The sequence below is a fragment of the Agaribacillus sp. DX54 genome (assembly GCF_056858335.1).
The window spans coordinates 1-57,671 of the sequence record NZ_JBXEQE010000009.1; the positions used below are offsets into that span (position 1 = coordinate 1).

47 protein-coding genes (1 of these 47 running past the window's edge) are annotated in these 57,671 nt (G+C 43.2%); 29 read left to right on the forward strand and 18 right to left on the reverse strand.

Going from position 1 to position 57,671, the window contains the following annotated elements; genetic code table 11:
- Positions 1-85 precede the first annotated feature (85 nt).
- Together AC04NP_RS11830 and AC04NP_RS11835 are read right to left on the reverse strand one after the other, a co-directional pair.
- Entirely contained in the window at positions 86-304 is a 219-nt protein-coding gene (locus tag AC04NP_RS11830; RefSeq protein ID WP_482859960.1) for a heavy-metal-associated domain-containing protein, read from the reverse strand.
- Between the two features lie 65 nt (positions 305-369).
- Entirely contained in the window at positions 370-2,616 is a 2,247-nt protein-coding gene (locus AC04NP_RS11835) for a heavy metal translocating P-type ATPase (RefSeq protein ID WP_482859961.1), read from the reverse strand.
- A 216-nt stretch (positions 2,617-2,832) separates the two neighbouring features.
- Between AC04NP_RS11835 and AC04NP_RS11840 the strand changes: the two genes are divergently transcribed.
- From AC04NP_RS11840 to AC04NP_RS11870, 7 genes are all read left to right on the forward strand, one after another.
- Positions 2,833-3,015 (forward strand): hypothetical protein, encoded by a 183-nt coding sequence (locus AC04NP_RS11840; RefSeq protein WP_482859962.1) that lies wholly within the window; start codon positions 2,833-2,835, stop codon positions 3,013-3,015.
- Positions 3,016-3,100: 85 nt separating this feature from the next.
- Entirely contained in the window at positions 3,101-3,952 is an 852-nt protein-coding gene (locus AC04NP_RS11845) for a class I SAM-dependent methyltransferase (RefSeq protein WP_482859963.1), read from the forward strand.
- Positions 3,953-4,163: 211 nt separating this feature from the next.
- Complete coding sequence (locus AC04NP_RS11850; protein ID WP_482859964.1) at positions 4,164-5,603, forward strand: MATE family efflux transporter; 1,440 nt, start codon at positions 4,164-4,166, stop codon at positions 5,601-5,603.
- Between the two features lie 553 nt (positions 5,604-6,156).
- Positions 6,157-6,924, forward strand: coding sequence for an outer membrane lipoprotein-sorting protein (locus AC04NP_RS11855; RefSeq protein ID WP_482859965.1), 768 nt, complete (start codon positions 6,157-6,159; stop codon positions 6,922-6,924).
- 39 nt (positions 6,925-6,963) lie between these two features.
- Positions 6,964-8,178, forward strand: a complete 1,215-nt coding sequence (locus AC04NP_RS11860; RefSeq protein WP_482859966.1) for an ABC transporter permease — start codon at positions 6,964-6,966, stop codon at positions 8,176-8,178.
- Positions 8,179-8,215: 37 nt separating this feature from the next.
- On the forward strand, positions 8,216-9,433 hold the full coding sequence (locus tag AC04NP_RS11865) for an ABC transporter permease (protein WP_482859967.1): 1,218 nt from the start codon (positions 8,216-8,218) through the stop codon (positions 9,431-9,433).
- 24 nt (positions 9,434-9,457) lie between these two features.
- Positions 9,458-10,183 (forward strand): ABC transporter ATP-binding protein, encoded by a 726-nt coding sequence (locus AC04NP_RS11870; RefSeq protein ID WP_482859968.1) that lies wholly within the window; start codon positions 9,458-9,460, stop codon positions 10,181-10,183.
- Positions 10,184-10,728: 545 nt separating this feature from the next.
- Here the strand turns inward: AC04NP_RS11870 and AC04NP_RS11875 are convergent.
- Complete coding sequence (locus AC04NP_RS11875; RefSeq protein ID WP_482859969.1) at positions 10,729-11,469, reverse strand: TrmH family RNA methyltransferase; 741 nt, start codon at positions 11,467-11,469, stop codon at positions 10,729-10,731.
- Between the two features lie 15 nt (positions 11,470-11,484).
- Between AC04NP_RS11875 and tamL the strand changes: the two genes are divergently transcribed.
- Positions 11,485-13,890: a translocation and assembly module lipoprotein TamL gene (gene tamL / locus AC04NP_RS11880; RefSeq protein WP_482859970.1), complete on the forward strand. Its 2,406-nt coding sequence runs from the start codon at positions 11,485-11,487 to the stop codon at positions 13,888-13,890.
- A gap of 39 nt (positions 13,891-13,929) precedes the next feature.
- On the opposite strand, the gene AC04NP_RS11885 is transcribed toward tamL, so the two are convergent.
- Positions 13,930-14,472 (reverse strand): NUMOD4 domain-containing protein, encoded by a 543-nt coding sequence (locus AC04NP_RS11885; protein WP_482859971.1) that lies wholly within the window; start codon positions 14,470-14,472, stop codon positions 13,930-13,932.
- 1,054 nt (positions 14,473-15,526) lie between these two features.
- Here AC04NP_RS11885 and hemF point away from each other — a divergent pair.
- The gene (hemF, locus tag AC04NP_RS11890; RefSeq protein ID WP_482860133.1) at positions 15,527-16,426 is read left to right on the forward strand and encodes an oxygen-dependent coproporphyrinogen oxidase; all 900 of its coding nucleotides are present in this window, start codon (positions 15,527-15,529) and stop codon (positions 16,424-16,426) included.
- 112 nt (positions 16,427-16,538) lie between these two features.
- Positions 16,539-17,144, forward strand: coding sequence for a phosphatase PAP2 family protein (locus AC04NP_RS11895; protein ID WP_482859972.1), 606 nt, complete (start codon positions 16,539-16,541; stop codon positions 17,142-17,144).
- Positions 17,145-17,204: 60 nt separating this feature from the next.
- On the opposite strand, the gene AC04NP_RS11900 is transcribed toward AC04NP_RS11895, so the two are convergent.
- Together AC04NP_RS11900 and AC04NP_RS11905 are read right to left on the reverse strand one after the other, a co-directional pair.
- On the reverse strand, positions 17,205-17,897 hold the full coding sequence (locus AC04NP_RS11900; protein WP_482859973.1) for a LytR/AlgR family response regulator transcription factor: 693 nt from the start codon (positions 17,895-17,897) through the stop codon (positions 17,205-17,207).
- Positions 17,898-17,919: 22 nt separating this feature from the next.
- The gene (locus AC04NP_RS11905; RefSeq protein WP_482859974.1) at positions 17,920-18,507 is read right to left on the reverse strand and encodes a riboflavin synthase; all 588 of its coding nucleotides are present in this window, start codon (positions 18,505-18,507) and stop codon (positions 17,920-17,922) included.
- Between the two features lie 193 nt (positions 18,508-18,700).
- Between AC04NP_RS11905 and AC04NP_RS11910 the strand changes: the two genes are divergently transcribed.
- The 4 genes from AC04NP_RS11910 to AC04NP_RS11925 are packed head-to-tail and all read left to right on the forward strand — an operon-like array spanning position 18,701 to position 21,106.
- Positions 18,701-19,348: a protein-L-isoaspartate(D-aspartate) O-methyltransferase gene (locus AC04NP_RS11910; protein WP_482859975.1), complete on the forward strand. Its 648-nt coding sequence runs from the start codon at positions 18,701-18,703 to the stop codon at positions 19,346-19,348.
- A 43-nt stretch (positions 19,349-19,391) separates the two neighbouring features.
- Complete coding sequence (locus tag AC04NP_RS11915) at positions 19,392-19,916, forward strand: acyl-CoA thioesterase (RefSeq protein WP_482859976.1); 525 nt, start codon at positions 19,392-19,394, stop codon at positions 19,914-19,916.
- An 11-nt stretch (positions 19,917-19,927) separates the two neighbouring features.
- A complete protein-coding gene (locus AC04NP_RS11920; RefSeq protein WP_482859977.1) occupies positions 19,928-20,482 on the forward strand; it encodes a hypothetical protein in 555 nt (184 codons plus the stop codon).
- Between the two features lie 12 nt (positions 20,483-20,494).
- Complete coding sequence (locus tag AC04NP_RS11925; protein WP_482859978.1) at positions 20,495-21,106, forward strand: HAD family hydrolase; 612 nt, start codon at positions 20,495-20,497, stop codon at positions 21,104-21,106.
- Between the two features lie 12 nt (positions 21,107-21,118).
- On the opposite strand, the gene AC04NP_RS11930 is transcribed toward AC04NP_RS11925, so the two are convergent.
- The 3 genes from AC04NP_RS11930 to alaS all read right to left on the reverse strand — a co-directional run bounded on the left by AC04NP_RS11930 (position 21,119) and on the right by alaS (position 26,516).
- Positions 21,119-22,246, reverse strand: coding sequence for a redoxin domain-containing protein (locus AC04NP_RS11930; protein ID WP_482859979.1), 1,128 nt, complete (start codon positions 22,244-22,246; stop codon positions 21,119-21,121).
- 119 nt (positions 22,247-22,365) lie between these two features.
- Positions 22,366-23,826 carry an Asp-tRNA(Asn)/Glu-tRNA(Gln) amidotransferase subunit GatB gene (gene gatB, locus AC04NP_RS11935; protein WP_482859980.1) on the reverse strand — a complete coding sequence of 487 codons (1,461 nt, stop codon included), beginning with the start codon at positions 23,824-23,826 and terminating at the stop codon, positions 22,366-22,368.
- Positions 23,827-23,882: 56 nt separating this feature from the next.
- Positions 23,883-26,516, reverse strand: coding sequence for an alanine--tRNA ligase (alaS, locus tag AC04NP_RS11940; protein WP_482859981.1), 2,634 nt, complete (start codon positions 26,514-26,516; stop codon positions 23,883-23,885).
- Positions 26,517-26,686: 170 nt separating this feature from the next.
- On the opposite strand from alaS, the gene AC04NP_RS11945 reads away from it, so the two are divergent.
- The 4 genes from AC04NP_RS11945 (at position 26,687) to dprA (ending at position 30,795) form a co-directional block, all read left to right on the forward strand.
- Complete coding sequence (locus tag AC04NP_RS11945) at positions 26,687-27,664, forward strand: peptidoglycan DD-metalloendopeptidase family protein (RefSeq protein ID WP_482859982.1); 978 nt, start codon at positions 26,687-26,689, stop codon at positions 27,662-27,664.
- Positions 27,665-27,787: 123 nt separating this feature from the next.
- A complete protein-coding gene (locus AC04NP_RS11950; RefSeq protein ID WP_482859983.1) occupies positions 27,788-28,993 on the forward strand; it encodes a CapA family protein in 1,206 nt (401 codons plus the stop codon).
- Between the two features lie 236 nt (positions 28,994-29,229).
- The gene (locus AC04NP_RS11955; RefSeq protein WP_482859984.1) at positions 29,230-29,568 is read left to right on the forward strand and encodes a MerR family transcriptional regulator; all 339 of its coding nucleotides are present in this window, start codon (positions 29,230-29,232) and stop codon (positions 29,566-29,568) included.
- A 114-nt stretch (positions 29,569-29,682) separates the two neighbouring features.
- On the forward strand, positions 29,683-30,795 hold the full coding sequence (gene dprA, locus AC04NP_RS11960; RefSeq protein WP_482859985.1) for a DNA-processing protein DprA: 1,113 nt from the start codon (positions 29,683-29,685) through the stop codon (positions 30,793-30,795).
- On the opposite strand, the gene AC04NP_RS11965 is transcribed toward dprA, so the two are convergent.
- Positions 30,787-31,395 carry a molybdenum cofactor guanylyltransferase gene (locus AC04NP_RS11965; protein WP_482859986.1) on the reverse strand — a complete coding sequence of 203 codons (609 nt, stop codon included), beginning with the start codon at positions 31,393-31,395 and terminating at the stop codon, positions 30,787-30,789. The two genes, dprA and AC04NP_RS11965, sit on opposite strands and share 9 nt — an antisense overlap.
- 269 nt (positions 31,396-31,664) lie before the next feature.
- On the opposite strand from AC04NP_RS11965, the gene AC04NP_RS11970 reads away from it, so the two are divergent.
- The 8 genes from AC04NP_RS11970 (at position 31,665) to AC04NP_RS12005 (ending at position 42,337) form a co-directional block, all read left to right on the forward strand.
- Complete coding sequence (locus AC04NP_RS11970) at positions 31,665-32,315, forward strand: carbonic anhydrase (protein ID WP_482859987.1); 651 nt, start codon at positions 31,665-31,667, stop codon at positions 32,313-32,315.
- Positions 32,316-32,579: 264 nt separating this feature from the next.
- Complete coding sequence (locus AC04NP_RS11975) at positions 32,580-33,131, forward strand: RNA polymerase sigma factor (RefSeq protein WP_482859988.1); 552 nt, start codon at positions 32,580-32,582, stop codon at positions 33,129-33,131.
- Positions 33,132-33,218: 87 nt separating this feature from the next.
- Positions 33,219-34,298: a FecR family protein gene (locus AC04NP_RS11980; protein WP_482859989.1), complete on the forward strand. Its 1,080-nt coding sequence runs from the start codon at positions 33,219-33,221 to the stop codon at positions 34,296-34,298.
- 232 nt (positions 34,299-34,530) lie between these two features.
- A complete protein-coding gene (locus tag AC04NP_RS11985) occupies positions 34,531-36,666 on the forward strand; it encodes a SusC/RagA family TonB-linked outer membrane protein (RefSeq protein ID WP_482859990.1) in 2,136 nt (711 codons plus the stop codon).
- A 26-nt stretch (positions 36,667-36,692) separates the two neighbouring features.
- Entirely contained in the window at positions 36,693-37,913 is a 1,221-nt protein-coding gene (locus AC04NP_RS11990; protein WP_482859991.1) for a SusC/RagA family TonB-linked outer membrane protein, read from the forward strand.
- A gap of 21 nt (positions 37,914-37,934) precedes the next feature.
- Entirely contained in the window at positions 37,935-39,710 is a 1,776-nt protein-coding gene (locus AC04NP_RS11995; RefSeq protein ID WP_482859992.1) for a RagB/SusD family nutrient uptake outer membrane protein, read from the forward strand.
- A 224-nt stretch (positions 39,711-39,934) separates the two neighbouring features.
- Positions 39,935-41,842, forward strand: a complete 1,908-nt coding sequence (locus AC04NP_RS12000; protein ID WP_482859993.1) for a heparinase II/III domain-containing protein — start codon at positions 39,935-39,937, stop codon at positions 41,840-41,842.
- A gap of 267 nt (positions 41,843-42,109) precedes the next feature.
- Positions 42,110-42,337 (forward strand): hypothetical protein, encoded by a 228-nt coding sequence (locus tag AC04NP_RS12005; RefSeq protein ID WP_482859994.1) that lies wholly within the window; start codon positions 42,110-42,112, stop codon positions 42,335-42,337.
- A gap of 37 nt (positions 42,338-42,374) precedes the next feature.
- Here AC04NP_RS12005 and AC04NP_RS12010 read toward each other — a convergent pair whose 3' ends face one another.
- A complete protein-coding gene (locus AC04NP_RS12010) occupies positions 42,375-43,667 on the reverse strand; it encodes a Gfo/Idh/MocA family protein (RefSeq protein ID WP_482859995.1) in 1,293 nt (430 codons plus the stop codon).
- 214 nt (positions 43,668-43,881) lie between these two features.
- On the opposite strand from AC04NP_RS12010, the gene AC04NP_RS12015 reads away from it, so the two are divergent.
- Positions 43,882-47,277, forward strand: coding sequence for a DUF7133 domain-containing protein (locus AC04NP_RS12015; protein ID WP_482859996.1), 3,396 nt, complete (start codon positions 43,882-43,884; stop codon positions 47,275-47,277).
- On the opposite strand, the gene AC04NP_RS12020 is transcribed toward AC04NP_RS12015, so the two are convergent.
- Entirely contained in the window at positions 47,261-47,911 is a 651-nt protein-coding gene (locus tag AC04NP_RS12020) for a hypothetical protein (protein ID WP_482859997.1), read from the reverse strand. The genes AC04NP_RS12015 and AC04NP_RS12020 overlap by 17 nt on opposite strands.
- A gap of 314 nt (positions 47,912-48,225) precedes the next feature.
- Between AC04NP_RS12020 and glgX the strand changes: the two genes are divergently transcribed.
- On the forward strand, positions 48,226-50,409 hold the full coding sequence (gene glgX, locus AC04NP_RS12025) for a glycogen debranching protein GlgX (RefSeq protein ID WP_482859998.1): 2,184 nt from the start codon (positions 48,226-48,228) through the stop codon (positions 50,407-50,409).
- A gap of 389 nt (positions 50,410-50,798) precedes the next feature.
- Here the strand turns inward: glgX and AC04NP_RS12030 are convergent, their stop codons facing one another.
- Positions 50,799-51,689 carry a DUF72 domain-containing protein gene (locus AC04NP_RS12030; protein WP_482859999.1) on the reverse strand — a complete coding sequence of 297 codons (891 nt, stop codon included), beginning with the start codon at positions 51,687-51,689 and terminating at the stop codon, positions 50,799-50,801.
- Positions 51,690-51,880: 191 nt separating this feature from the next.
- Between AC04NP_RS12030 and AC04NP_RS12035 the strand changes: the two genes are divergently transcribed.
- A complete protein-coding gene (locus AC04NP_RS12035; RefSeq protein ID WP_482860000.1) occupies positions 51,881-53,161 on the forward strand; it encodes an FAD-dependent oxidoreductase in 1,281 nt (426 codons plus the stop codon).
- Positions 53,162-53,466: 305 nt separating this feature from the next.
- On the opposite strand, the gene AC04NP_RS12040 is transcribed toward AC04NP_RS12035, so the two are convergent.
- The 5 genes from AC04NP_RS12040 to AC04NP_RS12060 form a co-directional block, all read right to left on the reverse strand.
- Positions 53,467-53,637: a hypothetical protein gene (locus AC04NP_RS12040; RefSeq protein ID WP_482860001.1), complete on the reverse strand. Its 171-nt coding sequence runs from the start codon at positions 53,635-53,637 to the stop codon at positions 53,467-53,469.
- Positions 53,638-53,649: 12 nt separating this feature from the next.
- Complete coding sequence (locus AC04NP_RS12045) at positions 53,650-55,062, reverse strand: MBL fold metallo-hydrolase (protein WP_482860002.1); 1,413 nt, start codon at positions 55,060-55,062, stop codon at positions 53,650-53,652.
- Between the two features lie 313 nt (positions 55,063-55,375).
- Positions 55,376-55,789, reverse strand: coding sequence for a DUF6691 family protein (locus AC04NP_RS12050; protein ID WP_482860003.1), 414 nt, complete (start codon positions 55,787-55,789; stop codon positions 55,376-55,378).
- 12 nt (positions 55,790-55,801) lie between these two features.
- Entirely contained in the window at positions 55,802-57,226 is a 1,425-nt protein-coding gene (locus AC04NP_RS12055; protein ID WP_482860004.1) for an OprD family outer membrane porin, read from the reverse strand.
- Between the two features lie 2 nt (positions 57,227-57,228).
- On the reverse strand, positions 57,229-57,671 hold the 3' portion of the coding sequence (locus AC04NP_RS12060) for a YeeE/YedE family protein (protein WP_482860005.1). The gene runs 124 nt beyond the window's last position; 443 of the gene's 567 nt are visible here — the last part of the coding sequence; its start codon lies beyond the right edge, outside the window; the stop codon is at positions 57,229-57,231.

Genomic DNA, 57,671 nt, shown 5'->3' on the forward strand with positions numbered 1-57,671 from the left:
ACACCAAGACACAAAGAATTTTGTCCAAAATGTTGTGTAAACCCCACGTCAGCTTGTGCTATAAGCGTGGTGAGCGCTCCCGAACCTAATCGTCCGCTAACGGCTCTATTTCAAATCCCGCTTTGTTAACTGCATCCATCACCTCATTTCGGTTGTTGTCCCCGGACTCAACCGTCAGGGTTTTATCCGGGTTATCGATATCAACCTGCCACGTATCCACGGTATCCAGTTCGTTTAGAAATGGGGTTACCGATTTAATACAGGCGTTGCAGTTGATATTTGTTTTGAATTGCATTTTCTTCATGATTGTACTTTTGTTAGTTAAAAATTGTTTTCAAATCTATCTTTTACCGGAAACAACAAAAGGTCTCAGTCCAACCGCTTTCTTTTCAGTATCAGGCTGTTGGTCACCACCGAAACAGAGCTCACAGCCATGGCAGCACCTGCAATCATTGGGTTTAGGAGAAAACCAAACGCAGGATACAGCACCCCGGCAGCAATAGGAATAGCAATAACATTGTAAATAAATGCCCAGAAAAGGTTTTGGCGGATCGTTACAACGGTGGCCCTGGAAAGTTGAATCGCCCGGGCGATCTGTGGAAGATCAGAATGCATCAATGTAATACCGGCACTTTCCATGGCTATGTCCGTACCACTACCCATGGCAATCCCCACATCAGCCTGGGCCAGGGCATGTGAGTCGTTGATCCCGTCTCCTACCATGGCCACCACCTGGCCCAGGGACTGAAGCTCCTTCACAAAATTACCCTTATCGGCCGGCAGTACATGGGCCCTGAAATGATCGATGTGTACCTGTTTTGCAATGGCTTCTGCAGTTTCATGGTTGTCACCTGTAAGCATATGTACCGCAATGCCCAGGTCTTTCAGACTTTCTATGGCCCTCACCGAAGACGCTTTAACCCTGTCAGCCACTGCTACTAGCGCCTTTATCTCTTTTTCATCAGCAAAAAAAACAACCGTTTTTGCCTCACGGCGCATGGTATCTGCTTTAACGATGATATCGCTGTCCGGATGAATGCCGTTGTCAGTCATGAGTTTCTCATTTCCTGCGTAAAACCATTGATCCTGATATTTTGATTGGGCACCATGCCCGGTAATGCTTTCGAACATGTCGACCGGGGCCGGTTTGGTTCCATTGGCTTTTAGTTTTCTGACAATCGCCTCAGCAATAGGGTGTTCGGATTGTGACTCAATGGCCATCAATATGCTGCCATACAAGTCGCCTCCATCAAACCAAACCATATCGGTAACTTCCGGGCGCCCCTCTGTGATGGTACCGGTTTTATCCAACACCACTGCATCAGTTTTGCAGGCAACCTCAAGCGTCCGGGCATCTTTGATCAGGATACCTTTTTCAGCCCCTTTGCCGATGCCAACCATAAGGGCAGTAGGCGTAGCCAGCCCCAAAGCACAGGGACAAGCTATGATCAGGACTGTGATTAACACCAGAAAAGCATAAGTAAAAGTCGGCTCTGGCCCGGTAAAGTACCAGACAGCAAAGGCCACAAGGGCCACCAGCATTACTATCGGAACAAAAATACCGGCTATTTTATCGACCAGTTTTTGAATGGGTGGTTTGCTGGCCTGTGCCTGCTGTACCAATCCGATGATCTGGGAAAGTAAGGTGTCTTGCCCCACCTTCTTTGCCAAAATCCTCAGGCTTCCTTTCTGATTGATGGTCCCGGTAAATACTTTATCACCTTTTGTTTTAATAACAGGTATGGCCTCCCCTGTAATCATGCTTTCATCAATGTACGACTCCCCTCTTTTGACTACCCCATCCACAGGAATTCTTTCTCCGGGTTTGACAATAAGTATATCCCCCTTGATCACCTCTTCCTGTAAAATTACTTCTTCCGCACCGTTTCTTAGTGCTGTGACTTCCCTTGGTTGCAGCCCCATCAGTTTTTTGATGTCGGAAGATGTCTTGCTTTTGGCTTTTTCCTCCAGGTACCTTCCTAAAAGAATCAGTGTAATAATGATAACCGCTGATTCATAGTACACATGGGGAGGTATTCCATGGTTCATTAAAAAGGCCGGATAAATTGTATTGAAAACGCTAAACAAATAAGCCATACCCGTACTTAAGGCTACCAGTGTATCCATGTTAGTGGAAAAGTGGAGGGCTTTTTTCCAGGCATTCACAAAAAACCCGGAACCACTCCAGAAAATCACCGGAGTTGTCAATACCAACATAATCCAGTTTTCATAAGGTATCATCCCCATAAAAAACATGGCTATAAGAAATACCGGAAGCGCAAAAACGGCCGAAAAAATCACTTTTAGTTTCAATGTTTGCAGTCGCCGGTCCGCGGCTGCTTCCATTTCCTTCTGTTTTTCTTCTGACCGGCCAGTAATAATTTCATATCCTATCTCACGAGCCGCCTGTTTCACTTCGTCCAGGGAAATAACAACCGGATTAAAATGTAGTGTCACTGATTGGTTTGGGTAATTGACGCTTACCTCTTCGATACCTTTCCGGTGTTTGAGATAAGACGCCAAACTAACTGCACAAGCGGCACAAGTCATACCCGATACGCCATAGTTTTCTTTGATAATGGCACTGTCAATTGGCTTATCTATAACTTTTTCCATTATTCCACTCATTTAAATTACATATCAAAATTACTTTAAATGTGAATGGGATCTGTTACACAATTTCCACGATCTTTTATATAGTTTTTTCGGAACCTTTTTCGCCCCGGGACAACATTGGTAATATCCTGCAGGTAACTGGCTGTTTTTTGAATGAATAGTATTGACACCCCACCATCATCAATCCGGCGCGTCGAGCCAGAAAAGATTTTTTCAATGATTAAAAAGTCAATTGGTTTACCTTACTGGACTTTAACCATTAATAAAAAACACTTCGCCTTCAAACTCATCTCAGGGCATGGGAATCAGGACATACAAAAGGCATCATTAACAGGCAGGTTGAAAGCGCTTTTCGTGCGTTTCAACCCTTACTGGTTAGAGATTCGAAAAAACCGATAAGATCGAAATATTTAACTATTTCATGCTTTACCGGTATCTTTAAATTAACAATAGCATCGTAAATTGTATGCAAAAATTCATACCTATGACCAGCCTGCAGAAATCTATTAAAATCAACCTGAGGAAACTAATCCCTCCTACAGTAGAACGCGAAATTACCACTTTAATAAAAAAAGTGGATTTAAACCGGTTGCCCCATCCGGCTTACAACTTATCCCACCTCAGGGTTTTGACAGCCCGGGATTTTAATGAGGTTTTTTCTTCCGGGAGAAATACGGCGCACTGGAGGGAGCATTTAAGCCTGCTTAGGGAATGGGCCCTTCCTAAGATGTCTGGCGGTGTAAACCCGGGAGATCAAAGGGTGATTTTCTATATGGTTAATCACTTCAAGCCAAAAAACGTTTTGGAAATTGGTACCCATATCGGATGTTCTACTGTCATGATCGGTTTGGCATTGAAAAAAAACGGCATGAATAGCTTTGTGACAGTGGATATCGTTGATGTTAATAATCAATCCGGCAAACGATGGGAAAAGTTCAAAAGTAAATATTCTCCATTGGAAATGATGCAAAAACTGGGCATCGACGCTAAAGTTCAATTTGTGGTTGACAACTCTATCGACTATCTATCAGGTTGCAACAAAAAATTTGACTTCGTATTCCTGGACGGCTCGCACGAGGCCACCAATGTCTTCCGGGAAATACCCCTGGCCCTTGAGGTATTAGACCGGGATGGGATCATCCTTTTACATGATTATTTTCCCCATAACAGGCCGTTATGGAAAAACAATTCTGTTATTCCGGGGCCATACCTTGCGACTGAAAAAATTATCGGCAAGAACAAAAATATTAAAGTTATCCCTCTGGGAAAGCTGCCATGGACCACAAAATTAAATTCTTATGTGACCAGTCTGGCGGTCTTAACAAAAGAGAGTTAACGGCCGCTCCGGAATCCTGATGAAAACCCTTCCCATGAAAATTAAAAACTTTTCAAAATTGTGATGTTTTAATTGTAACCCGTACTTTCAAAAAACCGTTGCTTTTAAATCAGAGAAAACGGCAGAAATCCATTGGCTTAACGATCGATGCTTCTGCCACAAAAGCCTGAAATTTACTTAACCTCGAAGATATTCCCCTGGAAGTAAGCGAATGATCGAAAACGAAAACAAACATCTGGTATCAGTACCCCCTACCCTTCCTCCCAAAACTTCTATCCGGAAGGAACTTATGGCTGCCATCAGGGGGACGGAAGCAGACTACACAAAAATTGATATCAAAAAGGCTATTTTTCTTCTGGCCATACCTATGATATTGGAATTAGTGATGGAATCAACCTTTGCTGTGGTGGATATATATTTTGTGGGAAAATTGGGTCCCTCAGCCATTGCAACCGTTGGACTTACCGAGACTTATTTGTTTTTACTCTATTCCGTTGCCATTGGATTGTCAATGGCTGTCACTGCTACCATCTCCAGAAGAATCGGCGAAAAAAAGAAGGAAGTCGCGGGGTTATCGGCTGTACAGTCAATATTTATTGCCCTGTTAGCTTCGGTTCCGTTTGCTTTGGCAGGTATTTTTTTTGCTAAAGAATTGCTTGCCCTTATGGGCGGGGATCAATGGAGTATCCGGCAAGGATATCACTATACGCAATGGATGTTGGGCGGTAATGGCATCATCATGCTGATCTTTGTGATTAACGCCATTTTTCGTGGGGCAGGAGATGCTGCCATTGCCATGCGTGTGCTGTGGATCGCCAACGGAATCAACATTGTCCTGGACCCGATTCTCATATTCGGATGGGGGCCTATTCCTGCTATGGGCATACAGGGAGCTGCTATGGCTACCAACATAGGCCGGGGTATCGGTGTCCTTATTCAGTTATGGGCACTTTGGAAAGGTGGAAAACATATTAAGGTAACATGCTCCCAAATCTATTGGGAGGCGAAGATACTACTTAACATCTTACAGACCTCATTGGGTGGTGTGGGGCAAATGCTGATATCCATGACTTCCTGGATCTTTCTGATGAGGATACTTTCCGACGTAGGTAGTGAGGCAGTCGCCGGCTCAACGGTAGCAATACGCATCATGATGTTTACCCTGATGCCTGCCTGGGGGTTTTCGAATGCAGCGGCAACCCTGGTGGGACAAAATCTGGGCGCCGGGTATCCCGAACGTGCTGAGTCGGCCGTCTGGAGAATCGGTTTTTATAACATGTTATTTTTGATTGGTGTATCGATAGTGTTTTTTGTTTATAATCAACCTTTAATAGCGATTTTTTCTTCAGACCCTGTGGTAATAGCAATTGGTGGTGAATGGCTAAAAATATTGTCATATTCATATTTTGTATACGGCTGGTGGATGGTGTCCGTACAGGCGTTCAATGGTGCCGGAGATACCAGAACACCTACGAAGATCAACCTTGTCTTTTTCTGGCTGATCCAAATACCATTGGCTTATTGGTTCGCCATTAAACTCGGATGGCAGCATTCCGGCGTATTTTGGAGTGTATTCGTTTCTGAGACCTCGGTAGGCTTATTTACGTTATGGCTTTTTAAAAAGGGCGGGTGGAAACAGGCTAAGGTTTGAGGGTCTTCGTGACTCTTCGTGTCTCCGTACCTTTGTGGTTAAAAAACAGCGAACCACAGAGACATCAAGAATTTGTGACGAAAATATCCTAAAACAGACAAGTCTCACTAGTGCTATCAGGGAACCTCCGGGTAAGGTTGCTATGGAGATGTCCTGTTATTGCTTCACCGTCTCATAAAGCACCTTTCCCTTTTCATCATAGGATTTAATTCGAATCGCTGGTTTTGTATCAATAAGCTCCGCACTTATCATTAAAAAACCACCTGTATTTTCTCCCGGCGCAAGCACAAACGGCTGTTTGATGGTGGCCCGGGGATCAGTTGATCAGCTTATAAAAAATATCTGAGAAACCCTGTTATAGGATTCCTGACAAATGCATCTAAAAATAATCTAAATATTGTCTTTATGCAGTAGTTCAATCAAAATATTTGATATCCTTCCAGCGGTTCGGTAAGTTACCTCCATCATGATTTTAATCATTCCGGGTCTTGATATCAGTCATTTAAGGGGGTTTTTCAACTGCTTATCTTAGCTGCGAAAACGCTTTTTCATCATGCCTTTACTCCTTTTAGACATAATGCTGATCTTTTCGTTGGTGGTAGGTAATGCAGACCGGACAGATAAAAAGATAAACCTTAACGCCAAAGAGATTGTGGAAAAAGCTGACAAAAAAAGAAGAGGCGACACGTCGCAGGCCGAGATGAGCATTACCATTGTCAGGCCTACCTGGTCACGTGAGATGAGAATCAAAGCATGGTCGAAGGATACTGAGTTTTCGCTGATACTTATTACGGCGCCTGCCAGGGACAGGGGAACAGTATTTTTGAAGCGTAAAAAAGAAATCTGGAACTGGATACCATCCATCGACAGGAATATTAAACTTCCTCCCTCTATGATGATGCAATCATGGATGGGTTCTGATTTTACCAATGATGATCTGATCAAAGAATCATCCATCGTTGAAGATTACGATCATAAACTATTACAAGACTCCGTAGTGTTGGGAAGGGAATGTTATAAAATAGCGCTGCTGCCCAAACCGGAAGCCCCGGTAGTCTGGGGGAAGATCTATTCCTGGATCGATAAAAAGGACTTCATGGAGCTTAAAACCGAATTGTATGACGAAGATGGATACCTGGTCAACCAGGTTTTGTTTTCCGATATAAAAATGCTTGACGGCCGGCTTCTTCCAGCCAAAATGGCATACATTCCAGCCGAAAAGAAAGGGCAAAAAACGGTTATTCAATATCATGAGGTGGATTATGACATTGATATCGATGAAAGTTTTTTTTCCTTGCAAAACATGAAAAGAGTAAGATGATCCGATGCAACATTGTAAAACCACATTTAATCCTTCGCAATGCTTTTAAAACTGGCCTGGCGTAATATCTGGAGGAATAAAAAAAGGACTTATATCACTATGTGCTCTATTGTATTCGCTGTGATACTTTCAATATTGCTGGATTCTATAAAAAAAGGCCTTTTGGACAAAATGAAGGAAAATGTAGTCAGTATCTACACGGGTTATATCCAGATTCACAAAAATGGTTATTGGGATGACCGGACCCTCGATAACAGTTTTGAATGGCAACCTGCCCTGGTGCAAAGCACAGAAGAAAACAAGGACCTGCGGTACGTAATTCCGCGCCTGGAATCCTTCACCCTGGCTGCTTCTGAAAGCTATTCAAAAGGTTGCATAGTAGTCGGTATCGATCCTGAAAAAGAATCCAGGGTAACGGCACTGGATGAAAAACTGGACAAAGGAAGCTACCTTTCACCCTCAGACAAGGCAGTATTGGTCACGGAGGGGCTGGCCGATTATCTGAAACTGGATGTGAATGATACCCTGGTGCTGATAGGACAGGGATACAGAGGGGTAAGTGCAGCCGGAAAATATCCGATAAAAGGCTTGATAAAATTCGGCTCACCCGAGCTGAACAAAGGTCTGGTTTATCTGCCACTGAAAGAAAGCCAGCACCTGTTTGCGGCTAAAAACAAACTGACGGCCCTGGTGCTTTCCCCTGCCGACCCGGAAAAGTCCAAAGAAATTGCCCAGGCCCTCGCTTTAAAGCTTGAACCTGAATATGAGGTAATGAACTGGCAAACGATGATGCCGGAACTTGATCAGGTCATTGAAGGGGAGAGACGTGAAAATGTGATTTTTCAGATCGTGCTTTACATGTTGATAGCGTTTGGTATTTTCGGTACCATTTTGATGATGACATTGGAAAGACAATATGAGTTTGGTGTCATGGTGGCTATTGGCATGAAAAACTTCCGGCTTTCCACCATGGTTATTCTGGAAAACGTATTGATATCCATATTGGGTGCCGCCGGTGGAATCTTGTTAAGTATTCCTATCGTACTTTATTTATTTGCTTATCCAATCCAGCTAGGTGGCAAACTGGCTGAAGCCTATGAAAAATTCGGGATAGAACCTATTTTCTATTTTTCTATTGCTCCAAAAGTCTTTTATTCACAAGGTCTGGTAGTTTTTTTCCTGGCCTTATTTTTATCGCTTTACCCATTTGTGAAAATCAGCAAACTAAATCCGGTCAGTGCCATGCATGCTTAGCTATGGCCGGTTAAGTATAATAAAAAAGATAAGATGTATGTTATTTCAAATCGCATGGAAAAACATTTGGAGAAACAAGACCAGAAGTTTGCTGGTGATGGGTTCGGTAGCAATGGGGTTATGGGTGGGCGCTTTTATGATGGCCTATGCTTTTGGTATGATTGACCAGCGGTTGCAGGATGCCGTAAAAAATGAAATCTCTCATTTCCAAATGCACCACCCTGAATTTGAAAGGGATAACGAGGTCAAATATTTTCTGCAGGAAGGTTCACAGATGCTCCGTGAAATCCAGGCCGATGACAGGGTGCAGGCGGCCACCGGCAGGGTGGTTATCAATGGCATGGTTTCCTCAGCCAATTCCAGCACAGGGGGTAAATTCATCGGGATTATGCCCGAATCAGAGGATGCTGTTACAGGATTAAAGGACAAACTCACTCAGGGTAATTATCTGGATAATGAATCGAGAAACAAAGTAATAATTGGAGAAAAGCTGGCCGACAAACTAAAGGTAAGACTGAGATCTAAAATTGTCCTGACCTTTCAGGATAGCACCGGTAATATCCTGGCCGGTGCATTCCGCATCATAGGACTCTATAAAACGTACAATTCCCTCTACGATGAAACCAACATTTTCGTTCGCGGTGCCGATATCGGCAGGCTTGTCAATCTTCCTGGTGAATTCCACGAAATTGCTGCCCTTGTCCATGAGCCTGAAACGCTGGATACAATAGTCCATGAGTTGAATGCAAAGTATCCGCAAGCCAAAACCGAGGACTGGAAAGAAATTGCTCCCGAAATAAGCCTGATGATAGAGTCATTTGATCAATATATGGTCATTTTTCTAATCATTATTTTACTGGCACTTTCCTTTGGCATTATTAACACCATGCTGATGGCGGTACTGGAAAGGGTCAGGGAAATTGGCATGTTAATGGCCATTGGTATGAACAAAATAAAACTATTTGTTATGATTTCACTGGAGACAATCTGCCTGGTAATTGCAGCAGCACCCATTGGTATGCTGCTCGGCTATTTCACAGTACAATACCTGGGAGAGACTGGAATGGACCTGTCAGCCGTATATGATGAAGGATATGCAGCTTACGGATTTAAATCCTTTATATATCCAAAACTGGAAGATATTTACTACATAAGGATTACAATAATGGTTATTGTTACTGCTTTGCTGGCTTCCATTTATCCGGCCATTACTGCCATTAGATTAGACCCTTTAAAAGCCATTAGAAAAATCTGATTAAACCTGATAACTACCTCGACCATGAACGATTTATCCCATGTGATTGTTACTGAAAACCTGACCAAAATCTACGATGAGGGCGCCATTCCCGTGAAAGCGGTGAATAATGTAAACCTGAAAGTCGACCAAGGCGAGTTTACGGCAATGGTAGGGCCTTCAGGTTCCGGTAAAACCACATTGCTCAATCTCATAGGAGGATTGGATAAACCCACAAGCGGAAACGTTTGGGTTGATGGGAAAAACCTGAACACGCTAAAAAAAAATCAATTGATAGATTTCAGGCTGCATAACATCGGTTTTGTTTTTCAAGCCTACAACTTAATTCCGGTACTTACTGCCCGGGAGAATATTGAGTTTGTGATGTTGTTGCAAAAGGCATCGAAAAAAGAACGTAGCCAGCGAGTGCTGGAATTACTCAAAGAGGTGGGTCTGAAAGACAAGATGAACAACAGACCGGATGAATTGTCAGGCGGCCAGCAACAGCGTGTAGCTGTGGCAAGGGCACTGGCCTCGAAGCCTAAATTTGTATTAGCAGATGAACCAACTGCCAACCTGGATTCAAAAACCGCAGCTAACCTCCTGGATATCATGGGTAAATTAAATCACGAAGAGGGAATAACTTTCATTTTTTCCACGCATGATCAACGGGTGATCGACAGGGCCCACCGCGTTGTGACCCTGGTAGATGGCGCCATTTACAAAGATGAAATTACCGCTGCTCCCAGCGATCATATGAAGCCTGTCTGAAAGCCGGACAGTCCCTGAAGGTTTGTCGAAACAGATCAATCTGATAAATGATTGTTCAGGGATTTTTATAACTTCACCGTAACTCCGTATTACCGCCGTGTTTCATGCAATCCTTTGATGTAATCCTTTGATAAGTCCTCGCAGTAATTGTCCTGCTAAAGCCTATATAGGCCAATATAAAACCTCACTACAAACAGCAACCAAATTTTATTTACTCCAGCGAGCCTCCGTGGCTATTGCACAACGTCTTCGACAAAATTCTTGGTGTCTCTTTGTGTCTTTGTGCCTCCGTGATAAAAAATGGTGAACCACAAAGGCACCAAGACACCAAAGAAATACAAAAGCCGTACACTAGTAGTGAAATAATAACCCCAAAGATTAGCAATTGATCCCACTTCCCCATCTATCTTCAAACCATAAAAAAAACCGTAACCTACCCCTATCCAATTGACAATTATCACTCCCCTTATTGGCTAAAAAAACCATACTTTCTTATTTATATTTAGTCTTAGAATACCTATCGCATATTAACATAAAACACCCCGTCATCCGCGGCGAAGATTATCACATATGACTGCGGTTGCAATCCCCGCATTGAGCGATTCGGCCCCTCCGAACCGGGGTATATGAAGTTTATGACTTACCAGCACCTCCAATGATGGGCTGATGCCTACAGACTCATTGCCAACCAGTATCAGACCGGTTTCAGGAAAATCAAATCGATGGACATTCTCACCTTCGAGGTAGGTGCCTAAAATGGGCATAGACAGCCCTGGTAAGTAAGTGGCGAGGGGCTGATAAGAAACCTTTACCCGTGTAAAGGAACCCATGGTGGCAGAGATGGCCTTGGGGTTGTACTGGTCGGCCGAGGATTCCGAACAGATAATTTTTCCGATCCCATACCAATCCGCTATACGGATAATGGTGCCCAAATTGCCCGGGTCGCGAATATCGTCCAGGACAATGCCATATTCGCCAGCATCAAAATCAATCCCTTCGTTTCGTTTCATTTCCGCTATGGCCAATGCGGCGTTGTTGGTTTTGTGAGCACTTACTTTAGACAATTCGGTTTCCGTTACCACCGTATGTGGAAAGTCACCTACGCCCACCTCTTTATCAAACCTTTCGATAAATTGCCTGGTAAGAAAAAGTTTATGAATAACAAAATCTGATTTCAACAATTCAAGCACGTTTTTTGCGCCTTCTACCGGGAATGCATTTTCTTTTTGGCGATACTTCTTTATTTGAAGAGATTTAATGAATTTTGCGGTGTTCTTCGGGATCATTTAAACGTCTGCAGTTTGAGATTTATCATCAGGTACTGTTTTGTATTGTTAGGGTTGCTGTTCACCAATTGTTTGGGAATCCGATACCTGAAAGATGGCGAATCCCTGCTTTATAAGCAAGAAATCGAGGGGGCAGAAGGTCTTTCCAAAGAAGAAATAGCTTCACTTTACAGACAAAAGCCCAACCACCGGTTTCCGATTCCCTTTGTCTGGTTGCATCAGCAAGGTTTAAAAGCTTACGACTCAGCCAAGGTTTTACAAAAAATTGAGGGCATAAAAATTAAATACGACAAGAAAATTGCCGAAAACAGCGATAATCCCCGCCGGTTCAGCAATTTAAACGCAAAGCGGGCAGCCAAGATTGAAGCTCAGGAAAAGGTATTGGAGCAGGGAAACCTGCCAATGAGATGGGGAGAGCCTTTGGCAGTCTTTGACAGTCTGAAAACCAGCGAGGCCAGAGAGCAGATTAACCGATACTTGCACGCAAAAGGTTACTTTCATGCCAACACAGATTACACCATCCATCGCAAGCGCAGAAAGGTGACCGTGGTTTATAACATCGATGAGGGCCGGCCTTTTCAGGTTAACGAGATAAGTTATCAAACCAAAGACACGACAGTTGCCAGATTATTGAAAGAAAATGTTGAGGCAAGCACCCTAAAAACAGGTAAAAACTACGAACAGTCCAACATCTCCAAGGAAAGGGACAGGATTGACATACTGCTTAAAAACAACGGATACTTCGATTTTACTAAACAATACATCTTTTTTGAAGTAGACAGCCTGAAAGGCAATCATCAGTTGGATATTAAAATAATTATAAACATACCTTTCGGTCAGAATCGACATAAAGTTTACTATGTGGATTCTGTAAAATTCCGTACCGATGCCAACATTGTTTTGCTGAACAATAAAAGAACACAAGAAAACTTCAATAACGTTACTTATGAGTATTTCAGAGACAGGTTTTCAAAAAAAATATTGGACAGCCGGTTGTTTATCTATCCCGGACAAACCTATAGTCGCAACAATACCTTTAACACACAGCGACAACTGGCTAACCTGGATATGTTCAGGTTTGTAAATATCAACTATGATACAACCGGTGGTAAAATGGTAGCTAATATTTTTGCAAGCCCACTGAAAAAGTTTCAGACCTCCAATGAAATCGGTGTGGGTATCAACGTAACCGAAGGGTTCCCCGGACCATTTTATAATGTCGTTTTCAAAAACCGCAATTTGTTCGGAGGCCTTGAGATATTGGAATTCAACGGAAGGGTAGGTATCGAGGGCCTCCCTGTTATTGGCGGGGAACAAAGACAGCGGGAGATTTACAGCAGTCAGGAAATAAGTGGTAACTTTTCTTTAACCTTTCCGCAATTTATCGTTCCGTACGGTGACAGGATTCGATCAAATGTCGGAACCCTGAATCCCAAAACAAGGATTACCCTGGGTAACAACTATATAGACAGGCCCGATTACCGAAGAAACAATTTGAATGGCTCTATTGGCTATAGTTGGTTGAAAAACAACAAAAGTTTTGTTTTTACACTGGCTGAACTGGGACTTATCAACAGTTCGATCAGCGACGAATTCAGAATAGAACTGGACAGCAGGGGCGATATGGGAAGTAATCTGTTCCGTTCTTTTGAGCCATCCTTTGTCAGCAGTATGTCGCTGCTCACTAATATTAATTTCAACAGCTATGGTTTAAACAATAATGATGCTTCTCTGCTTAAAATATTTATAGAAAGCGGAGGAACTACCCTGAACCTTTTGAGCGAGGATAGGCTGGATGATGTTTTCAATGATCTGGAATATTACAAATTTGTTAAACTAAACATTGACTTTCGAAAGACACTGCCGGTTTCCAGGCAAAGTAACATGGCTTACCGGGTAAATCTCGGAATGGCCAAACCCTACGCCAGAAACAAGATCTTGCCCTACGAAAAATATTTTTTTGCAGGTGGGAGTAATGGCATCAGGGCCTGGCGCCCCCGGCGATTGGGCCCCGGATCTTATACCCCCTTAGATTCCTTGAATCAATATGATGACCGGTTTGAACAGTTTGGGGAAATCATAATTGAAGCCAGTTGGGAAATACGGCGGCACCTGTTTGGGTTTGTAGACGGTGCTTTTTTTGTCGATGCCGGCAACATCTGGACTTTTGAAGAGGAGGAAGACCGTGAAGGGGGTAAGTTTGAGTTTGATAGATTCTACAAAGAAATAGCGATAGGTAGTGGAGTGGGTCTCAGGTTGGATTTCTCTTTTTTGGTGCTTAGATTTGATGGTGCATTTAAAATATATGACCCCGCCCGTCAGGAGGGGTCAAGGTTTATCTTCAGCCAGAATTTCAACAATAAAATGTTCGATACACAAGATTTATTTGTCATCAATATCGGTATCGGATACCCATTTTAATTAAAATTACAATGAAAATGAAAATTGCAATAAAATGGGTTAGATTTTGACGTGGCCCCAGTTTTCGCCTGAACGGATACGGTTGAGCTGGGTATGGGTAATGCCAAATCGTTTGGCAATCATGCTCAGCCTCGTTTTATCCGATTTAAGCAGTCTTTTGATGATCCTGACGTCACTTTCAGTCAATTTGTATCCGGTCACTCTTCGTTTCAGTACCTGAGGATTTTTATTGTTGTGATCCGCAAGCTCCTTTTCAGTCGACCATTTGAGATTATATACGCTGTTGTTTTCCTTGTTGTAATCAAGATGTACCACAAAGTACTGATCCTGATCTTGTTTCGGTAAAAATGTTTCTGCAACCAGGCGATGGACATAAAACTGTCTGGTTAATGATTGGTCGAATTTTACTGAAATTGAGCGATACCCATTTACATTTCCACCGTTAATAATCTTCCCTTTCTCCTTATTCAAAGCATAACTTTTAACCCTGCCGTGGTTAGAAATTTCATATTTAGCATGTTGTAAGTTAGTTTTGAAGTCTATCTCTTTCCAGCGTTCATTTTTGAATTCACTTTGTTCCATGACAAAAAGTCTCTTTTATTTCTGAAAAAAAAACATAAAAAATTGCATTATAGTCAATACAATAGCTTGTATATTGCTAATAAAAAATGCTCAAACGTACTTTTATACAACCACGTAAAGGATTAGAAATCACTTAGCACTTCCCGAACTGTAAGCTGTCTGTTCTTTTAACTTATTTCTTGTTTTGTCAGTTAAAAAAATTGACTTCATAAGCAAATAACCTACAAAGCGCATTTACCATCTTATCTGTACCAGAAATAATTACAATCTCCAATCGCAATTTAAATTTGATGCGACGCAAACGTCAGGTACCAAATAACTCGCATCGGCGCATCTAAAAATTCAAAACATTCCCCGGAAATTCTTCCAGTAAGGGACTCACCAAATGAATTTAGAAAGAGTCGTTAAATTAAAATCAGCATTTAAACCTGATTCCAATAGTTATCGTCTCCCAATCCAAGGTTTAAACATATCATAAATTCAAAGTGGCTTTTTTCCACAATGATTTATCTATATTTTCCGCCTGGCATACTCCCATACCTTACGTAAATAAAGGCACGGAGTTGCCCCCTTTCATCCATTTTCATCATCTTTCAATAATTTATTTTCCAACCCCCTGGAAATGATTTGGTTATCATAGAGGGCAGAAGAACAGCCTTCCGGATTTAGGGCGCTTCTGACCTAAAGCGATCCTAGTGTCAAAGCAAAGTAAACGAGCTGAAATGATGTTAAGTAGTGTTAATTTGATGATAGTACTGACATCATTCAATGGATTTACAACTTTTGCAAAATCCCGTTTCCCTTGTTTCCCTTACTGCAAGTCCACTGTTCTTTGTCAATCTGTTATGGGACTCGCAATGCGCTTCTTCTTTTCCCTTCTTAAGGGTGAAAATAAGGATCACCTAAATTATAGGTAAAACCCAATTTCTTGAAAGTACTACGAAGATAAATAAAAATTATTATTTCAGAACCATAGGTGTCATTTATTTATAAAATATAAAGGTTAATTTTGCCAAAATTTAGTTTATCACAAAACAATGGATCAATCGTGAGCATTAATAAAACGGAAATCAGCCAATGGTTCAAATCGCTGCAAAGTGATATTTGCCAGGCCCTGGAGAAAGCCGACGGAAAGGGAAAGTTTATGATGGATGCCTGGGAAAGAGCAGGTGGAGGTGGTGGTCTTACCCGGGCTTTCGGCAATGGCCGCATTATAGAAAAAGGCGGGGTTAACTTTTCGGCTGTATTTGGCAAAACCCCGGAAAACATTCTAAGAGCGCTACAACTTCCGGAGTCTGACTTTTATGCCACAGGTGTATCCATTGTGCTGCATCCCTTTAATCCCATGGTGCCTATAATTCATATGAATGTCCGCTATTTTGAAATGAGTAATGGCACCTGGTGGTTGGGTGGGGGCATCGATCTGACACCTCATTACGTCGTTGAAGAGGATGCCAGATATTTTCACAAAGTCTTGAAAGATGTATGTGACCGCCACCATCCGGACTATTACCCGGAATTTAAAAAATGGGCTGATGACTACTTTTATCTCAAACACAGGCAGGAAACCAGGGGAGTGGGAGGCATCTTTTTCGACCGGCTTGCCGGAGACCCTCCTTTTGACAAATCGCAAAGATTCAACTTTGTTAAGGATATAGGCGAGGCCTTTGTGCCAATTTACACCAGGTTTATGCAGGCCAATCACCACTTGTCCTATGGGGAACGTGAACTGGAGTGGCAGCGTTTGAGAAGGGGTAGATATGTTGAATTTAACCTGGTTTGGGATAAAGGCACCAAATTTGGCCTGGATACCGACGGTCGAACCGAATCCATCCTTATGAGTCTGCCGCCCCAGGCTAACTGGGTTTATAATTACCAACCTCAAAATGGAACACGTGAAGCAGAAACACTGGCCAGGCTCAAAAAGGGTGTTAACTGGATCGGTACCCTTTAGCCAGAGGTTTGCCGATGTTGGAAAATCTACAGATCAAACATTAAATCACCGGGCATGGCAAAAATTTCACGCAATATGCCTAATATTGAAAACAAATCACTACTGAAGGTCTATGATTGAATACTTAATGGCACTTGATGAGGCCATATTTTTGTTGCTAAACGGCCTGCACCAGGACTGGCTTGACCCGATCATGTTTACCATATCGGGAAAGCTGGAATGGATCCCTTTGTATGTTTTCATTGTTTCATGGTTGATCTATAAGTATAAAAAAGCGGGCCTTTTCGCCCTTTTAGCTTTAATCATCACGATTATCGTTACTGATCAGATCACCTCGGGTTTTATGAAACCGTTTTTTGAAAGGTTAAGGCCGTCACATGATCCCGATCTCAAAGACATCGTCCATATTATCAATGGATACCGTGGCGGATTATATAGTTTTGCCTCCTCCCATGCTTCTAATTCCTTTGCCCTGGCTACTTTCTTATGGTTGTTACTTCGAAAAAAAGAACGATGGGCAGGTTATCTTTTCATTTGGGCGGCAGTGGTATCATACAGCCGCATTTACCTGGGAGTCCATTTTCCCGGAGATGTGGTTACAGGTGCTTTAGTGGGTGTTTTAACTGCTAATCTGGTATTTATCCTATACAAAAAAACCTTACACAAATATCACTTCCCCGGAATTAAAAACCTAAATAAAGCCCCCCACCATACTTAGCCTCTCCCCACATCCTTCCCCCAAAACCCCCACACCCACACTCAAACCCAAACTCACACTCTATAGCGTGTTGAGTATTTCCATAAAACTTTCCTTATAAGACGCACCAATGGGAATCACTTTATCCGGCATTTTCACCGCATAGTCCTCGATGAAGTCGATCTGGTTGATATTAATGATAAACGAGCGGTGCACCCGGGCAAATATGGAAGAAGGCAGCCTTTTCATAATTCCTTTCATAGTTGAATGCACAATGTGATTTTTGGTTTTAGTATGCATAATAACATAATCTGCCATCGCTTCCACATAATACAAGTCATTAAAACCGACTCTTACCAACTTGGAATCTGCTTTCACATAAATGTCATTTTGTTTCTCGACACGCAGCTTAAACGAGTCAATGTTTCTTTTGGCCTTATTAACCGCGTTCAGAAATCTGCCATACGCCAGGGGCTTTAGCAAATAATCAGTGACACTGTGTTCATAAGCTTCAACAGCAAATTGCTGTGCTGCAGTCATCATAATGATTTCCGGAGAGCTATTAAGGCCTCTCACAAGGTCCATACCATTCATTCCCGGCATGAAAAAGTCCAAAAACACAATATCAACCTCATCATCGTTAAGGATATTGGCTGCATCTATCGCATTCGAACACTCATGTTGTAATTCAAGAAAATTAGTCATTTCGATGAACTGCCGTGCAATTTTTCTTGAAATCTCGTCATCATCGACGATCATACAACTGATACTCATATCAACAAATCTTTATTCAACTTCAGGTTTTACTTAATATTTTTTTCACGTATTTGCCTATTACGTCAAACTCCAGGTTGACCTGATCCCCTTTCTCCAACTCATGAAAGTTTGTATGTTCGTAGGTGTAAGGTATAATAGTTACTGAAAAACTGTTTTCTGTTGTATTAAAACAAGTCAGGCTGACCCCATTTACACAAATAGAGCCTTTTTCTACGACAATATTCCCAGTTTTCGGATCAAATTCAAAATCAAAAATCCAGCTCCCATCCTGATCTGATACGCCTGTACATGTGCCGGTCTGGTCAACGTGCCCCTGCACAATATGTCCGTCAAACCTTCCTCCTGCTTTCATACATCTTTCCAGATTCAGTTTATCACCCACATTCACTTTTCCCAGATTACTTTTTAGCAAAGTTTCCGCAACCGCAGTTACTTCAAAGCCATCATTGTGAAGTTTGGTAACAGTTAAACATACGCCGTTGTGGGCGATGCTTTGGTCCACCTTTAATTCAGCGGCAAGGTCACTTTCGATTGTCAGATGGACATTAGTTCCTTCGGCTACCTTATTTGTTATCTCTCCAATGCTTTCAATAATACCGGTAAACATTTTTTGCAGTTGTTAATTAAGGTTTTGGATCTTGTCAATATAGAAATCCCTTTCTGCGCCTTAATATAATATAGAAATGCAAATTTTTAGAGGCAGGCGGATAGTTTATTTAAAGGATTTCACAAAATAATCAACTAATCGAATATAATCATTTAAATTTGTCTCATCATCTTATACATAAAATCAGAACATATTGGTTGATTCTTACAGACACAAAGGTTTGCGCAGGGCTTTGGTTAAAAAGATAAAAGAAAAGGGCATTCATGACGAAAAGGTTCTTGAAGCTATTAACCAGGTACCCCGCCATTTTTTTTTAGACACTGCCTTTCTTGAAAAATCCTATGAAGACATCGCTTTTCCCATAGAGGAAGGGCAAACAATCTCACAACCCTTTACCGTGGCATTCCAGACCCAACTGCTCGATGTAAAAAAGGGGGATAAAATACTTGAAATTGGTACGGGGTCGGGTTATCAGTGCTGCGTATTGCTTGAATTGGGCGCCAGGGTGTTTACTATAGAATATAATGAACGATTAAGTAAAAATGCCAGGATCTTATTGGGTAAAATGGGATACCAGGCTAAATTCTTCTGCGGAGATGGTTCCAAGGGATTGCCGGCTTTTGCCCCTTACGATAAAATATTGGTTACTGCCGGTGCTCCGGTAGTGCCCCAGGCGCTTAAAGATCAGTTGGCCATTGGTGGGTGTTTGGTGATCCCTGTCGGAGACCATAAATTGCAAAAAATGCTTAAAATAACCAGGATCTCAGAAACCGGATTTGAAGAAGAGTCATTTCAGAATTTTAAGTTTGTCCCGTTGCTGGGTGAGTATGGTTGGAAATGACAGTGCTGCCATTTAATTGAAAATGAATTATTAACACAAATACATGCCAAAAAAGAAAAAATTTGCAAAAGAGTCGTTGGTTATCAAAACTGAACTGGTGTTACCTAATGATACCAATACGCTGGATAACCTGATGGGGGGACGTTTAATGCATTGGATGGATGTTGTTTCGGCAATTGCTGCCCAAAAACATTCCAACCGCATAGTTGTCACAGCTTCAGTAGATAATGTTTCCTTCCGCCAACCGATCAGGCTGGGCAATGTGGTGACACTCCGGGCCAAGGTCACCAGGGCTTTCAATTCCTCGATGGAGGTACACATTAAGGTATCTGCCGAAGACGTACCTTCCGGTAAAGGATTTGAAAGCAACGAAGCCTTCTTTACCTTTGTCGCGGTGGATCAAAGCGGCCGTCCTATTGATGTTCCCGAACTGATACCTGAAACAAATGAGGAACAATTGCTTTATGAGGGGGCCCTCAGAAGGAGGCAAATGAGGCTGGTACTGGCGAGAAGAATGGCGCCGGAAGAAGCATTGGAGCTCAAGTCCATCTTTAAAACAGAATCATAACAAGTTTAGCCATGTCCAAAGACTATTCTTTCCTCGCCGGCCTGATTAATGAAAATATTTATTGTATCAAAGCTGAGCCTGACAATCAGTCTGGTACGAATGAACTTTTGAATCCCCAAAACCCTTTGACCATTGCGGAGGACGATGAGACCGGTTCAACAGATACAATTGAACCGGCACAAATACATGTGGCCGGACAGAATCTGAAAGAAATCCTGGTGTTGATTGATGAGCCGGATCAAAAATTATTAAATCCGGCAGATGAAGCATTTTTAGAGAAGGTATTGATGGCCGTTGATGTCGATCTGAATGATATCGCCCTGGTCAATATAGCTGGCATGAACAAGACGCAGATGAAAGATGTGAGGATGGTGCCACATGGGCTAAGGTTTTGTTTTATGGAAAAAATACCGGATACTTTACGGGAGCCCGGCTTAATGCGCTATCAGAATATGCTGTGTGAAGGGAGGCGGATCCTATGGTGCGGTACCTTGGGTTCCATATCCCGGAATAAGGAATTGAAGATCGAGCTTTGGCAAGAACTCAAATTGCTTTTTCATAAATAGGTATACCGATCTATGATTAAAAATATCATATTTGACCTTGGTGGAGTGCTGATAGACTGGAATCCTGAGCACCTGTATAAAAAAATCATCCCGGATGCAGATCAGCGCACGTATTTCTTCGACAACATTTGTACACAGGAGTGGAATGAGTGTCAGGATGCAGGCAGGTCCCTGGCAGAAGGCACGCAGGTACTTGTGGAAAAATACCCTCATTATAAAGCTGAAATCGAAGCCTTTTATGGCCGGTGGGAGGAAATGCTGGGCGGGCCGATCCAGGAAACGGTAGATATGCTGACGTCGCTATACCACGGTAATCGCTATCCGCTTTATGCCTTAACCAACTGGTCGGATGAGACATTTCCCATAGCCTTGAAAAAGTTCGATTTTCTTCAATTGTTCAGGGACATCGTTGTATCAGGTGAGGAAAAAATGAAAAAACCTTCCCATAAGTTTTATAACCTGTTGCTGGACAGGCATCGTTTATCACCCAACTCAACTTTATTTATTGATGATAATGCACGAAACGTTGAAGCGGCCCGCGAATTAGGCCTGCATACCATTCATTTTACCAATCCCGGAAAACTACATGAACAATTGAAAAATACTTATTCAATATTTACCTGACGCCTGATCGACTCATGCCCCGTCAAATAATTCTTCCAGTTTTTTTCTCAGGGCAATTCCTCTTAAGTTTTTCGCAATAATTTTTCCCTCCTTATCCAAAAGATAGGTAGCAGGAATGGCCTGGATGTTATATAATTGGGCAGCAGCAGAATTAAAATACTGCAGGTCCGAAACATGTGTCCATGAAAGCCCATCCTTTTCAATGGCTTTCAACCAGTCTTCTTTTTTTCTGTCCAATGAAACGCCAAAAACCTCAAATCCTTTAGAATTATATTTTTTATACAAAGCCACCACATTTGGGTTTTCGGCCCTGCATGGTCTGCACCAGGCTGCCCAAAAATCTATCATCACATAATTACCTCTTAATGAAGATAAGGAAATCATATTACCATCAGGACCCTCCATGGTAATCTCCGGTGCTACCGCACCTATGGCCAGTTTTCGCAGGGTATTGACTTTATCTACCAATTGCTTTGTAAAATGGGAATTTGGTAAGGATTTATGAAATTTTTGGGCCATTTCATCCATAAAAGCAAAATCTTCATTGGGGTCGAGTTCCAGTGCTACCAAAACGGCCGTCAAGGAATTACCCATGGAGCGGACTTTCTCTTTGACAAGATCATTTATTTCTTTTTGTTTGTCCATGTATTGCATTTGTAACTCCTCTATGTGTTTCTGGTCACCCGCTTGATTCGCTTTCGTGAAAGCCATGTTAATTCGCTCTGCAAACAGATGTATTTCTGCCCTCATTTTCTGAACTTCCATCAGGTATTCCGTATCTTTCGATCCCTTGATATCAAAAAGTCCATCAGGCTTGGTGCCATCAGCCGTGATGAACACTTCGGGTTGGTGCTGATCCAGTACGAGAAAGGCCCATTGTTTATTGAAAAAGTTAATACGGTACAAATCAGGTTCATCGATGGGAAGCTTGATTGAAAAGGAGTTGTCTTCGTTTAACGGAACAGTTTTTAGTTTAACAAACTTTTGGTCCTTAATGACTTCGATAATAATCTCCCCGTCAGCCCTGTTGTTGACTTTGCCTGAAATTGTAACATCAGATGTGGGGTTTGAATCGCTTGGTTGACTATTGCATGCGGAAATAATGAGCGACAGTACAAGAATTCTTACAATAACTTTCATATCTCTAAAAATCTTTTTTCAATGGTCGATAGCACTGAAACAGCAAATTCAAAGCTATTTCAAACTTAAATATATGTAACGACAAAGGTAATGGTTAGTTGGTAATTTACAGCATTAATTTAACCCAAAGTCTTGCGTAAGAGTTCATTGGCCAGCTTTGGATCTACCTTTACTTTGCTTTTTTTCATCACCTCACCCATAAACATCCCAATCAGTCCTTTCTTTCCGTGCCGGTAGGCTTTGACTTTATCGGGGAACCGCGCGATTACCTCATCGATAATAGGCTGAATGGAATCAGTATCATTTTGTTGTATAAGGTGGTGTTCTTTAGCAATGGACAACGGATCGCGGTCAGGGTTTTTAAGCAATTCAGGAAAAACCTGCCGCGAAGCCACCGTAAAGCTAAGCACATCATCCAATACCATCTGTATAAGCGCAGCCATGGTGTTAGCATCAATAGGGAAATCAGTGATTTGCCAGTTATTATCATTTAATACAGACTTGACAGGGCCCATCATCCAGTTGGAAACCGACTTTGGGTGTCCGTCTTTAAGGCATATTTCTTCAAAGTAGGCCGCTATTTCCCTGGTTTCGGTAAGAAAAAGTGCGTCATACTCAGGCAGTTTGTAGTGGGAAGTGAATTTTTCCATTAATTGGTCGGGCAGTACCGGCATTTCGCGTTTCAATTTTTCCAGCCAAGACTCACTCACTACAACCGGACTAAGATCGGGATCAGGGAAATAGCGATAGTCATTTAATGTCTCCTTGGTACGCATACTGGCTGTCGTGTAAGTGTCGGCATTGAAAGTTCTGGTTTCAGAGACAACCTCCTCCCGGGCTTCTATAAGATTTATTTGCCTTTTAATCTCGTACTCTATAGCCCGTTGAACATTTCTGATCGAATTCATGTTTTTGACCTCCACCTTTTCACCATACGCACTGGCACCTTTCAACATGATAGAAACATTAGCGTCGCAGCGCAGTGATCCTTGCTCCATGTTACCGTCACATATTTCCAGGTATCGCACCAGTTTTCTTATTTCCGAAAGCAACAGCCCCGCCTCCTCTGCCGATCTAAGGACCGGCTCGGTAACTATTTCAATCAATGGCACACCGGCCCTGTTAAAATCGATCAGGGTGTCCTCTTCTCCGGAAAGATGTATGGATTTACCGGCATCTTCTTCCAGATGGATTTTGTGCAAAGTGAGTTTTTTTTCAACTCCCTCACCATTTTTTATCTTTACATATCCACCCTGGCAAACAGGTGTTTTATCCTGTGTTAACTGATAACCTTTAGGAAGATCGGGGTAAAAATAGTTTTTCCTGTCAAAAATATTTTCACGGGTAATTTCACAGTTACAGGCTAAACCCATCTTGATGGCATAACCCAATGCCTTCCGGTTGAATTTAGGCAATGTGCCGGGGTGGGCCAGGGTAATAACACTGATATTTGTATTGGGGACATCACCATAAGTAGTAGCATCAGCGGCAAATATTTTACTTTCGGTACGGAGTTGGGCGTGAACCTCAAGTCCGATCACCGTCTCATACTTATCCCTGATACTCTTTTTCAAATTCACAACAACGAGCTACTTTTGCTATATAATTCACAAATATATGTTCTATTTTTTAAAAATTAAGCAAATAACTCATTTGTTTTTTTTCTGGCGACCTCTACCACCTTGTCGAGCCCCGAAACATCTTTGCCTCCGGCGGTGGCAAAAAAGGGTTGTCCTCCCCCTCCTCCTTTAATTTCCCGGGCTAATTCCTTGACCAGATTGCCAGCATTTAAATCCTTATCAGCCACCAGGTTATCGGCAATCATTACCGCAATTTGCGGCTTATTTTGAATGTCTGCAGCCAATACCAGGAACAGGTTATCTACCTTGGCTTTCAGCCCGAAAGCCATATTTTTCAGTGTATCGGCAGAAGGAAGGCTCACCTTTTCTATCAATACATTCGCCCCTTTTCTGGCTGCTACCTTGGCGATCAGGTCATCTTTCAGGGTGTTGGCTTGCTGGGCATGTAGCTTTTCAAGGTCTTTTTGTAACTTTTGTCTTTCTGTGATTAATGACGCAACGGCCTGTTGCAAATCTTTAGGATTTTTTAATACCTCGGTCAGGGCCGAGACCATCTGCAGGTTATGAATCACAAAATCTTCGGCGGCCTCGGCAGTAAGTGCTTCAATTCTTCTGACACCTGCCGCAATGGAGCTTTCTGAGATAATTTTAAAGAGGCCAATTTGTCCGGTGGCAGCTACATGGGTTCCTCCGCAGAGCTCTACGGAGTAGTTTTTATCAAAGGTAATGACACGTACAAAATCGCCGTATTTTTCCCCAAATAAGGCGATAGCCCCCATGGCTTTTGCCTCTTCAACAGGTACATTTCTACGTTCGCCCAGCGGTATATTCTCACGGATTTTCTCGTTAACCCGTTTTTCTACCCGGAGTATTTCATCGGCCGTCATTTTTGCAAAGTGGCTGAAATCAAACCGCAGAATCTGGTCAGAAACATAGGAGCCTTTTTGTTGTACGTGATCTCCCAACACCTCCCTTAAAGCCGCATGCAGCAGATGTGTGGCACTGTGATTGTCCATAGTGAGCAACCGCTTTTTCTTGTCTACCACGCAATGGAACATCGCATTGACATCACGAGGCAATTCCTCCGTAAAGTGAACAATCAATTCATTTTCCTTTTTGGTATCTATGATTTTGACCTTTTGACCACCGGCTTCTATGAAGCCTGTATCGCCTACCTGCCCCCCACTCTCGGCATAAAAAGGGGTATTGCTTAATACAATCTGATATAAGGTTTTATGCTTTTCCTTCAGTTCCCTGTATTTGATAATTTGTGCCTCCGATTCCAATTGCTCATACCCCACAAATGTTACGGTTTCGTCGTCTGAAAGCACCGTCCAATCCCCCGTTTCCTGGGCAGCGGCCTTCTTGGAACGGTCTTTCTGCTGCTGCATTTCTTGTTTAAACCCTGATTCATCGATTTTCAATTCATTTTCCCTGACAATCAAAGAGGTAAGATCGACTGGAAATCCATACGTATCATACAACTCAAAAACAGTTTTCCCGTCAATTGTTTTATCTTTTCCGCGCAGCGCTTGTTTTATTTGCTCCAGCTTTTTTAAGCCATTTTCCAATGTTCTTAAAAAAGATAGCTCCTCTTCCTGAATTACCTTGCTTATAAAGGCTTGTTGAGAAGCGATTTCAGGATAAAAATCGCCGAATTGTTCTGCCAGGATCGGCAATAACTGATATAAAAAAGGTTCATTAAACCCTAAAAACGTATATCCGTATCTGACAGCCCGTCTTAAAATACGGCGGATGACATAGCCTGCCTTGTTATTGGATGGCAGTTGGCCGTCGGCTATCGCAAATGAAATGGCGCGGATATGATCGGCAATGACCCGGATAGCCACGTCGGTTTCTTCCTTTTCCCCATATTCCAACCCTGCCTTTTGGCCAATAAAATCAATTAATGGCATAAAAATATCGGTTTCGTAGGTTGATTCCTTCTGCTGAATGGCCATTGTCAGCCTTTCAAAGCCCATGCCGGTATCTACATGTTTGGCGGGGAGGTTTACTAACGCTCCGGAAGCCAACCGGTTGAATTGCATAAATACCAGGTTCCAGACTTCCACCACCTGGGGATGATCCTGGTTAACCAGCTCATAGCCAGACTTTTGGCTTATTTCTTGATCTGTCCTTAAATCAATATGAATCTCCGAGCAGGGTCCGCAGGGACCGGTATCCCCCATTTCCCAGAAATTGTCTTTTTTAGCGCAAAAAATAATGCGATCCTCACCCGTAATTGCTTTCCAATGATCATAAGCCTCCTGGTCAACTTCCAGTCCTTCCTCTTCATCCCCCCCGAAAACCGTCACATAAAGCCGGTCTTTGGGCAGCTTAAAAACATCCACCAACAATTCCCACGCCCATACAATGGCCTCTTTTTTGAAATAATCACCAAAGGACCAGTTTCCAAGCATTTCAAACATCGTATGATGATACGTATCCAACCCAACCTCTTCCAGATCATTATGTTTTCCTGACACCCGCAGGCACTTTTGGCTGTTGGCTGCCCGGTTGTAATCAGATTCTTTGTTACCCAGAAATAAATCTTTAAACTGATTCATACCTGCATTGGTAAACATCAGGGTAGGGTCGTCTTTTACCACAAGGGGCGCTGACGGAACGTACTGATGATTTCTGTCTTTAAAAAATTTGATGAAACTGGCTCGTATTGATTTAGAATCCATTTAAATCTTACTTAGATGCTATTTTGTGTTTTTTGATGTTTTTATAGCGAAAAAATCTTCTTTAAATTTGTGTTATTTTTAGATAATGTGGTGATAGGCAAGGTTAAATTTATTAGTTTTGCCGCTTAAATCGACTGCAAAAATAGAAGATTTTACAATACTAGTAGCTAATGGCCAGAATAAAATATTATTATGACACGGAAACGTGTAAATACGAAAGAGTGAAGGTCTCAAAATGGGACATTACCCTTAATTTATTAGGATTTTTTGCGGTATCTCTGATAATCGCCATCATCATCCTATTTGGACGGGATGCCTATTTCGATTCACCCAAAGAGGCCGCTTTAAAGAAGGAAAACTCTGAATTGAAGCTTCACATAGATCTGATGAACAAGGAAATGGAGACAGTTTCCTCTGTATTATCGGCCCTGGAACAACGGGATGACGACATCTACCGTGTAATTTTTGAAGCGGAACCTATCCCTTCTACGGTTAGAAGTGCAGGAATAGGCGGCACCCAACGTTACAAGGAACTCCTTGAGAAAGGACTAAATCAGGAAGAATTGTTGATCGGTGCCCTGCAAAAACTGGATATGCTGAAGAAAAGGATGTTCATCCAATCCAAATCTTATGATGAGATTGTCGATATGGCAAAAAATAAAGCCGACCTGTTGGCAAGTATGCCGGCGATTCAACCGATTTCCAACAAAGAACTGACCAGGTTGGCTTCAGGGTTTGGCATGCGGATCCATCCTATCCATAAAATCCGGAAAATGCATACAGGCATTGATTTTACCGCTCCACAGGGTACGCCCATTTATGCCGTAGGCAATGGTAAGGTTATCAAAGTCCAGAATAATTTCAGTGGATATGGCAAAGAGGTGGAAATTGACCACGGGTATGGTTTTGTCACCAAATATGCCCATATGAGCGCATTTAATGTCAAAAAAGGACAAATAGTGAAAAGAGGGGAATGTATCGGCTACGTAGGTAGTACGGGAACCTCTACAGCACCCCATGTTCATTACGAAATAATAAAGGATGGCAAAAAAATAGACCCGGCTCCCTATTTGTTTATGGATGTGACCGCTGAAGAATATGAGAAATTACTGGAACTGGCGGCCAGGGAAAATCAGTCTTTAGGATAAAATATATAAAAATATGGCAAAAAGGCAGCGCTCTTATCCGCGTCTGCCTTTTTTTATGGGATAAAGGTACTTATCTTAAAAATCCGGCACTAAATTGATTATTGGAAGTATCATTTCTAATTCATGCATCTAAATAAATATCTGTTTATCTTCCTGACCTGTACTGTTATCATTACAGGATGTAAAGTGAACCGGTTGCAGACAAAATCAACGGGAACCACCCATCCGGCAGACACCCTGCCACAGGCAGACCTTATAAAGCCGCAGGATACCCTATTCATCACCTCCCGGGGAGATACCCTAACCAGCCTGGATGAAGAGATAGCCATTGGTATCCACAGGCTCATAAAAGATACATTAAGCATTATCGGTGTGGGTGATATTATGTTAGGGACCAATTTTCCCAAACCCGATTATCTGCCTCCCGACAGCGGCCGGTTTTTGTTATCTGAGGCCCGGCCATTCCTGATAGATGCCGATGTCACCTTTGGTAACCTCGAGGGAGTCATTTTAAATGATGGCGGAACTCCTAAAAACTGCAAAAACCCGGATCTGTGTTATTTATTCCGATCACCGGAATATCTTGCTGTGCATTTGAAACAGGCAGGGTTTGATGTACTCAGCACTGCTAACAACCATGCCGGCGATTTCGGGGATATCGGCAGGCAAAATACCATGAGGGTGCTGGATAGCCTGGAGATCTACCACGCAGGCTTGCAAGCCAAACCGTACGAAACCTTCATTATTGATGGCATGAAATACGGATTTGCAGCTTTTGCACCTAATTCGGGGACTATGAGCATTCACGACCATGAAGCCGCCATTGAAATTGTCTCACACCTCGATTCCATCAGTGATGTCGTGATTGTTTCCTTTCATGGAGGGGCGGAGGGGAAAAAATATCAGCATGTTACCCGGAAAACCGAGACTTTCTATGGTGAAAACCGGGGAAATGTTTATCAATTCTCCCATGATCTGGTAGATGCCGGGGCTGACGTGATATTTGGCCACGGGCCTCACGTCGTGCGTGCAGTCGAAGTCTATAATAACCGGTTTATCGCTTACAGCCTGGGTAATTTCTGCACCTATGCCCGGTTCAACCTAAAAGGGCCCAATAGTCTGGCACCCATAGTGAAAGTCTTCACCAAAGCCGATGGGCAGTTTTTACATGCCCGCATTTTTCCTTTTATCCAACTAAGCCCCGGAGGACCGCAAATCGATAAAAACAAAAAAGCAATCAGTAAGCTCAGGGAACTGATGACGGCCGATTTTCCCGAAAACCGTATTGTTTTGGACGATCAGGGTTTCATTCGATATGTAACACAATAAAAAAAAACATACCCGTTTATACCTTAAATGTTTCATCGAAGAATATAAAGCATCGATAGAAAAATTATTGTTTAAATTGCTTAATCTCACCATTTTTAGGACAATAATTTTAATAAAATGGAACTATCGGTGAAATGTATGATAGTCCCATTGTTTGTCTTTTTTTATTTAAATTTTTTAGGTTTTTTGCTAAAAGTTTAATGTAATCATTGGCCATCAAATACCATCTTTAGAAAGTGCCTTATAAAGAGAAAGTAATAGAAAAAAAATACTATACCATTGGAGAGGTTGCCGACATGTTGAACGTAGCCACTTCACTGATTAGATTTTGGGAAGGTGAATTTGACATTATAAAACCAAAGAAAAACAGAAAAGGCAACAGGCAATTTACCATAGATGACATCAACAATGTCAAACTGATTTATCATCTTGTCAAGGAAAAGGGCTACACGCTTCAGGGCGCCAAGGAAATACTCAAAAACAGCAATGAGGCGGTTAAAGACAAAATGCAAATGATTGAATCCCTGAGAAGAGTAAGGGCCTTTCTGGTGGAAATCAAGGAAGAATTAAGATAAATTACCCCCCGGAGTTTCCACTTTTCGAAAATATTTTCCATTTTGCTAACGCGTAATGCGTAACATTCCCCCGGTTATTGGTATTTTTTAAATTTAAATGCTGGGTGAATATCTATGTTCAATGAAAAAACCTGTCAGGTAGCCTTAGCGCTTATTCCTGGCGTAGGGAATATCCTCGTCAAACAATTAATCAGCTATTGTGGCTCGGCTGAGGCAGTGTTTAAGAGCCGAAAAAAACAATTAAGTAAAATTCCGGGCATAGGCACTGTGAATGCCAGCGCTATATTGAAGGCCAACACCTTTAATACCGCTGAAGACATACTCAAAAATGCGGAAGATCAGGGAATTTCCGTTCATTTTTACACCGAAGAATCCTACCCCAAAAATTTGAAGCCGATCTATGACGCACCTGCTGTGATTTATTACAAAGGCCATGCTAAGCTGAACAACGCCAGGACCATTGCTATCGTAGGCACCCGAAGAGCGACCTGGTATGGAAAAGAAGTGGTTGAAAAGATCGTTTCGGATTTAAGTAAACATAAGCCTTTGATTGTCAGTGGACTGGCCTATGGCATCGATATACAAGCACACAAGGCCGCTTTAAAAGTAAATATACCTACAGTGGGTGTATTGGCGAGCGGTCTGGATATTATTTATCCGCGGTTCCATAGGGCCATAGTCAATGACATGATCGCCAGTGAAGGCGGATTGCTTTCAGAATATCCATTGGGTGTGAAACCCGAATCGCACAACTTCCCGGCAAGAAACAGGATTATAGCGGGAATTGCTGATGTTCTGATTATTGTAGAAGCGGCAAAAAAAGGTGGGGCCCTGATTACCGCCAACATCGCTGACAGCTACAACAAAGATATATTCGCGGTGCCAGGCAACATTACCAACAAATATTCGGAAGGCTGTAACCAATTGGTCAGTAATCACAGAGCCAACATATTCACAGATGTGGCCAGTCTGGAAAGGCATATGAACTGGGATCTTACAGAAGCTGCCACGGCTGTGCCGGAAAAGTCTCTCCAATACGATCTTCGTTGCTCAGAGGAAGAGCTAAAAATTGTACAGGTTTTTAATCATGAAAAATCCGGAATACTAATCGACGAAATCAGCTTTAAGACCCAGTTGCCTGTTAACCAGGTGGCTAACTTGCTTTTACAATTGGAATTTAAGGGGGTCATAAAGGCTTTACCCGGCAAAAAATTCAAGTTAATCTGAGTTAGGCCTGTTAGGTAACTGTTGATCTCTGATCAAATGGAGAACTGCGTTTAAGTCCTCCACGGTATTAACATTGAGCAATTCCAATTCGTTTTCAGGTATTACAAAATGCTTTTCCACACTTTTTAATAAAGTTTGTAAACTGTAATTCCGGCGGTGGATCGCTTTTCGAAAGGTCGGTAACAATTCCTTCTTATAAATCGTCAATAACACTTCGGGAAAAGCTTTTTTCTGACTCTTGTAGGTAGTCACTGATTTTTTCCCATACTTTTGCATAAGTATCACCAGGGTTCGCTCCGTAACCATAGGCATATCACTCGCTATCACCAGCCAATCATGAACCGGATAGGCTTCCATTGCGGCAAAAATTCCTCCTAATGGACCAATCGATAGATCTCCATCAAAAATCAGCGGGCATATACCCTGAAACTGATCTGCCTGACTTCGTCGACAGGAAATATATGCCGGGACTTGCAGGGACGCCAACATTTCATACAAATGCAACACCTGGGGTTTGCCATGGTATTCGATAAAAGCTTTATCCCTTCCCAACCTCGAACTCCTGCCCCCTGCCATAATTAACCCGTTAATGGATGACAAAAATTTCCGTATTTGGTGATGAATAAAAAGTTCTTCAGCTTTTATAAGCAACATGTAAATAAAATGAAATTACGGTTCAATGGCAATACAACACCGCTAAGGTTGTCCGGGTCAGAGGTGGATGAAGTGGCAACAAATGACCTGATCATATATAAAAAACAAAATAAGTCATCATAAAGCATACGAATATTTTGAAAATGAATATGATCCCTACCCTGATTAAAAATATTTTTGTAGATTAGAATACACTAACAAAACGATAAACCGATATGCCTGATAAGTATCAAAATCTTTTGGACGGGAATATGAAATGGGTGGAAAATACCATGAAGTTTAACCCGGATTTTTTCAAAAAACTAGCTGAAGGTCAACACCCGGAATTTTTATGGATAGGATGCTCTGACAGCAGGGTTCCTGCGGAAGAAATTACAAACACACTGCCCGGTTCTATATTTGTTCAAAGAAATATCGCCAATATGGTGGTTCACACCGATACCAACCTGCTGAGTGTGGTATATTATGCCGTTAAGGTCTTGAAGGTGAAACATATCATCGTCTGTGGACATTATGGCTGCGGCGGCGTGCTGGCGGCAATGACCAACAACAACTTTGGTTTTCTCGACAACTGGTTGTTGAATATAAAAGATGTTTACAGAATACATTGCAAAGAACTTGATGCCATTAAAGATGAAAAGACAAGAGGGGAAAGGTTTGTGGAGCTTAATGTATTAGAACAAGTGAATAACCTGGCTAAGGTATCATTTATTCAGGAAGAATGGGAAAACGGCGAGTTTCCCTATATTCATGGATGGGTTTACCATATCGACGACGGCGTTATCCATAATTTGGAATTAACCACCAACTCGGCAAAAAAACTGAATCCTGTCTACCGGTATGAATCTAATAAGGTAAAGAAATAATACGGACCGGTGATGAATGAACACAAAACACCATAAATGCCTGATTGCCAATTATCGATTTTCCGATTTCAATTATCCTAAAAATACCTATCAAATCATCATTTTTTTGCCAACTTTCAAATTGACTTGTAGTTTTAATATGATTTGCCTAATTTGAATAGCATTTGATTTCTTTATTCGTGAATTAATCCTATTTGTCCGGAACGCACCCGATGACAAAGGTGGAAGTCAATGAAAATTGACATACCATTAACTTGAATCAGTATGGCAAACTTATTTCGGCATGGTGATTACAGTCAGGTCATACACCTTAAAAAAGGAAGCGAAAAAGCCTTTGATTATCTTTTTAGAAAATATTCCTATAAAGTTTACCTCAACTCCTGTGAGCTGAATCTGGATCATGCCGAAGCCGAAGAGGTGGTGCAGGAGGTTTTTTTACAAATCTGGAAGAACCGGGCTAACCTCGATGCCAACCGGTCTTTTAAGGGCTATATTCAAAAGGTTAGTAAATCGATCATTATTAAAAAAATTAGGGCAAAAGTTTATCAAACGGCTTACGAAAAATACGCTTTGAATCATTTTCCGTCTTCTACCAATCAAACTGAAGATTATCTGATTTTTTCTGACCTAGAAGCAATCTCCAGGAAATACCTGGAACAACTACCCAAAAAACAAAAACAGGTATTCATGATGAAAGTCCAGGAAAACCGCACACTCGACGAAATTGCCAAAACACTGCAGGTTTCTAAAAGGACGGTGGAAAACCATCTGTACCGCGCATGCAAAAGCTTAAGAAGCAAAATTGCAGCCACCTAGTTTGACTAAATAAGTATTAAAATTTTTCCTTCGACTGAGTGTTAGCCACCTGTTGTGGCTATTAGGTTTACTAATTGACCCGGATGAATGAAGGATCCTTATAGACTGGCAGAAAAATATTTTAAGGGCTTATGTTCGCAGGAGGAGGCAGAAGCCTTTTTAAAATGGTATTTTTCCGGTCAGGGTGAGGAAAAGATTAAACAAAAAATTGATATTTTCCGCTTGTCTATAAAAAGGAAACGCCGAAGGAAATGGGATCCAACGGGTGTTTTTGAAAAAATACAAGCGGCTAAAAACGAATCAAGCCTGTTTGTTTCGCACAAAACAGACGAAGTAGCCCGGCAGGGATCTGCTCCGGCTGAGGGGAAAAAAGTGGGGAATCTGCCACATGGATCTCAAAAATGGCGGTACATAGTGGCCTCTCTTCCGGCCATCGTTATATTAGGGCTTGGGATTGTTATCCATCAAATCATTTCAAAAAACAGACTCTCCGGCACTTCGCTTTCTCAGGAATATGTTTACAAATCAAATCCAGCCGGTCAAAAATCCACAATTTTTTTAAAAGATGGTACGCAAATAGTTTTGAATTCTTCCAGCAGAATAAAATACCCGGCCCGGTTTCCCTCTCATGAGCGGGTGATAGCATTACATGGAGAAGCTTTTTTTGTGGTAGCACATGATGCCGGCCGGCCTTTCAAAGTAATAGCAAATAACGCTGAAGTAACTGCCCTGGGAACCTCCTTTAATGTAAGATCATTTGCTGAGGAAAAGGAAATAAGAATTGGATTGGTCAAAGGCCGGATAGAAGTAAAAAACCGTAGTACGGGTAGTGAACCGATTTCATTAAATCCGGGTGAAGGGGTAATCTATTATCCTGGACGTCAGGAGAAAATGGTAAAAATCCATGTGGATTCGGAAAAGCTGATAGCCTGGAAAAATGGTATGCTTTACTTTGAAGATGAACCTATCGGGGATGTGTTAAAGACCCTTGAGAGATGGTATGGGGTGGAATTTATCATTGAGGGCGAATTGAAAGGAATATTTACCGGGAAGTTTAAAAATCAAAGTCTGGAAGCAGTTCTGGAAGGAATGTCTTATTCTTTCTCACTGGATTATGATATCAATGGAAAATATGTTCGACTAACTTCTAAACAAGACAAAAAATGAGCCTTGCAAATTTTTTTGACACCAGCTAAAGAGGAATAAGCCAGCAACTTGGCGGGCGCTGGCTTATATCAAGCTTTTTAATCAAGTGTTAATTAATTAAAAAACAAACGAAACTATGAAAATATGCATACTTCGACAAATAATTACTTTATCAAAATATTGCTTATGTGGCGCAATTATACAATTTGTGACATTTTCATTGTTGACTGCTAAAAGTGTAGAAGCTCAAAAAATGAGCATCGAAAAGCTGCAAATCAGTTTAAGCGGTGACACAAGAACACTCGCCGGTCTTTTTGATGAAATCAAGGAAAAAACAGCATTTACTTTCGCTTTTAACCGAAAAGCCATTAATCTTCAAAAAGCATTCGATATGGATGCTTACGATGGCACATTGGCTAACCTTTTGAGACAGGTGTCACTGCAATCAAAACTTGGATTTAAGCGTGTTAACAATGTCATTTTTGTGAAAAGAATATCTCCGGACAGACTCAACAAACCGGTTATCGAGGAGATTATTGAGATAGAGATAAAAGGAAGGGTGACCTCTGAAAATGGGGAATCCATTCCCGGTGTCAATGTTTTGGTAAAAGGAACAGCCATAGGAACCGTAACCGATATCAATGGTGATTATGTACTAAATGCCCCTGACAATGCAACGACCCTGATTTTTTCATCCATAGGATTCGTGACGGTGGAGGAACCTATCGACGGCCGGTCAGTCATCGATCTGACCATGCAGGCTGACGTTCAAACCCTAAGCGAAGTCGTCGTTGTTGGATACGGTACACAGGAAAAGGTAAACCTAACCGGCGCGGTTGGAACTGCTAAAGGCGAAGTGCTGGAAAACCGGCCCATAGCCAATGTCGGGGAAGGTTTACAGGGAGTGATCCCAAATTTGAATGTTACTCCACAAAATGGGGATCCTTCGGCCCCTGTGGACTTCAACATCCGGGGTTTCGAATCGATTAATGGTGGAACACCACTTATTCTGGTAGACAATGTCCCCATGGACCTTAACAGTATCAACCCCAATGATATTGAAAGCATCAGCGTTTTAAAAGACGCTGCTACCGCAGCAGTTTACGGTGCCAGGGCTGCTTATGGGGTGATTTTGGTAGAAACTAAAAAAGGGCAACGCGGCAAAGTCAATGTGCAGTTAAGCACCCAGTGGTCGTTGGCCAAACCCATTTTTAATATGGATGTGGTTACCGACCCCCATGAATTTGTATTAGCCAGGAATATCGCCAATGAAAGAACCTTTGGCGTACCTACATATGACGCAGATATGGTAGCCGGTACAAAGGCCTGGTCTGAAAATCCTGATACGGCCCCTGCCTGGGGTGTGGTTGACGGGCAACTGCGGTTTTATGGCTTCAATGATTATCAGAATCAAATCATGACAGACTTCGCCCCCACGCATCAGCACGATCTTACCATCTCCGGAGGGTCGGAAAATGCTACTTATTTTGTCTCTTTTGGATATTTGAGTAAGGACGGATACCTGAAGCCCGCCAACAACGAAGCGTTTGAAAGATACAATATTTTGGTAAAAAGTGACTTCAAACTAAACAAATGGCTGAGCCTGGATCAAAAGGTGGTATTCAACTCACAACACAGTGATAAACCACACTTCTACAATTGGGATGTGAATATCAATTCTCTGGCCAGGGTAAACCCTATTATGCCGATTCAATTTCCGGATCTTGCGTATTACATAACACCCGGAGACCGCGAGCAATACGAGCAATACATCGGTATGTATTTCGGTGGCACCAATTTCTTTCCCTACCTGCTGGATGGCGGACGCACGACCTTTGCCAAAAATGATACCTGGTTAACTGCCGGTGCGACCATTACCCCTCTGGAAGGCCTGACCATAAGATCCAATTTTTCCTATAACTTCTTCCACCGCAATTTCCAGGATGTTCAAAGTAAGGTTGAAATCGTTTCTACCGACCTGACCGATCCCAACCCGATCAATAATGGTTTTAGCGGAGACGACTGGATTGACAACCGGAACAATTACAACCAGTATTATGTGTTCAACGCCTTTGCCGAATATACCTTTGACAAATTGGAAGGCCATTACTTACAAGCTATGGTTGGTTTTAACCAGGAATGGGGACAAAACAAGTTCGTAAGGGCCCGGGCAAGGTCACTCATCACCCCCTCGATAACCGATCTGAATGCTACGGTCGGCACCCAGGAAACCTATGGTTCCGGTTCCCATTTAGCTTTGCGCGGGGTATTTTACCGGGTAAACTACATATTCAAAGAGAGATACCTGATAGAGGCCAACGGACGGTATGACGGAACCTCGAGGTTTCCCAAAGACGACCGTTTCGGATTTTCCCTTCCATATCAGTAGGATGGCGGATCTCCAACGAAAACTTCATGTCAGTCGCCAGCGGATGGCTGGACAACCTGAAAATCAGGGCATCATACGGAACGTTGGGCAACCAATTGCTGGTAGATGAAAATGATAACCCCATCTACTATCCCTACATTGCCACCATGGGCATAGGCAACTCTCCTTACATCATGGGTGATGGCAGGATACCCTTTGTATCAGCACCGGGGCTGGTAAGCCCGACATTGACCTGGGAAACTGTGGTGAGTAAAAACCTCGGCATTGACTTTACACTTTTCAGGGGAAAACTGGATGCCTCTTTTGATGTGTATACAAGGGAAACCAAAGACATGTTGATGGAAGTGGAGTTCCCTTCTGTTTTGGGAACCGACGCCCCGAGGCAAAATGCCGCAGACTTAAAAACCTCCGGCTGGGAATTGGCCTTAACCTGGCGGGATAATATAAACGACCATTGGAATTATGATGTCACACTGGCACTATCAGACTGGACCAGTGAAATTACCAAATACGACAATCCTTCGGGCGCCCTGTCGGAGTACTATGAGGGTCAAAAACTTGATGAAATCTGGGGCTATGAAACATTAGGCATCTTTCAGACGCAGGATGAGATCGACAACGCGCCCGATCAATCCAACATCGGCGCTAACTGGCGACCGGGAGATATACGGTATGCCGACCTTAACGGTGACGGAATTATCAGCCCGGGCAGTAATACCCTGGATGACCCCGGAGACAGAAGGGTGATTGGCAACAGTACCCCCCGTGGTAGTTTTGGGATCAACACTGGCATAAGCTTTAAAGGTTTCAGGCTGTCTTCTTTCTTTCAGGGTATCATGCAAAGGGATCACTGGCCTACTTCAGGCAACTGGACCTGGTTCTTTCCCTTCAATGCAGGCCATGTAGAAAAATACTTCATTGAAGACTCATGGAGTGAGGATAACCGCGAGGCTTATTTTGCCGCCCCCCACATTTCAACCAGTGATAAAAAGAACATCCGAACCCAGTCGCGTTTTTTGCAAAATGCAGGTTATATCAGGCTCAAAAACATCACATTTAGCTATGATCTTCCGCGCGATCTCGTTAGCGGCATTGGCCTGGGACAGGGGCAAATCTATTTTACAGGCATGAACCTGTGGGAATACTCTCCCATCCGCGCGCCCCTGGATCCGGAAACTATTTATGAAGGGGCCATAGAATACCCAATGCAACGCATATTCACCCTGGGTGCAAGGGTATCATTTTAACAAATTTTAAAAGACAAAGACATGAAGTGTAATAGTATAAAATTCGGTTGGTTCTTTTTCACACTCTTTCTGATCAATGGTTGTAACGACGATTTTCTGGAAAGAACCCCTTTGGATGAAATCAGCAGTGATACATTCTGGAATACCGAAAATGATCTGTCGGTATACAATAACAGTCTGTATAACATGGCAAGAAACGATGATAATGTGCCTGTTTTAATGGCCCATGACGATGGGTTTGACAGCCACCGGTATAGCCTATGGTATCAGGATGAATTTACTGATAACATCGCCCCGCGACATTCCAGGCACACCCGTTATCAGCAGGTGCGTGCCGGCAAGCACAATGTTCCCTCCAATCCGCAATGGTTTGGCTACAAAGGATGGAATTTCATCAGATCTATTAACGTTGGGCTTGAAAATTACAACAACGCTAACCTGCCACAGGAAACCATCGACAAGTATGCGGCTGAAGCCAGGCTTTTCAGAGGATGGTTTTATGCCGATAAAGTACAAAAGTTCGGCGATGTGCCATGGCTGGATAAACCATTGGACATTGACGCTGAGGAACTGTATGCCACAAGGACACCCAGGGAAGGAGCGATGGCCCATGTGCTTGATGACCTGAACTTTGCCACCGAAAAACTTCCTGATGACTGGGGCGATGGCAATGCGCCTGGCAGATTGAACAGATGGTGTGCCTTGCTGGTAAAATCCAGGGTTTGTTTGTTTGAAGGAACCTGGCGAAAATACCATGGTGGGGCTGACGCCGAAATATGGATTCGGGAGGCCGCAGATGCCGCCAAAGAAATCATAGACAACGGACCTTATTCGCTGTACAACACCGGTGATCCGGAGAATGATTATAATGCATACCACCGGGTATTGGATCTTACCGGCAACCCTGAGGTATTGTATTGGAGAAAATACCAGTTAGGCATATTTACCAACCACGTGCAAAGTTATTTCCAATATACAGGAGGCGCGACAAAAAGCCTGGTGGAAGATTATCTGTGTACTGATGGATTACCGATCACCTTATCACCCCTGTATCAGGGAGATGAACAGATAGAAGATGTTTTCGAAAACAGAGACCCGCGGCTGAGACAAACCATCCTGCATCCTGAAGATGCTCCAAAATATCAATATCACAGGGATGATGGCCGTGATTATCCGCGAATTACAGGAATGCCGGGAGGTCGGATCTCAACCACCGGCTACCACATAATTAAGCAATACAACGCCGCAGACCAAATAGGAAAAGCCTTTAATACCGCCGAATCACCTGCGATCATGCTGCGATATGGCGAGGTGCTGCTCAATTATGCCGAAGCCAAAGCAGAGCTTGATGAGCTTGGACAAGGGGATTTGGATATCAGCATCAACCTTTTACGTGATCGTGTTGCCATGCCTCCTATGGATATAGGTAACATTCCGGTTGATCCACGATACACCGGCGACGGAGTTCCTCCATTGATCGTCGAAATCCGGCGTGAGCGTAGAATCGAGCTCTTTCTCGAAGCACACCGCTACAATGATCTGAAACGTTGGAAGCAAGGCAAGAAACTGGAACAGCCTGATTTAGGCATACGGTGGAATGACGCTGCCATGGCCCGTTATGAAGGTGCGGAAATTAATACGACGGTTGATCCGGAATCCGGTAATATGTACATTGATGTTTATCAGGGAACGGATTGGGCCAACCCGGTATTCGATGAAGGAAAACACTACTTGTGGCCGATTCCATTGAGCGTAATAGCCCAGAATCCGGATATTAAGCAAAATCCCGGCTGGTAGAGGCTAAACATACTTAAAAGCTATTTGCCACCAATCCGTTTGCTCCGGGATGCACAGCCGCTCAATGTACCGGCTGTGCATCTTTTCCTTATTGTTTAACCTGTGCCGAATTATCACCGAATGTCAGGTATTATAAACGCTAATTGTTTATATTTCATTTCCGGAAACCAATAAGTCCGGGGATTTCACTCACTAATTTTTTCATTTATCTATACCCAATAGTCATGAAACTAAATCATCTTCTCATTACCGTTCTTTTGCTTTTAGTATTGTTTTTCCATCCCGTTTCGATGGCCTGTCCCGACTTTAAAACGGCAAACCCAAAATTCGATGACAATGATCCGCTAAAACTTGAAAACCCGGTTACCACACAGTACCTTAAAAAAAACCTTAGAAAAGGCAGTCCACGGCTCATGCTTACGCCCACCATTGAAAAAAAGCTCAAAAAAAAACTCACCAATGATCCGGTGGTTAAAAATATGTACAAGGCCATACGGTTAAATGCTGCTGAAACTCATAAAAAACCCCTGCTGGAAAGGAAAAAGACCGGTCGAAGACTACTCTCTGTCTCAAGGGAAATGCTTTACCGGATGAATATACTGGGTATGGTATATCGTATAGATAAAGACAGCAAAGTATTGCAACGCATAGATGATGAGGTGACCGCGGTATGCAACTTTCAGGACTGGAACCCCTCCCACTACCTGGATGTAGCCGAAATGTCACTGGCAGTAGCGCTGGCCATTGATTGGACCGGCGAGGATCTGCCTCCTGCCACAGTAAACCTGGCCAAAAAAACATTGATAGAGAAAGGGATAAAACCCAGTTACAATAAAAAAGGCAATGTTGGCTGGATCAACGGTGACAACAACTGGAACCAGGTTTGCCACGGTGGCATGATCGCCGCCTCCATTGTAGTGGCTGAGATGGATCCTGAACTTGCCGCTAAAACAATCAGCAGGGCCCTGGATGGAATGCCTCATGCATTGGCCTCATACGGCCCGGATGGTGTGTATCCTGAGGGCTCGACCTACTGGGGCTATGGCACCGGTTTTTCAGTAGTGACCTCCTCGATGCTTGAAAGTGCTTTTGGAACGGATTTTGGGCTGTCCGATTATCCTGCCTTTCTCGAAAGTGCCGATTTCAGATTATTGAGTATTGCACCTTCGGGCTGGTACTACAACTTTGCCGACTGTGGCGATAAACGGGGTAAAAATGGCGACATGATCCTTGCATGGTTTGCCACTAAAACCGGAAATCCTGCCTATTTTGAAAATGACAGATTTTTAAAAGACCCTGAGGCTATGGGAAAACTATCCAGGCATGCGGGGGCAGGGTTGGTTTGGCTGTCGCAGTTTGATGCAAGCGGAAAAAATCAACCGCCGCTGGCCTGGAAAGGGGAAGGTGACAATCCGGTGATTTTTTTCACAAGTGACCAAAACGACGACGCACAATATTATTTTGGTGGAAAGGGAGGCCGAGGTTCCGTCAACCATGGCAATATGGATGCGGGTTCGTTCATTTTTGAATTGGACGGTGTACGCTGGGTGGTTGATCCGGGCAATCAGGGATATCATGACCTCGAAAAAACCGGTTTTAACCTCTGGGGACGCTGTCAGGATTGTCAAAGATGGACATTGCTCACCAAGAATAATTTTGGTCATAGTACCATAAGTGTCAACAACGCACTGCATGAAGTGGACGGTTTCGCGGCAATTGTTGATTTTAAAGCCGGTGAACAACCGGAGGCCACCCTGGACATGAGCCAGGTTTTTGGAGCAAAACTCAAAAATGTCACCCGCCGGTTCCTCAAGGAAAGTAACCGTTCGCTCGTGGTTGAAGATAAATTTGAAATCACTGACTCCACTGAAAATATTACCTGGCAATTGATGACCACAGCGGAGGTGGAAATCATAAAAGGAGGTGCTATATTACACCAGGAAGGCAAACAACTGAAAGTGGAAAATCTTTCACATCCGGAACTTGCGGTTTCAATTATTTCACTCGATCCACCTCCGCTGAGGCTTGACAGGACTATCGAAAACCTTAAGCGGCTGGAAATTCGTATGCCAGCTTATATTTTCCCTGACAGGAAAGGTACCCTGAAGGTCCTGTTGTACTCAGAAAAATAACCAGAGCAGTGCTACAAGTTTGGCGGTTTGTAAATGGCCACGCTCAAAAAGTAAGGCCCCAAAAAAAACCAAAAAGAGGCTGTCTCAAAAGGGTAGCCTCTATTTTTTTGCCAAATATTATTTTGCTTGGTTAAAATCTCACTGAGAATTGATAGAAAACAGGGGGTGTTTTACGCATATCTTGAGATAAATACCCACTCAAACTGTATCCAACAAAAGGATATTTGGTGTTAAAAAAGGCCATCTCACTTTTGAGACAGCCTCTTTTTGGAAGATAAGAGATTCAATTTAATAACCCGGATTTTGCTCCGGATTTGGATTAGTGTCGAGTTCCCGCTGAGAGATGGGCATCAGCATATGCTGCCGGAGCAGGGGAAATATCTGAACAGAGGGGACATAGCGGTTACAGGTTCTCTTTACCAAAACCCGGTTATCGATAGTACCGTGAAACTTGAGTTTAGCAGCCTGGGCACCATTGGTTTTAGTATGGAGTGATCCGCACTAAATAATGATTTGGCTAAAAGCCGCCGGGTTAAACTGCTATTTTATAGGGTTTTCTCATTTTTTTGGTTCTCATGGCATTGGCCTCTTTGTCTTCAAAAAATTTTTCCTTTTCCGGGTCCCAACGCAGGGGTCTTTTCAACTGATAGGCGATATTGCCCAAATGGCATATCGTAGCAGTCCGGTGGCCGGTTTCCACATCACAAACAGGCATCTTTCCGGAGCGAATAGCCTGAGTCCAATCCAGGTAATGATTTTCACTTTTATAAAGGTGCACCTCACCCAATTTCAGCTTTTTGTTTACCAAATTCTTTGGCTTGCTTTCAAAAAAACCCCGGCTTACTGCTATCGTGCCCTCCGAACCTTCAAACATCACCGCATGGCCCCTGCCAAAATCCTCGTGCATCATCGTAATTCCATTGGCATAACGATAAGTAAGATAGGGGAATTCTTTTCCATCCGGGGGAGTTATCTCAACAGGTCCACTATGATCCATGCCTATAGCCCACTGGGCAATGTCAAACATATGTGCCCCCCAGTCTGAAAAAATTCCGCCGCCGTAATCTTTGTATTTCCTCCACATGGCCCAGCTATCATCAGTAATAGGCGGGCAAATTATCGGATGATAGGATCTGGAGGGAGCCGGTCCAAGCCATTTGTCCCAATTTATCTCCTGCGGTGTGGATACGGCCGGAAGGTCACAGTCTACAGCAGGATCGCCAACACTGACTTTAATATTTTTAATTTCACCAATGTAACCGTTTCTTACCAATTCACAGGCTTTGCGGAAATCTTCCCGGGAACGTTGCATACTGCCGGTCTGAAGTATCCGGTTATACTTTCTAACAGCCTTTACCATGGCACGCCCCTCTTTAATCGTATGTGAGAGCGGTTTTTCGCAGAAAATATCCTTTCCTTCCTTAGCCGCCTCAATCACCGGCTTTGCATGCCAGTGGTCCGGAGTGGCCACTACCACAGCATCCAGACCCTGTGTTACTAATAAATCTCCGTAATCTTCATATACGGCACATCCCTTGTAAGTAGACTTACCTGATTTTTCGGCATAAAAAGCTTCCACTGTTTTTTGAAACCGGGCCAGTTTTAGCCGATCCACATCACTACCCGCCATCAGTTGGATATCTTCCAGCTTCGTAAAACGCTTGCCCAAAGCTAAACCCTGTTTTCCGGTACCAATGAATCCGATGTTAATTTTATCATTTGGTGCGATATAACCCTGGCCCCCCAAAACATATCGTGGAACGATGGTTACCGTCGCAAGTGAAGCGATCGACTGTTTAATGAACTTTCTTCTTGATTGTGCCATATATAAAAATAAGAGTTTATTCAACCATCTTATAAAAAACACATGCGTTTAGCGGTCTGGTAATCAGCCCACTCAATTTACAATATATTCAATTCAAGCCGGAACAAAAAAAATTTTATTTCCTTTCTGCCGTCCTAATCAGAAGCATTTATGCAGACAAATTACTATATTTTAGGTTTGTAAGCATTTTTTCAGTTTAATCACGACAGTACCAATGAAATTCACCTGCCTTCCGCAAAGCACACTTTGCCTGTTATTAATTATGCTCCTTTTTTCCTGCGACCAACCTGTACCGGAAGAACCGCTCCTCATTGTCAGGGAGGATCCGGTTGAGGGCCTTGCCAAAGCCAAAGAAATACGTGAGAGCACCACAGCAATACTTGCCGATGGGTTAAAGTTAGATTTGTGGGCATCTGACTCACTGGCTCCTGATCCTGTCGCCATGTCAATTGATAACCATGGGCGCGTTTATCTCACCAGAACAAACCGGCAGAAAAATTCAGAATTCGACATACGAGGACATAAGGATTGGATGACGGCGTCAATTGGACTCCAAACGCCCGAAGACCGGCGGGCTTTCCTGCGCAAGACCTTTGCCACCGAACTCAGTGATCAAAATAACTGGCTGGAAGACCTGAACGGTGACAGTATTCACGACTGGCGTGACCTGGCGGTGGAGCAAGACGAAATATGGCGGCTGGAAGATCAATCAGGCAATGGGCTGGCCGACATTTCTACCAGAATATTCAGGGATTTTCATGAAGAGATCACCGATGTAGCCGGTGCTTTGCTGGTACGGGAAAATGATATATTTCTGGGAATTGGCCCCGATATGTGGCGCCTGCAGGATCGTGACGGCGATGGTATACCTGACCAAAAAACATCTATCAGCCATGGTTACGCCGTCCATATCGGTTTTAGCGGCCATGGTATGTCAGGAGCGATTGAAGGGCCGGATGGGAAAATTTACTGGGCAATAGGTGACATCGGGGCCCATATAGAAGCCCCCGACGGGAAGGTACACAAGTACCCGAATCAAGGGATCATCGTAAGAAGCAATCCGGATGGAAGCAATTTTGAAGTCTTTGCGGCGGGTTTACGTAACACGCACGAATTTGTCTTTGATGAATTCGGCAACCTGATCAGTTCAGACAATGATGGGGATCATCCCGGGGAAAGTGAAAGGTTGGTACACATTGTGGAAGGGTCCGATGCCGGGTGGAGGGCAAACTGGCAATATGGCAAATATACCGATCCCAAAAACAACAAATACAAAGTATGGATGGATGAGGCACTTTTCAAACCGCGATGGGAAGGGCAGGCGGCCTATATCATTCCTCCTATTGTCAATTATCACAACGGCCCCACTGGCATGGCATACAATCCCGGAACCGCTTTGGGAACTGAATGGAAAAATAAATTTTTCCTGGTGGAGTTTGTCGGGAGTCCTTCGCGATCCCATATCTGGTCTTTTGGTTTAAAGCCGAAAGGGGCCTCCTTTGAACTTGGAGAAGAAGTGGATGTGCTCAGCGGCATTTTACCAACCGGAATCCGGTTCGGGCCCGATGGTGCCTTGTACATAGCCGATTGGATCAACGGCTGGGGTACTAAAAATTACGGGAGGGTCTGGAAACTGGATGTTAGCGAGGATAAAGACGACCTGAAAGAGGAAAGAATGGAGACCAAACGACTCATGCAACTGGATTACGACAATCAATCTCCCGAGACCCTTTCAGGTTTACTCGCTTATCCTGACAGGCGAATCAGACAAAAATCTCAATTTGCACTCGCGAAAAAAGGAAATGAAGGCCTGGCCAAGCTGAAAGAAGCCACAGCGCAGGAAGATAACCAATTGGCCAGAATACATGGCATTTGGGGCATCGGTCAGGTAGCGGCAAAAAATAAGGCACATGCCGGTACGCTGGTAGCATTACTAAACGACAATGACGCCGAAATAGTAGCCCAGGCGGCAAAAATAATCGGGGACTTAAACTATGAGGAAGCCGGGGCCTCACTGCTTCCGCTACTTGCACACCAAAACCCAAGGGTGAGGTTTTACGCTGCCCAGGCGCTTGGGCGTATAGTCAGCAAGGATGCCGTAACCCCAATTCTGAATATGCTTGAGGAAAACAACGGAGAAGATTTGTATATCAGGCATGCCGGTGTACTGGCTTTGTCGCGCATCGGTGTCATAGAACCGGTGGTGGCGCTGGCAAATCACGCTCAAAAGGAGCTTAGAATAGTCGCTGTACTGGTGCTGCGTAGACTTGGCAGTGAAAAGGTGTCCCTTTTCCTGAAGGACAAAGACGAATACATTGTTACAGAAGCAGCAAGGGCCATCAACGATGATTGGTCAATTGAAGCCGCATTACCCGAACTGGCCGCTGTACTGGAAGACAGAAGATTTTCATCCGAACCCTTGCTGAGAAGGGCCATCAACGCCTGTTTGAGAGTCGGAGGGGAAAAGGAATTGGATTTGTTGATTTCCTTTGCTGCCCGGAATGACATAGCCAGCGAAATGAAGGCCGAAGCTTTGGCAACGCTGGGCACCTGGGCCAACCCTTCCGTACTGGACAGGGTGGACGGCCGTTACCGGGGAAAAATAGAAAGGAGTCCTGAGCCTGTAAAGTCAAAAATCCAGGATCACGTCGCTGCTTTTTTGCAGGACGAAGCGGCTGAGGTTTCCATCGCCACAGTTCAAATGTTAAGTCACCTGGAAATAAAGGCTTTTAATGCAAAAATGGCGGGGATGATGCAGAAACATCCTGATCCGACGGTAAGATCAGCTATACTGCTGGCTTTGCATCAGCTAACCTATGATAACATTGAAAGTATAATTAAGCTTGGCATGGAGGATGCCGAAGAGACCGTAAGGACCACTGCTTTGGGATTGCTGAATGAACTCGACATCGCTAAAGAGGCTTTACCAGCCATTGTACAACCGGTTTTTGATAAAGGAACCCTCAGAGAGCAACAAGAAACCTTGAGGGTATTGGGCAAAATGCCAATAGACAAAAGTGAAGGCATTCTGGATGGGTTGCTGGATCAAATGATTGATCAAAACCTTTCACAGGGCCTCGCCCTGGAACTGATTGAAGCGGTTGATGCTTCCGGTTCGGAAAAGCTGGTTGCCAAACTGTCAGAATTTCAAGCGGGCCATCCTGAAGAAGACTATTCCGAAACACTGTTTGGGGGAAACTGGCGAAGTGGCAGGAACTATTTCTTCCGCAATACTACCGGCCAATGTGCCAGATGTCATGCGTTAGAAGGATATGGTGGTGCTGTAGGGCCTCCTCTTGGAAACATAGGTAACATACTCAGCCGGGAACAACTGCTGCAGGCCCTGGTAAAGCCCAGTGCCAGGCTATCTCCCGGTTATGGCAACGTGTCCCTTACCCTCAAAGACGGGCAAACTGTGACCGGCATACTCAGCGAGGAAACAGAAAAAGAACTAATCCTGAAAACATCCGATGCCGAACCTCTGGAAATCTCGCTTTCCCGCATAGAAACCCGCAGGAATCTCCCTTCAGGGATGCCTGCTATGGGTACCCTGATGTCAAAAAGGGAAATCAGGGACATGGTGGAATTCCTGGCTAATTTGAAAGAGTAGCATCAGATCTCTTAAATAGCTTATGAAAAAAGTTGCCTGAAGGCGTTTTTGCCTGCTTTTCTATTCTTTCTTTGGCCTTCAGCTTCTTTTTGCGTTGCCTGATCCTTTGTCTTTTACGCTTATTTTGGGTGGCCCCTTTCACCAACACGCCCCTCGCAGAAAGACCTATCTGCCCGCGGTACCACGGCTCCCTGCCCACCAGATTAAAATTGGGTTTGTAATCAATGGAGAAATGATGCTTTAACAGCGTAAATTCCATTCCTAAAATAAGGTCAATGCCTAATGTTGCATGGCCATAGGTAGTTACGATTTCTTTCTCATGCCGATTCTTTCTTATACTTTCTTCAGAACCGAAGGAAATTCCAGCCCCTGTATAAAAGTTGAAACGTTGGGTAAGTATACCCCTGTGCATTTCTAACAGGGCATGAACGGTGCTGTTACGGTTAAAGTCGGTTTGCACAATTCCTTCAACTGTCATATGCTTCATGACCCGGTGCTGCATGCTGACCCCAACGGTCCTTTTAACCCGGTCATTTCCAAGCCGTAACCCCAGCGTGGTACCATAGCTCTGACCAATGGCCTGATAAACACCGGTCAAACAAAGACAAACCGCCAAATAAATGTTTTTTTTCATGATTATCCCGGGGACAGTTGCTTTGTAAAACGATTAACCGTCCCGGATAGTACCAACAATGAAAAATAAACAACCGTCCGGATTAACACTCATCTCGAGGAAACAGCTTGGGAAATCAGGATCGGGTTAAATTTTTGAGATATATGGCATACAGTTAGATCACTGCGTTATACATTTGTACAAAAAGGCCATTATTTTATAATAAATATGTCAAAAAGACTGGAAATTAATGATTACATAACATTTATTCCTTTGCAAACCTGCCTCGCGGTTTTATATTGGTTCGATTTTTTGAACCGGGAAAAACATAAGGAATGTTGCAAGTTAAGCCACAGGTACAACGTTCGGACTTAGAAGGAACGAATATTAAATCCGAAATGAAGAAAAACAACCTGATAGTATTGCCCGGGAAAAGTTATCCCTTGGGAGCCACTGTATATCCCGATGGGGTGAATTTCAGTATTTTTTCCAGGAATTGTGATAAGGTCGAATTATTGTTTTTTGATGATCCCGACGGTCGCCCCACACACATTATTGAGCTGGACCCAAAAGTCAACCAGACTTTTTACTACTGGCATGTCTTTGTGACCGGTATTAAGCCGGGGCAGTTGTATGGTTACAGGGTCCATGGCCCATACATACCTGAAAAAGGCCTTCGCTTTGACGGACAAAAACTCTTGCTCGACCCCTATGCAAAGGCTGTCATAGCCGGTAAACACTATGACTGTCAGGCAGCAAGGGGTCCGGGAAAAAACCTTCGGAAGGCTATGAAAAGTGCGGTAATCGACCCCTCTGAATATGATTGGGAGGGTGACCAGCCGCTCAATTATCCCTTCGCCAAATCGGTCATTTATGAGCTTCATGTGGGTGGTTTTACCAAACATCCTAATGCTGGTATCACACCGGGCAAAGAAGGCACCTTTGCAGGTCTCATAGAGAAAATTCCGTACCTGAAAGCTTTGGGAATCACGTCTGTGGAAATGATGCCGGTACAGCAGTTTGACCCACAGGATGTGTACAATCCTGCCCTCACCAATTATTGGGGATATAGCCCAATAGCCCTGTTTGCGCCGCATTGCTACTATGCCCACGCCAATGATCCGGTTGCCATTGTCAATGAATTCAGGGATTTGGTGAAAGCCTTACACAAAGCCGGCATAGAGGTCATCCTCGACGTGGTTTTCAATCACACGGCTGAAGGGGATGAAAATGGCCCGACGCTCTCTTTCAAAGGGTTGGAAAACCGGGCATACTACATGCTGCAGGAAGGGGATAAAAGTAAGTATGCAAATTTTAGCGGGACAGGTAATACGTTGAATGCCAATCATTCGATCATGCGGCGTATGATAATGGATTGCTTAAGATATTGGGTTTCCGAAATGCATGTCGATGGTTTCAGGTTTGATCTCGCCTCTGCACTTTCAAGATCGGAAGATGGTGAACCTCTGGCTAATCCACCCATTTTATGGTCCATTGAATCGGACCCTGTGTTGGCTTCTGCCAAGATTATTGCCGAAGCCTGGGACGCCAGCGGCCTGTACCAACTAGGGACTTTTGTTGGACATAAGTGGGCCGAATGGAATGGCCGGTATCGCGATGATGTACGGCGGTTTGTCAAAGGGGATTTACATGTATCCCAAAACCTTTCACAAAGATTATTAGGCAGCCCCGACCTGTTCAGACAAATAATCAGGGACCCCAACCGGAGTATCAACTTTGTTACCTGTCACGACGGATTTACCCTGAATGACGTGGTTTCTTATAATCACAAACATAATCTCAAAAATGGGGAAAAAAACCGCGACGGGCACGATTATAATTTTAGCTGGAATTGTGGTGCGGAGGGGCCCGGCAAAGATAAGGAAATTGAAAAGCTCAGAACCCGCCAGGTTAAAAACCTTCTGACCATTCTTATGTTTTCGCAGGGAACGCCTATGTTGCTAATGGGTGACGAAGTCAGAAGAACCCAGCATGGCAACAACAATGCTTATTGTCAGGACAACACCACCAGTTGGTTTGACTGGGATTTGGTCGAAAAGGAAAAGGAGTTACTCTCCTTTACCAGAAAACTTATCCACTTTAACCTGTCCCATAAGTTTTTTCAGGAGCATTACCACTGGAACGGACGCGAGGATCACCAGTCCTCCAGGGTATTCTGGCATGGCGTAAAGGCTTTTGAACCGGATTGGTCTGATCACTCTCATGCGCTTGCCTATACCCTGTTCAATCGTTATTATTCAGAGTGCCTGCACGTGATAATGAATGCGTACTGGGAGGCAATGGATTTTGAAATTCCATCTATCGACGGATTTGAAGGAAAAAAATGGTATAGGGTATTGGATACATCGTTAGCTTACCCTGATGACTTTCCGGATTTGGATGAAATGCAGGAAATCCGGCGGCCAAAGTATCGAGTCCAAGCAAGATCTGTGGTGGTATTAAAGCAAATCAGGGAGCACACAAAGAAAGCTACCGGTCTGAAGGGCAATAAGCGGTGAAATTGATAACTTTGGTAAGTTATCACGAACCGGCCAAAGCGTCAAACTAGCTGTAACTTACAGTTTCGGACAATTTTTGCAATGCCTGCCTTTTCTTTTATATTTCTTGCAACATTTTTTAAAGACACAAACATCAAATGACACCGGGCCATCCTTTGAGAACGGAGCGTCTGTCTCCTGCTTCATTTCAATGAGTAGTATTTCCGAATCCATATTAATTTAGACCAATTCTAAACAATACAAAAATGGAAATCAGGATGCTCTTGATCAATCCCCAGTACTAGCTATTTTACCATCGCTAGTTATAGTGATGGTTGTAGTTAGTTTTAATTGCTAAAGGCGTCAATACCTGTTAAAATGACTTTCCGGAATGCCACCTCAGCCTAACCTCAAAAACTCAACTGCCTGTTTTCCAAGGTGGTTGGAATTTTCAAATCCAACCCGAATTCGGTATTGAGCTTTCGAATGAAGTAGGCAGATAATAGCGGAGACTCTTTTTCAAGGTTTTGGTGTACAAAAAAATACAGTTGGTTCAGCCCTTCATCCCTCCATGTCTTTATCCTTGTAAGCCAATCATCGAGCCTGCTGTAATCGCTCTCATGATTTGCCCCTACATACCGGATAAACGCGCTGGGTGTTGTGAGCCGCATATGCAGCATATCTCTTCTTCCAGCCGTATCTACAATAATATTAGCCTTCTTATGGCGCTCCAATAATTGATAAAACCTTTCAGCTTCAACGGGATTATTGAACCACGTCTCGTTTCTCACCTCCACCGCCAATGGTATCTCCACCGGAAAATCAATCAGGAACCGCTCTAACCTGGCGAAGTCCTTCGGTTTGAAATTGTCATGCATTTGAAGAAAAGCCATGCCCAGTTTTTCTTCGAAGGCACTGACAGCATCACAATATTCTTCTACCAGCATTTGAGTGTCCAGCAATCGCTTAAAATGGCTGATCGTGTTGGTAATTTTTGGAAAAAACCTGAAACCTTCAGGTGTTTTGTTCTTCCATTTCTCCACCTGTACCCGGGTAGGCAGGTTGTAAAATGTAGCATTCAGCTCTATGCAATTGAACTGAGAAGAATAATAGGTCAATTCATCTTTAGTTCCCCTTGGATAAAAATTCTTCAAATCCTGCCGGTTCCACTTAGCACAACCAACGTATACTTCAAACGGATTTTTATCGTCACCTTTAGTCAAAACCTTCTTTGAATCAGGATGATCCGGTGGAAAGCTAAAGTCTATGTCCTGGGGATTATCTACACGGCCAAATTTCATGCTTTTTTTCAGCTAAATTACACATTTAAACTAAGTTTCCTTCATTTCAAAAAAGAAAAATGCTAAAAATTTTAGTCAGTAAACTGTCATAAATTATTGACGACGATCACGATTGGTACTGATACAAATCATGTGAAATCGACTTGATAATATTTAGGTTTGGTATAAAGCTGACTTTAAACTATAAAACTATGAGAAATACAAATGAGTTTACCAAACACCAGATTGTTATTATCGGTGGCGGCTCTGCTGGCATCACTACTGCAGCGCAATTGCTAAGAAAAAACAAGTCATTGGACATCGCAATCATCGAGCCTTCCGAAAAACATTATTATCAGCCGGCGTTTACCCTCGTAGGTGCAGGTACCTATAAGATGAAAAAAACTATCAGGGATGAAAGGGATTTCATTCCTCAGGGAGCTAAATGGATCAAATCCTCAGCCAAGGCGATAGACCCGGATAATCAGACTGTCACGATCAGTGACGGTACAGAGATTGTCTATGACTACCTGGTGGTAGCAGCCGGCATCCAGTATGACTGGGATGACATACCCGGGTTGAAAGAATCAATTGGTAAAAACGGAGTGACCTCCAACTATGACAGGCGGTTCACAGGGTATACCTGGGAATTGCTGCAGAATTTTAAAGGTGGAAATGTGCTTTTTACCCAGCCTTCAACCCCTATTAAATGTGGGGGCGCCCCCCAAAAAATTATGTACCTGGCTGAAGATTATTTCAGGAAAAAGGGGATCAGAGACAAGGCACACATTATTTTTGCTACCCCCGGGTCGGTGCTTTTTGGGGTAAAAAAGTTTGCCAAAACGCTCAACAGGATCGTTCAGGACCGGGATATTAAAGCTGTATATTTTCATAAACTGACTGAAATTCGCCCGGACCGTAAAGAGGCAGTTTTTGAAATTACTAACGAGGAGACCGGCTGTAAACTAATTGAACAAAAGGAAATCATACCGGGAATGGAGATACACGGTGAACAAAAAGTGGTAATACCGTATGAGATCCTTCACCTGGCACCACCTCAAAGTGCCCCTGACTTCATAAAAAACAGTCCCCTGGCAGTCCCGGGTAATCCACTGGGTTGGGTAGATGTCGATAAGCATACCCTGCAACACGTCAAATACCGGAATGTTTTTTCACTGGGCGATGTAAGCAGTACGCCCAACGCCAAAACCGCCGCGGCCGTACGCAAACAAGCGCCGGTGCTGGTACAAAACCTATTGTCGGTTATGCGGCAACAAACCTTGCAGGGCAACCCCGTGTACAATGGTTACGGCTCCTGCCCACTGGTCACTGCCTACGGAAAAATGGTACTGGCAGAATTTGATTACGAAAACAACCCTACTCCCACCTTTCCTTTTGATACCTCAAAAGAAAGATGGACCATGTGGATTTTGAAAAAATACCTGCTCCCCTGGTTCTATTGGAACAGAATGCTAAAAGGATATGGAGCGTGAGTGTGGGTGTGGGTGTGGGTGTGATGAATATGCCCCGGAAGGGGCAAAACATTGGTAGCAAAACGCCAACGTTAGCATCAATAAATTGAAAAGCTTGTGAACCCTAATCCGGATTCGGGGATGAACGTAATTTTTATTGGTACCAAAGATAAATCACAGCCCGTGGACAACAGGCCCGATATCGACATCTCATTTGTAACAACACCATAAACCAAGAGCAATCTGTCAACAGGGAAAACAAAAAGCCCTTCACATCTTATTTCGGTAATGTGTGAAGGGCTTGACATTTTAGCCTCAAAAAAATTTTATACCTGTTTAAGTCTTTTTTCCAGGCTATCGAGCCTTTTTTCGATTTCCAGGAGTTTATGGATAATGATAATATGTGTTTCTTTGGCATCGATGCCAACGACACTGTTATCACTGGCAATTATTTTTGTGATTTGCTCGTAAGCTTCCCTTGGAACCAATTCGTTCATTATCTTTCTCTTTTAAAGCATTGTAGTCGGTTCGTGGTATTCAGTTCTGGGAAGGTCGGTTTTAGAAAGCGCCTCGAATCCTCCCTGAATATCTACCAATTGATCGAATCCCCTGGCTCTCAGAATCGATGCAGTAATCATCGACCGGTATCCTCCGGCACAATGAAGGAAGTATTTCTTTTCATTGTCCAACTTCGCCATGTTCTTATTGATAAAATCCAATGGGAAATTACCAATGCCTTCTATGTGCTCGGAATCATATTCACTGTTCCTTCTCACATCCAGCACACTGATCTTCTTGTCACTTTTGTACAATTCAGCAAAATCCGCTGCCGATAGCTGTTCGATAGTATCTACATCCCTGCCGGCTTTTTTCCACGCATCAAAACCCCCTTTGAGATAGCCGAGGGTATTATCGTAGCCTACACGAGCCAATCTTGTGACTACCTCTTCCTCTTTTCCTTCGTCGGCCAAAAACAGAATCGGTTGTTTCAAATCAATAATCAGTGCACCTACCCAAGGAGCAAAATTGTCATCAATACCTATGAAAATTGATCCCGGTATAAAACCCTTAGAAAATTCCTCTTTGCTCCTGGTGTCAAGAATCAGCGCATTGTTCCTGTTCGCCATATCTTCAAAGTCTTCCACACGCAAAGCCACGACACCTTGTTCCAATATTTCATCCAGGCTCTCATAACCCATCTTGTTTAACACCGCATTTTTAGGGAAATACTGGGGTGGTTCCACCAATCCCTCGGTAACTTCTTTAACAAATTCCTCCTGACTCATATCTTCCCTTAGTGCATAATTGTATTTTTTCTGATTCCCTAATGTATCAGTGGTCTCTTTACTCATCATTTTTCCACAAGCCGAACCGGCACCATGGCCGGGGTAGACGATGACCTCATCTTCCAACAGCATGATTTTGTTCCTCAGAGAGTTATAAAGATGAACGGCCAGATCTTCACGAGACAAGTCTGTCTTAACTGCCAGATCGGGTCTGCCAACATCACCGATAAACAGCGTGTCGCCGGTAAAGATCGCATGGTTATGACCTTTTTCATCAATTAACAGAAATGTGGAAGACTCCATAGTATGTCCCGGCGTATGCAAAACTTTAATTTTCGCTTTTCCCAACGCCAGTATTTCCCCGTCTTTGGCAATATGGGCCTCAAAATTCGGCTGGGCGGTAGGGCCGTAAACAATCTTTGCGCCGGTCTTTTTCGCTAAATCCAGGTGTCCGGAAACAAAATCGGCGTGGAAGTGTGTCTCCAGCACATATTTGATCTTCGCACCGTCTTCTTCTGCTCTTTCTATGTAAGGTTGTGTTTCCCTTAAGGGATCGATAATGGCAGCTTCGCCGTCAGATTCAATGTAATAAGCAGCCTCTGCCAGACATCCCGTATAAATTTGTTCTACTTTCATGGCTATATCCTTTTTATTAAATTTTTGAATCAAATATAATTGTTATCTCCTTCAGGTTTGGTAACAATTGTTACTTAAAACGATGCTCCGGGTCAGTGGATGCAATGCTGTATTTCCCCTTCTGCAAGATAGCTGATAATCGCCACTTGGAGTACGTTTAATTGACTTTTCAAGGTACATAAAGATTTCGGTAATTACAGCACCACTTAAGTACAAACCCTCCGTGTCTTTGTGCCTTAGTGGTGAAAAACAACAAACCACCACAAAAACACAAACTTTCCCATAAAAAATGGGCCGTATCCTCAAAAACCGATCAGTGCGGCAGCTTTTTTCTTATCAAGCCGTATACCAGTGTACCTATCACCGCACTGGCAATAACCACCAGGAAAACCCCCACGCCATAGCCAACCAGGATAAACATAGGCCCGGGGCAGGCACCGGTCATAGCCCAGCCAAGGCCGAATATAGTGCCACCGATCAGATATCTGGGTATACTTTTGTTTTTAGGGGTAAATTTGATTTCAGTCCCTTCTATGGATCTCATTTTAGTTTTTTTAATAATTTGTTTGGCCATTATGCCTGAAACCACGGCAGATCCGATAACACCGTACATATGAAAAGACTGGAATTTGAACATTTCGTAGATACGGTACCAGGAAATAATCTCGGCTTTACTTAGTACAATGCCAAAAAAAGTACCCAATATTAAAAATTTAATGTATTTCATTTTTCAATCATATTAAAAGTTTAAAGTAGCCATGATGTTAACATGGCTAAGATTAGTCTTATTAAAAACATAGTCGGGGTTTTCAATAGACTTATCAAAACTTGTATCCAGTACATACAAAGCCCTGACATCCAAACCCGCCAACCAGCCCTTTAACGCATAATTGAGGTCGATATTCAATTGGTTGTAACTCATAAACCCATATTTGTTTAATTCAAAATCCCTCATGTCATTGCTATTGGTCCTGCCCACATAAACCCCTACGTTCAGACTGCTATCATCCAGTGGGAAGTAGTTAAATTTCATCATAAAAGTCTGAAAATCTCCTAACCCTTCGACCCGGTGCCTCGATATATACGTGTACAACCGCGCCGTTCCAAGTTCCCGTGGAAACAAGAACCTACCGGTATTCAATCCTTGTGTATAATTGAATGACGTGCTCCACTTACTTTTTTTAATCCCGGCTTTCAGTGAAAACAGGTTGGTGGTATGCCCGGATGGAAAGTAAGTCCTTGCCGGATCGGGGTTGCCACCGGCGTTTATCTGGTCTTCCCGCAAATACTGAAAGCCTAATTCATACTGGCCGATGTGATAGTCTGTCTGAAAAAAACCGGCATTAAGAATGTTTTCGATATAATAATCCCAGATCTGAATTTCCAGACGATCATTGAAGTTATAATCTATCCCCAGAATCCCCAGGCCATTGGTGGTAATGTTTCCCGCGTAACCTGACTTGGTTCCATCGGGGTTGCAACCTTTGCCATATAAACCAATGGCAGCTTCCAGATCATACCAGGCTGTGGTGGATCTGGGTGAAGATTTTGTGAACCATCCGGCACTGACAGATACATTCTTCCATTCGTTTATTTCCGCCCAGACCCCGCTCAACACGGTAGGTTTCAGCCTGGTGTCCTGCTTATTGACCAGAGGTGTGTTGATACCCATTTTCCCTAACTTAATCCACGATTTTTTATACCGGTACTTTAAAAAAAGTTCTTCCAGCCGATCCATATCGTCTTTGTTTGACGGGTCGGTGATGTCGAAAAGTTGAGCTTCCCACCGGCTGCCTTTTCCAACCACCGGGTCTGCTTCGGTAAGGTCGGAAGATCCGGTATTGAACACAAAGAGACCACCCAAGCCTATCTGAAATCCTTTAAACTCGGAAGTATGGTAATAAAGCCTTCCACCGGTGCCATTTGCCCAATAGTCCTTCAAATCACGTTGATTGATTGTTGCCATAAAACTGTTGCGTATCAAACCGCCAAAGTGGCCTTTTACAAACCAATCCTTTAAGTTATTGACAGTTTGCTCACCATTTTGATCAGATTTTTCACTTTTTCTCATGGCGGTGGATTCACCGTGCCCGACACTGTCTATTACCTGCGTATAACCCTTCAATACTAACAGTAACAGTCCTGTGACGATGGCTATTTTCATTTTTACAATGGCAAAATCCAGGGCAAAATCAGGTGAGTCATGATTAAGCCGCCAATAAAGAACCCCACCACTGCGATCAGGGAAGGCATTTGAAGCTCACTCAAACCAGTTATCGCATGACCCGAAGTACAACCCCCGGCGTACCTTGAGCCAAATCCAACAAGAAACCCACCGCCGACAAGCATCAGCATACCTTGAACCGAAAACAGGTTTTCCCAGCTAAACAAATCTCCCGGTATGTACGCCTTTCCCGGTTCCTCTATGCCCAATGACCTAAGTTCATTGACAACGCCTTCAGAAATTTGAACTCCCTGGTCAATCGTCAAAAATGTGTGGGCAATAAAACCTCCTATCACAGCGCCCGCTAAAAAGGTCAGGTTCCATATTTGTCCATGCCAATCAAAATCAAAGAAGTCCGATAATTTTCCGGCTCCTCCAATGCTAC

What these genes read in the sequence shown, in the direction of transcription:
- AC04NP_RS11830 (WP_482859960.1), bottom strand. Translation starts at nt 304, where the DNA reads ATGAAGAAAATGCAATTCAAAACAAATATCAACTGCAACGCCTGTATT.
- AC04NP_RS11835 (WP_482859961.1), bottom strand. Translation starts at nt 2,616, where the DNA reads ATGGAAAAAGTTATAGATAAGCCAATTGACAGTGCCATTATCAAAGAA.
- AC04NP_RS11840 (WP_482859962.1), top strand. Translation starts at nt 2,833, where the DNA reads ATGATTAAAAAGTCAATTGGTTTACCTTACTGGACTTTAACCATTAAT.
- AC04NP_RS11845 (WP_482859963.1), top strand. Translation starts at nt 3,101, where the DNA reads ATGACCAGCCTGCAGAAATCTATTAAAATCAACCTGAGGAAACTAATC.
- AC04NP_RS11850 (WP_482859964.1), top strand. Translation starts at nt 4,164, where the DNA reads ATGATCGAAAACGAAAACAAACATCTGGTATCAGTACCCCCTACCCTT.
- AC04NP_RS11855 (WP_482859965.1), top strand. Translation starts at nt 6,157, where the DNA reads ATGCCTTTACTCCTTTTAGACATAATGCTGATCTTTTCGTTGGTGGTA.
- AC04NP_RS11860 (WP_482859966.1), top strand. Translation starts at nt 6,964, where the DNA reads ATGCTTTTAAAACTGGCCTGGCGTAATATCTGGAGGAATAAAAAAAGG.
- AC04NP_RS11865 (WP_482859967.1), top strand. Translation starts at nt 8,216, where the DNA reads ATGTTATTTCAAATCGCATGGAAAAACATTTGGAGAAACAAGACCAGA.
- AC04NP_RS11870 (WP_482859968.1), top strand. Translation starts at nt 9,458, where the DNA reads ATGAACGATTTATCCCATGTGATTGTTACTGAAAACCTGACCAAAATC.
- AC04NP_RS11875 (WP_482859969.1), bottom strand. Translation starts at nt 11,469, where the DNA reads ATGATCCCGAAGAACACCGCAAAATTCATTAAATCTCTTCAAATAAAG.
- AC04NP_RS11885 (WP_482859971.1), bottom strand. Translation starts at nt 14,472, where the DNA reads ATGGAACAAAGTGAATTCAAAAATGAACGCTGGAAAGAGATAGACTTC.
- AC04NP_RS11895 (WP_482859972.1), top strand. Translation starts at nt 16,539, where the DNA reads ATGATTGAATACTTAATGGCACTTGATGAGGCCATATTTTTGTTGCTA.
- AC04NP_RS11900 (WP_482859973.1), bottom strand. Translation starts at nt 17,897, where the DNA reads ATGAGTATCAGTTGTATGATCGTCGATGATGACGAGATTTCAAGAAAA.
- AC04NP_RS11905 (WP_482859974.1), bottom strand. Translation starts at nt 18,507, where the DNA reads ATGTTTACCGGTATTATTGAAAGCATTGGAGAGATAACAAATAAGGTA.
- AC04NP_RS11915 (WP_482859976.1), top strand. Translation starts at nt 19,392, where the DNA reads ATGCCAAAAAAGAAAAAATTTGCAAAAGAGTCGTTGGTTATCAAAACT.
- AC04NP_RS11920 (WP_482859977.1), top strand. Translation starts at nt 19,928, where the DNA reads ATGTCCAAAGACTATTCTTTCCTCGCCGGCCTGATTAATGAAAATATT.
- AC04NP_RS11925 (WP_482859978.1), top strand. Translation starts at nt 20,495, where the DNA reads ATGATTAAAAATATCATATTTGACCTTGGTGGAGTGCTGATAGACTGG.
- AC04NP_RS11930 (WP_482859979.1), bottom strand. Translation starts at nt 22,246, where the DNA reads ATGAAAGTTATTGTAAGAATTCTTGTACTGTCGCTCATTATTTCCGCA.
- alaS (WP_482859981.1), bottom strand. Translation starts at nt 26,516, where the DNA reads ATGGATTCTAAATCAATACGAGCCAGTTTCATCAAATTTTTTAAAGAC.
- AC04NP_RS11945 (WP_482859982.1), top strand. Translation starts at nt 26,687, where the DNA reads ATGGCCAGAATAAAATATTATTATGACACGGAAACGTGTAAATACGAA.
- AC04NP_RS11950 (WP_482859983.1), top strand. Translation starts at nt 27,788, where the DNA reads ATGCATCTAAATAAATATCTGTTTATCTTCCTGACCTGTACTGTTATC.
- dprA (WP_482859985.1), top strand. Translation starts at nt 29,683, where the DNA reads ATGTTCAATGAAAAAACCTGTCAGGTAGCCTTAGCGCTTATTCCTGGC.
- AC04NP_RS11970 (WP_482859987.1), top strand. Translation starts at nt 31,665, where the DNA reads ATGCCTGATAAGTATCAAAATCTTTTGGACGGGAATATGAAATGGGTG.
- AC04NP_RS11975 (WP_482859988.1), top strand. Translation starts at nt 32,580, where the DNA reads ATGGCAAACTTATTTCGGCATGGTGATTACAGTCAGGTCATACACCTT.
- AC04NP_RS11980 (WP_482859989.1), top strand. Translation starts at nt 33,219, where the DNA reads ATGAAGGATCCTTATAGACTGGCAGAAAAATATTTTAAGGGCTTATGT.
- AC04NP_RS11985 (WP_482859990.1), top strand. Translation starts at nt 34,531, where the DNA reads ATGAGCATCGAAAAGCTGCAAATCAGTTTAAGCGGTGACACAAGAACA.
- AC04NP_RS11990 (WP_482859991.1), top strand. Translation starts at nt 36,693, where the DNA reads ATGTCAGTCGCCAGCGGATGGCTGGACAACCTGAAAATCAGGGCATCA.
- AC04NP_RS11995 (WP_482859992.1), top strand. Translation starts at nt 37,935, where the DNA reads ATGAAGTGTAATAGTATAAAATTCGGTTGGTTCTTTTTCACACTCTTT.
- AC04NP_RS12000 (WP_482859993.1), top strand. Translation starts at nt 39,935, where the DNA reads ATGAAACTAAATCATCTTCTCATTACCGTTCTTTTGCTTTTAGTATTG.
- AC04NP_RS12010 (WP_482859995.1), bottom strand. Translation starts at nt 43,667, where the DNA reads ATGGCACAATCAAGAAGAAAGTTCATTAAACAGTCGATCGCTTCACTT.
- AC04NP_RS12015 (WP_482859996.1), top strand. Translation starts at nt 43,882, where the DNA reads ATGAAATTCACCTGCCTTCCGCAAAGCACACTTTGCCTGTTATTAATT.
- AC04NP_RS12020 (WP_482859997.1), bottom strand. Translation starts at nt 47,911, where the DNA reads ATGAAAAAAAACATTTATTTGGCGGTTTGTCTTTGTTTGACCGGTGTT.
- glgX (WP_482859998.1), top strand. Translation starts at nt 48,226, where the DNA reads ATGTTGCAAGTTAAGCCACAGGTACAACGTTCGGACTTAGAAGGAACG.
- AC04NP_RS12030 (WP_482859999.1), bottom strand. Translation starts at nt 51,689, where the DNA reads ATGAAATTTGGCCGTGTAGATAATCCCCAGGACATAGACTTTAGCTTT.
- AC04NP_RS12035 (WP_482860000.1), top strand. Translation starts at nt 51,881, where the DNA reads ATGAGAAATACAAATGAGTTTACCAAACACCAGATTGTTATTATCGGT.
- AC04NP_RS12040 (WP_482860001.1), bottom strand. Translation starts at nt 53,637, where the DNA reads ATGAACGAATTGGTTCCAAGGGAAGCTTACGAGCAAATCACAAAAATA.
- AC04NP_RS12045 (WP_482860002.1), bottom strand. Translation starts at nt 55,062, where the DNA reads ATGAAAGTAGAACAAATTTATACGGGATGTCTGGCAGAGGCTGCTTAT.
- AC04NP_RS12050 (WP_482860003.1), bottom strand. Translation starts at nt 55,789, where the DNA reads ATGAAATACATTAAATTTTTAATATTGGGTACTTTTTTTGGCATTGTA.
- AC04NP_RS12055 (WP_482860004.1), bottom strand. Translation starts at nt 57,226, where the DNA reads ATGAAAATAGCCATCGTCACAGGACTGTTACTGTTAGTATTGAAGGGT.